Below are 57,671 nucleotides of genomic sequence, written 5' to 3' on the forward strand. Positions count from 1 at the left end.
TTTTTTTATGCGTGTAGCCGCTGCCGAGATTTACATCCGCCACCTATTCCTGCGCGCTGACCACCCGGTTACGCCCGCGGTGCTTGGCCTGATACAGCGCTTTGTCGGCTGCATACATCAGGTTTTCCAGGCTCTCGCCCGGTTGCCCTGTCGAGGTGCTGAGGCCGATGCTGACGGTGATGGGGCCCTCGTCGCCTTCGAACGGTGGCAATTGCTCGATTGCCGCACGGATCTTTTCGGCAATCCGCAGGGCTCCGGCGCTGTCAGTCTCGGCCAGCACCACGGAAAACTCCTCACCGCCATAGCGCGCGGCGAGATCGGACGGGCGACGGATGTTTTCGCTGATGACCCTGGCTAGCACGCGCAACGCCTCGTCGCCGCCCTGATGGCCGTGGCGGTCGTTGAACGACTTGAAGTGATCGGCGTCGATCATCAGCACCGACAACGGTTTGCCCGAACGCTGGGCACGGGACCATTCACGGTTCAGGGCCTGGTCGAGGGTCCGCCGGTTAGCCACGCCGGTGAGGGCGTCGATGGCGGCCTGTTGCGCCATTTCCTGCTCGGCGTGATGGCGCAGGCGAAATTCGCGGCACAGCAGCAAGGTCAGCCACATCAAACCGATACACAACACGCCGGTTGCGCCACTGATCACGTACGCGGTGCGTTTCCAGCTGGCGAAGACTTCGTCCATGGAGAGGGCGACGATCACCGTCAATGGCAGGTTGCCGACGCGCGAGAACGTGTACAGGCGGTCCTGGTGGTCCATGCTTGATACGCTGCTGAAGTGGCCAATGCCTTCACGCATGATGCGTATGACGTTGGGTCGATTGCCGAAATTCTTGCCAATGCTGTCATCGGTCAGCATGGGCTTTTGCGCCAACAGTATGCCGTCCTTGTCGAGCACGTTGAGGGTGCTGTCAGTGCCGATGTTCAAGCTGCTGAACAATTCATCGAAGTACGCCAGCCGCATGGACGCGACGGCAACGCCAAGAAACTCACCGGTGGGCGACGAGATGCGCCGGCTGAAGCTGATGCGCCACTGATCGCTGTCGGCGCAGTCGCAACGGGGTTTGAACGGCCGGCTGATAAACATCCCGGTGTCACTGTTGCTGACGTGGGCCTGGAAGTAGTCGCGGTCAGCAAAATTGCCCGGTTTGGGCTGAATCAACGACGAATCGGCGATCACCTTGCCCTGCTTGTCGAGCAACAGGACATCGCCCTTGAAACGTACGCTGCTTGCACGGTCGAACAGCACCAGGTGGCGGATCTGCGCCGAAACCTTCTGCAGGTCGTCACGCTGGGCGGCAGCGATCAAGCCTTGCAGTGACAGGTCATAGAGCTCGACGTTGCGCAGCACATCGGCGTCGATCAGTTGCACGATGTTGGTCGCACCCCGCGTGGCCGCCTGCATGGCATTGGCGTGTTCGCGGATCAGCAGGAAGGTGACGATGGCGATGATCGCGACGACGGTCAGCGAACTGCCGAGAACCAGCAGGAGTTCCGGTCGGCGGGTAGAGCCCGTTATGGAGTGGTGTGTGCGGTTTGCACTCATGGTTCTGATTTCTGCACAGGGACATCATCAGCGTAGTTCCCGGACACGCCGGGCAGCATTGCAGATATCAGTTCGTTGATCTCAGTGCATGTATAGATCCCGAACATAAAAAAGGCCAGCGTGGATGCTGGCCTTTTTGTGAGTTTTACTTAGAAAACATTCAGTGGGTAGTCGACAATCACCCGGTATTCATCGGTATCGGTATCCAGCGCGCCATAGCCGTTGCTGCCACGGTTGGTGGCCCATTGCAGGCGCAGCGCCAGATCCTTGGCCGTGCCGCCCTGGACCACGTACTTGAGATCGATATCACGCTCCCAGTGTTTGGCATTTTTACCCGCTTCGTTATAGAAGCTGGCATAGCCGCGGCTATTCGGGTCGACCTTGCTCAGGTCCAGCGTGCCACGCGAATACGACACGGCCGAGGTCAGGCCTGGCACGCCGACGCCAGCGAAATCATAGGCGTACTTGAGCTTCCACGAACGCTCATTCGGGCCATTGAAATCGGAATACTGCTGCGAGTTATCGAGGAAGATGCTGTCGCCCTGAGAGATGTAGTCGAACGGCGTGTTGCCGTTCACGCGTTGGTAAGCGGCGGTGACGCTGTGGCTACCGACGCCCACGGTGAAGTGCAGGCTGTAGGTGTTGTTGTCGATTTTGCCGAGCAACGCCTCGCCAGTGTCCTGGGTGTGATAGTAGTGCAGGCCCGGATTGAGGCTGACCAGTTCGTTGACCGCGTAGGTGTAGTCCAGGTCGTAGTAGTACTGGTTCCAGATGTCCTTGAGCTCGGACGCATAGAGGCTGCTGGTCAGGCCCGGCAGACCGCTCCAGGCCACACCGGCCCAGTTCAGGTGCTGGCTTTTGTCACCGTCCGCCAGTTTGCCGTAGGACGTCCCGATGCGCTGGTGTCCGCTCTGGTTGTAAGGCTTGGTGAAGCTCGCCTGGCCGCCCTCGATCAGCCAGCCGTCGAAGCTGTGGTTGGTCAGGCTGATGCCGCGAAAAGTCTGCGGCAGCATCCGGCTCATGCCTCCGGCGATTACCGGGTTGTTCAGGAACAGGTCACCGGCTTTCAGTTCGGTGTCCAGGGCGCGCATTTTCAGGGTGCCGCCACCGCTTGAAAACGAGCCCGGTGCTTTGCCGTTGTCATCGCTGATCGGCAGGATGCTCGAACCACTGGTGCCGCCACCGCCGTCGAGTTTGAGCCCGAGCATGGCGTTGGCATCCACGCCAAAACCGACCGGGCCCTGGGTGTAGCCCGATTCGAAGATACCGAGGAAACCCTGGCCCCATTCGATGTTGTCGTGGGTCTGCTGCTGACGGTTGCGGTTCAGGTAGTAGTTGCGGGCGTTGAGCTTGAGGCTTGCGCCTTCAACGAAACCATCGTGGCCGGATTCTTCGGCGGCCTGGACGCTTACGGCCATCGTTGCGCTCATTGCAATAAATAGAGGACAGAATTTGAGGATAATGCTCACGCGGGATACAGCTCCTTGGGCCAATAACAAGAGTTGTTGTTTTTAATGATCCGAGTGTTTCTTATTGGGTATTAACAAAGAACTAACTGACAAATACACAACAAAAAAAAGCCGCTGATAGCAGCGGCTTGAAGACAACTTCTCTAGGGAAAGAGCCCTGAGAAGTGTCGAGGGAAACGGGGGGATATTGCCGATCAGCTATCTTTATCAACCTGTGGTTGAGCCGGATCAGCCGATGTTTGCCGGGCTTTCTCGGATTTCTGTGCTTTTGCGGTCAGTTCAGCCTGGGACTTGTCGAAGGCTGCGGTACGCGCAGCATTATGCGCGACAAATGCCGGCGACTCTTCAGCCATGGCAAATGGCGACAAGAACAAGGACGACAAAACGAAAGCGCTGGCAATACCCATGCTGTTGGACATCTTGAAAACCTTCTTGCTTGGCAAGTGCTGTTTGGTGCGGCCAAGGTAAAGGTCTTGGGGGGCGGGAAAAAGAGCAGATTGCATAAAGGACTGTTGCATCAAGGGTAACAGTCGCACCGACCTGTGGCGAGCGAGCTTGCTCGCGCTGGGCTGCGAAGCGGCCCCAACACAATCAACCGTGTTTAATCAGATATACCACCTGCCCCGAATTACGACTGCTACGCAGCCGAGCGCGAGCAAGCTCGCTCGCCACAGGAATCAGATCGGCAAATAGATCCCGAACGTATTCACGCCGTTATCACTGCGCACAAACACATTGCCGCCGTGCATCAGCGCAATCGCCTTGACGATGGCCAGCCCCAGGCCATGGTTGGCGCCGCTGTTGCTGCGCGAGGCGTCGACCCGGTAGAAGCGCTCGAACAAGCGCGGCAGATGTTCGCTGGCGATGGGCTCGCCGGGGTTGGCGACGCCGATACTGACCTGATGCTCCTGAACATCGATCTGCACCCGAATGACCTGGCCGGGAGCCGTGTGTTGCACCGCGTTGTTCAGCAGGTTGATCAGCGCCCGGCGCAGGTGGGCGATTTCGATCTGCACCTGGGCATCGCCGCTGACCTGAACCTTGACCTGCGCGTCTTCAAGGATGAAATCCAGGTAGTCCAGGGTGGTCGCGACTTCATCCGCAAGCGAGGTGGTGGTCAGTTTGGTGGCCTTGCTGCCCTGGTCGGCGCTGGCCAGAAACAGCATGTCGTTGATGATCGACCGTAGCCGTTCGAGTTCTTCGAGGTTTGATTGCAGCACTTCGAAGTAGTGCTCTGTCGAGCGTCCACGGGTCAGGGCAACCTGGGTTTGACCGATCAGGTTGGTCAGTGGCGAGCGCAGTTCGTGGGCGACATCGGCGTTGAACGATTCAAGTCGCGTATAGGCTTGTTCGACCCGCTCCAGCGTCTCGTTGAACGAGCTGACGAACTGATTGAGTTCCGGTGGCAGCGGCGACAGTTGCAGCCGTGAGGACAGCAACGGCGGTGCCAGTCGTTGAGCTTCCTGAGACAACTTGATCAAGGGCTTGAGGCCAATTCGCGCCACCCAGTAACCCAGCGCCGAGGCCAGCAGCACGCCGATGATCGCCAGGCTGATCAAGGCGATCAGCAAGTGATGCTGGGTCTCGTAGAAGGTTTGTGTGTTGATGCCGATCATGAAGCGCAGCGGTGGGCGCTGGTCCTTGGCCGGAAACTGGCTGACCAGCACTTTCATCGGATAGGGCTGTTCCGGCAGCTGTACGTCGCGCTTGCCGGTTGGCCCTTGCGCCAAGGCGCGGATCTGCGGGGTGATGTTGCCGTATTCGTAGTTGGCATCGCCGCTGATGATCCAGAAGCTGATGCGCTTGTCCTCTTCGCCCAGCAGGTTGAGTTTGTTGTTGATCTTCACCCAGTGCTCTGGCGTACCAAAGCGCCCGACCGTGGATTCGAGCACGCTGTAACGCGCATCCAGTTCGGCAGCCGGCAACAGCGCCAGGCCCTTTTCGACCTGTTGATACAGCGCCCAGCCGATCAACAGAAACACCAGCGCCGCCACCAGGGTGAACATGCCGCTCAGGCGCAACGCGATACTGTTTCGAGGGTAGATCATCACTCATTTCCTATGCCGCGCCGGAGTCTGTTGTTGCGCAGGGCAAGGCGCGAGGAGCGAGGTTTGGTCGTTCCAAATAAGCTCCGAGTAACGCAGCCCTGCGCAACAACAGATCCGGCCCTTCGGGTTGTGCCTGAAAGCGGGCCAGGCTGCGTTGCAGTCCTTGGCAAGGAAACGACCCTTACCGGCGGACTGCGCCTTGCCTGGCCCGCTTTCAGGCGACAACGCGGCATAGGAAATGAGTGATGATCTACCCTAAGCACTGCGGCTCTCCAGCACATAGCCCATGCCGCGAATGGTGTGCAGCAGTTTCTCTTCGAACGGCCCGTCGATCTTGGCGCGCAGGCGCTTGATCGCGACTTCGACGACGTTGGCGTCGCTGTCGAAATTGATGTCCCAGACCATCTCGGCAATCGCGGTTTTCGAGAGGATTTCGCCCTGACGCCGGGCCAGCACGCTCAGCAGCGAGAACTCCTTGGCGGTCAGGTCCAGCCGCGTGCCGGCACGGGTGGCCTTGCGGCTGATCAGGTCAATCCACAGGTCGGCAATCGTCACTTGCACCGGTTCATGTCCGCCACTGCGGCGGGTCAGCGCTTGCAGGCGGGCGACCAGTTCGAGAAACGAAAACGGTTTGCCCAGATAATCGTCGGCACCGTCGCGCAGGCCTTTGATCCGGTCTTCCACGCGCTCGCGGGCGGTCAGCATGATCACCGGGGTCTGTTTGCGCGCACGCAGGGCGCGCAGCACGCCGTAGCCGTCGAGACCCGGCAGCATCACGTCGAGGATGATCACCGCGTAGTCGTTTTCGAGCGCCAGGTGCAAACCTTCGACCCCGTCCGGGGCGCGGTCCACGGTGTAACCCTGTTCGGTCAGACCGCGGTACAGATAATCCGCGGTTTTCTCTTCGTCTTCGATAATCAGAACGCGCATGACCCGCCTCAGTGTGTGGTCGCCAGCGCAGGCGCTGGTGTGGAGCGATGGAACACCCGCTCAAGCCATAAGTATATGACTGGCGTGGTAAACAGCGTCAGCGCCTGGCTGACCAGCAAACCGCCCACCACCGCGATCCCCAGCGGTTGGCGCAGTTCGGCACCGGTGCCGTAACCGAGCATCAGCGGCAGGGCGCCGAGCAGGGCAGCGAGGGTGGTCATCATGATCGGCCGGAACCGCGTGAGACACGCCTCGAAAATCGCTTCTTGCGGGGACAGCCCGCGATTGCGCTGGGCGTCGAGGGCGAAGTCGATCATCAGGATGCCGTTCTTCTTGACGATACCGATCAGCAGCACCAGGCCGATCAACGCCATGATCGAGAAGTCCTGACCGAGGATCCACAGCAGTATCAAGGCGCCGAGGCCGGCGGAAGGCAAGGTCGAGATGATCGTCAGCGGGTGCACGAAACTCTCATAGAGCACGCCAAGAATGATGTACACCGCCACCAGCGCCGCCAGAATCAGCCACGGCTGGCTGGCCAGCGAACTCTGGAACGCCTGGGCCGCACCCTGGAAATTGCCGTTGACCGAGGCTGGCATGCCGATGTCGTTCTTCGCCTGGTTGAGCAGGATCACCGCGTCACCCAAGGCCACGCCAGGCGCGAGGTTGAACGACAGGTTGGCGGCCGGGAACATGCCATCGTGGGCGATGGACAGCGGGCCGATGGTCGGCGCATCGAAACGGGCCAGCGCCGACAACGGCACCATCTCGCCACTCAGCGGCGAGCGCAGGTAGAAATAGGCGAGGCTTTCGGCCTTGCCGCGCTGGCGGGTGTCGAGTTCGAGAATGACGTTGTACTGGTTGATTTCGGTCTGGAACTCGTTGACCTGCCGTTGGCCGAAGGCGTCATAAAGCGCTTCGTCGACATCGCTGGCGGTCAGCCCGAAGCGCGCCGCCGCGGCACGGTCGATGTGGATGTGGGTGATGCTGCCGCCCAGTTGCAGGTCGTTGGAAATGTCGCGGAACGCCGCAATACCGCGCAGTTTTTCGGTCAGGCGCTGGGTCCAGAGGTTCAGTGTCGGACCGTCGTTGCTCTTGAGCACGTATTGATACTGGGCGCGGCTGGGGCCGGAGCTGAGGTTGATGTCTTGCCCGGCGCGCAGGTACAGCACAATGCCCGGGACTTTCATCAGTTGCGGACGAATCCGGTCGATGAAGGCGCTGGCGGACACATCGCGGTCGCCGCGTTTTTTCAAGGAGATCCAGAAGCGTCCGTTGGCGATGGTCTGGTTGCTGCCGGAAACGCCCACCGAATGGGAGAAGGTCTGCACCGCCGGGTCGGCGGCGACGATTTCAGCCAGGGCCTGGTGCTTTTTCACCATCTCCGGAAACGACACGTCGGCGGCGGCTTCGGTGGTGCCGAGGATAAAACCGGTGTCCTGTATCGGGAAGAAACCTTTGGGGATAAACACGTAGCCGGCAATCGCCATGCACAGCGTCAGGCTGAAGATCCCCAGCATCAGTTTCTGATGCGCCAGGGCGCGGCGCAGTGCCCGTTCATACAGCGCGAGCAGGCGTTCGCCGAAACCGGGTTTGGCGTGGGCATCGTGTGCCGGCGCACGCATGAACAGGGCGGCCATGGTCGGTGCCAGGGTCAACGACACCACCACCGAAATCATGATGGTCGAGGTGGCGGTCAAGGCGAACTCCTTGAACAACCGGCCGACCACGCCCCCCATGAACAGCAGCGGAATGAACGCCGCGACCAGCGAGAAACTGATCGAGACCACGGTAAAGCCGATCTCGCCAGCGCCCTTGATCGCCGCCTCGCGCATGCCGTCACCGGCCTCCAGGTGGCGGTGAATGTTCTCCACCACCACGATCGCATCGTCGACCACAAACCCTACGCAAATGACGATCGCCACCAGGGTCAGGTTGTTCAGGCTGAAGCCCATGATGTACATCAGCGCGATACTGGCGATCAGCGAAACCCCGAGTACGCTGGACACGATCAGCGTCGCCGACCACTGGCGCAGGAACAGCGCCATCACGGCGACCACCAGCAGGACCGCGATCAGCAGGGTGACTTCCACTTCGTGCAGCGAAGCGCGGATGGTCTGGGTCCGGTCGATCAGCACGTTGACCTGTATCGACGCCGGGAGCATCGCTTGCAGACCCGGCAACGCGGCTTGAATTCGGTCCACGGTGTCGACGATGTTCGCGCCCGGTTGCCGCAGGATCACCAGGTTGACCCCCGGGCGATCGCCAGACCATGCCTGGACGTAGGCGTCTTCCGAGCCACTGACCACGGTGGCGATGTCCCGGAGCTGAACCGGTGCGCCGTTCTTGTAGGAGACAATGAGCTGACCGTACTCGTCGGGATGAAACAGCTGATCGTTGGTCGATAGCGTGGAAATGCTCGACTCACCGTACAGCGCACCCTTGGCCAGGTTGAGGCTGGTTTTCTGAATGGCCAGGCGCACGTCGGCCAGGGTCAGGCCGATGGCGGCAAGTTTGTCAGCCGAGGCCTGGACCCGGATCGCCGGACGTTGCTGACCGGTGATGTAGATCTGGCCGACGCCGTCGATCTGGCTCAGTTGTCGTGCCAGCAGGGTTTCGGCGTAGTCGCTGAGTTCGGTGCCGGGCATTTGCGTCGAGCTGACGCTAAGGATCAGCACCGGGCTGTCGGACGGGTTGACCTTGCGCCAGGTCGGCAGCGTCGGCATGTCCTTGGGCAGTTTGCCGGCGGCGGTGTTGATCGCGGCCTGAACTTCTTGCGCGGCGGTGTCGATGCTTTTGCTGAGGGTGAATTGCAGGGTCAGGTTGGTCGAACCCAAGGCACTGCTGGAGGTCATCTGGGTCATGCCGGGGATGGCACTGAATTGCACCTCCAACGGCGTCGCCACCGACGACGCCATGGTGTCGGGGCTGGCGCCGGGCAACTGCGCGGCGACTTGAATGGTCGGGAACTCGGCTTCCGGCAAAGGGGCGACGGGCAGGCGCGGGAAGGCGATCAAGCCCAGTAGCACCAGGGCGAAGGTCAGCAGTGCCGTGGCGACCGGATGGTCGATGCACCAGGCCGAAATGCCGCCATGGACCTTCATGGCTGTCGCTCCGCCGCAGTGCTTTGCGTGAGCGCTGGCGGCTCGCCGAGAATCTGCACGCTGGCCCCCGGCTTGAGCCGCGACTGACCATCGCTGACCAGTACATCACCGGCCTGTACCCCTGTGATGATGTTCAGCCCGCTGTCCTGATAGACCATTTGCACCGGAACGGATTCGACCTTGTTGCCGCTGACCCGGTATACGAAATGCTGATCCAGCCCGCGCTGGACTACAGATGGCGGCACCACCAGCGCATGCTTGTCGACGGCGGTCTGGATCTTGAGGGTCACCAGTTGCCCAGGCCAGAGTTTTTGCCCGGCGTTGCTGAATTCGGCCTTGGCGCGAATGGTCCCGGTGTTGGCATTGATCTGGTTGTCGATGAGCGTCAGGTGGCCTTCGCCGAGCAGGTCGCCGGTCTGGCCATTGGTGTCGGCGCCGAGGTAGGCATTCACGTCCGCAGGTGGGGTTGCGCTGATCAGCCGTTGCAGCGTCGGCAGCATTTGCTGCGGCAGGGAGAACTCGACGGCAATCGGGTCGATCTGGGTGACCGAGAACAATCCCTGGGTATCGCTCATACGCAGGAAGTTGCCTTCATCCACGGTGCGAATACCGACACGGCCCGTCACCGGCGAGCGAATCTGTGTGTAGGAGAGCTGCACCTGCGCCGCATCGATGGCCGCCTGATTGCCCTGCGCGGTGGCTTTCAACTGATTGACCAGGGCCTGTTGCTGGTCGTAGGTCTGCTTGGAGACGCCGTCGTCGACACTCAGTAATTTGTAGCGTTTGAGATTGACCTGGGCGACCTGCAACTGCGCCTGGTTTTCACCCAGCTGCGCACGGGCTTGATCGAGGCTGGCGCGGATCGAGCGATCATCGATGGTCGCCAGCAGGTCACCGGCCTTCACCAACTGACCTTCCTTGACCAGCAGTCGGGTGAGGATGCCGTCGATCTGCGGACGAATGACCACACTGTGCAACGACAGCACCGAGCCAATCGCGCTGACATAGCGCGGCACGTCGCGTTCGACGACGCTGACCACCCGCACCGGAATCGCGGTGGGGGCCGAGAGTTTGCTTGTCGCCGGTTTGAACGCAACGCCAATGGCCACGGCAGTGACCGTCACCAGCAGCGCGGCGATCAGCAGTTTTTTTCCTGGAATGGGCATGAGCATCGAGCGCCGGGGCAAAAAGACGGAGAATAATGGCCTAGTTATAGTCCTTCGTTGCGGTCAGCAGGGTGACGGCTAACTGACAGGGCTGTCAGCAAAGGTGACCATTCATGCGTCGGGAGGTTAAAGATCATGGGTACGCAGGTATACTGCCGGCCTTTCGCGGCCCACCCATCGGGCCCGACTCACTGTAACACCCGGAGCATTCATGACTTCCCCGATACAAGCGCCTGCTGCTGACGAACAGGCTGACCTGCCAGACAGCGTCGACTCCAGCGCCGACAGCGAAACCAAAGCCGTCATCCCGGCCTTCAAGTTCCCGTTCAAACCGGGCGAGCTGGCCGGCGCTAAAAACGCCAGTCAGCCGTGGTACAAGAACGGCGCCAAGAATGGTCACACCAAGACCCCGGGCGCAGCGCCTCCTGGCACCCGTCGCTCGATGGGCAAGCGCTGAGTCGTCCCTCTGCGTTATAAATCTCAGGCCGCGCGCAACGAGATAAACGCATAGTTCAGAGGCTCTGCCGTGACCACGTTCGCGCCAGCGGCCTGCACTTGCTCAGCAATGTCGTTGCCCGACACATGGAACTGCCATTCACTGGCCGAACCTGGCAACGGATCTGCCTGAACCAGATCAATCGCCTGGGCAAACGCCGCCATGTCCGGCAGGTAGGCGGTAAACCCGTCACCTTTGAGCGCCGTGGTGCGAATCCCCAGCCGTTCGCAAATCGCTTCCTTGGCCTGAACATCGTCGCGGTCTGCCTGACGCGAGCGCTGGATCAGGTCGGCCAACGCCTGATCAACCAACTGACCGCCAACGATCAACGCAGGACCTTGTTCCCACGATTCGGGCGGGCAGTCCTTGGCTGTTGGCGTCAGGGGGATGTGCGGATTGATTTCCATCGGGTAGATGCGGCACACCAACGGCCGGCGCTCGTAGATGCGGCAGAGGTTGTCTTCGTCAAGATTCCGGCAGGGACCGGCGTTGTACGCGGCGAAGGTGATCGCTACATGGGCCTGGGTCGCACCACTGGGCACCACCACGGAACGGCGTTCGGCGTGCTCGCGTTGCAAGGCCGGAAGGCCCAGGCCATTGCCGAGAAAACCTTCCACCAGCACGATCACGGCACCGCCGTCGGCCGCCCACATCCGGGCCTCGGAAAGGGTCAGGGGTACATGGTGGTCACTGCAGCATTTGCCACAACCTACGCAGGAAAACGTCGTATTCATTAGGGGAGAGGTCACATTCCAGAGACGTCAGCGATGACGAAAAACCACCGCGAGGGATGGTGCCAAAGCAAGTTGTGCGCCAGTCGCTGGCCTTGGGCGTGTGTTGGTCAAGGGCTGGATATGCATGATAGTTTGATGTTGCTGGTACGAGCCTCATCGCGAGCAGGCTCGCGATAGCGGTGTCAGTCTGGAACCAGTTCCCTTCGGACGACACGCATTCCAGCGCTTTCATACAGGCGCTGAGCCCGGTGGTTGTCTTCCAGTACTTTCAGGTCAACAAACCCTTCGCGGCGCTGTTGAAACACACTGAAGGCATGTAACAGTAGCGCCCGCCCCAAGCCTTGGCCCTGAGCGCGTGGATGTACCACCAGGTTCTTGATGTAGGCACTGGTCCAGCACTGGGCCACGCCGACAATGCCGTGGGCATCCGAGGCGATGAAACACAGTACCGGGTCATATTCGGCATCGCTTTCAAAGCGCTCGCACCACACCTCTAGCGCCGGTACTCGACCGCCGCCTTGCTGATAACCCAGTTCCATCAACCCGTGAACGGCTTCGGCCAGATCGGGGCGGTATTGGTTCAGCACAATGCCTGGAGGCCAGGCAATGGCGGGCAACACCCCGGCGAGGGCGCGCCTCAGCAGCAGGCAATACTCCTCAGCCAAGGCTCAATGACCTTGTTCTTGCTGCGCGACGGCTTTTGCGGCCGTGATCAGGCATTTGGTCAGCTCTGGTGAGGAGAACTTGGTCAGTACTGCGTTCGCTCCGGCCAGACGGGCTTTTTCGCTATTCATCGCACTGTCCAGCGAGGTGTGCAGCAGGATATAGAGGTGGGAAAAGTCCGGGGTTTCACGCAGGGTTCGGGTGAAGGCGTAACCGTCCATCTCGGACATTTCGATGTCCGAGACAATCAGGTTGATCTGCTGCGTGGTGCCTTGCAGGTCCAGCAGACAGTCGATAGCTTCCTTGGCGCTGCGTGCGGTGTGGCATTGCAGGCCGAGGTTGCGCAGGGTGTGTACCGATTGTTGCAGCGCCACCTGGCTGTCATCGACCACCAGAATGCGTGCGTTGCCCAGCACTTCGGCGTCTTCCATGCTCAGTTCGGTCGGGGCCATTTCGATCTGCGCCGGGGCGATGCCGTGGATAACTTTTTCGATATCGAGCACCTGCACCAGCGTGCCGTCGACCGAGGTCACGCCGGTGATGTACGAACGCACGCCCCCGGAGCCGTAGGGCGGTGGGCGGATGTCGGTGGTCAGGCAATGGACGATCTTGCTCACCGCTTGCACGTGCAGGCCCTGTTTGGAGCGGCTGACGTCGGTGACGATCAGGCAGCCCCCATTCGGGTCCACCAGCGGCCGCTCGCCAATCGCCCGGCTCAGGTCGATGACCGACAGCGAGGCACCGCGCAGGGTGGCGATGCCTTTGACGTGCGGGTGCGACTCCGGCAGTTTGGTCAGGGGCGGGCAGGGGATGATTTCACTGACTTTCAGCAGGTTGATCGCCATCAGCTTGCCACTGCGCAAGGTAAAGAGCAGAAGCGAAAGTGAATCTGCGCGGGCTTTGTTGGAGGACATAAAAACCTTCTGTGGAAAAGGTGATGGGCGATTGTAGGACCGCCAGCAACTATTGATATCGGGTTATCGACGTAAGCGGGGCAGGCTTTAACCTTAATGCCAAACGCTGAACCCCGTGGCGAGGGAGCTTGCTCCCGCTGGGGCGCGAAGCGGCCCTAAAATCGTCCTTCGCGCTGAGTCAGACAAAAATTTGAACACCTGTTTGCGGCTGCTCCGCAGCCGAGCGGGAGCAAGCTCCCTCGCCACATTGGTTACTACTTCAATCCCAACCGCTTGGCCATCCGCCCAAGGTTCGCCCGGTCCAAGCCTAGCTCACGGGCGGCGCTGGCCCAGTTGTTTTGATGGCGCTCAAGACACGCGGTGATCAACTGGCGTTGATAGTTTTCGGTGGCCTGGCGCAGGTCACCGAACACTTCAACCACAGGCGTCGGGTCAATGGCCGCAGGCGCTGGGGGCGTTTCGAATGGCGTGTGGGGCAAGTCCAGATCCGCCGCGCTCAGGCTGAGAATCTTTGGCCGTTCCCGTGAGTTGCCCAGCGCTTTCAATGCGCTGCGACCAATCAAGTGCTCCAGTTCGCGGACGTTGCCCGGCCAGCTGTAGGCCAGCAATGCCGCTTGGGCATCGCTGCTCAGGCGCAGGCTGTTGAGGCCCATCCGCGAGCGGTTCTGTTCAAGAAAGTAACCGCTGAGCAGCAACACATCCCGACCGCGATCGCGCAGCGCCGGCACCAGCAGCGGGTAGACGCTGAGGCGATGGTAGAAGTCGGCGCGGTAGCGGCCGCTGCGCACCTCTTCGGCCAGGTCACGGTTGGTCGCGGCGATCAGGCGCACGTCGACCTGATGCTCCTTGTCCGAACCCAGGCGCTGCAACTGGCCGCTTTGCAGCACACGAAGCAATTTGGCCTGCACCGCCAATGACAACTCGCCCACTTCATCGAGAAACAGCGTGCCGCCGTTGGCCAGTTCGAATTTGCCACGCCGGTCGTTCAGCGCCCCGGTGAAGGCGCCGCGCACGTGGCCGAACAGCTCGCTTTCCACCAGGGTGTCAGGCAGCGCGGCGCAGTTGAGGCTGATGATCGGTTTGTCGGCACGCGGTGAAGCGGCGTGGATCGCCTGGGCCACCAACTCTTTACCGACCCCGGTTTCGCCGGTGATCAGCACCGTCAGGTCGCTGCCGCCGACCAGGTTGATCTCTTCCACCAAATGTTTGTGCGCCTTGCTCTGGCCGATCATTTCGCGGTTCTGCTGACCGCTGGCCTGACGATAGACCTCGGCGCGCTGGTGCTCGTCTTCGGCGCGATTGGCCAGCCGTTCGATGCGTTCGGCAGCGTTGACCGTGGCCGCGGCGAGGCTGGCAAAGGCTTGCAAGGCGTCCAGCTCGATCGGTTCGAAGCGCTCCGGGTCCAGCGCATCGAGGGTCAGCAAGCCCCATGGACGCTCGTCAATAAACAGCGGGCAGCCCATGCAGTCGTGGACTTCCAGGTGTTCGCCATGGCCGTCGACCAAACCGTCATAGGGATCGGGCAAGGTGCTGTCGCTGGGGAAGCGCGTGGGCTCCGAGCGGCTGAGCAAGGCTTCAAAGCGCGGGTGTTCGCTGACCTTGAAGCGCCGGCCGAGGGTGTCGGTGCTCAGGCCGTCCACCGCCAACGGCACCAGCCATTCACCGTCGAGCCGCAGCAGGGCGGCGGCATCGCAGGGGAGCAGGGCGCGCATGGCTTCGAGCAGGCGGCGATAACGCTCGCCTTCGGGCAATTCGCGGGATAGGTCGCAGACCAGCGGCAGCAACGCGGTTAAGAGGGGTTTTGCAGTCATATTGACTCCATGTAGTCGAGGTGACTATAAAACTGCTTGTGTCGTTATGACCACATGTTTTTTAAGCTATTGATTTATATCGTTTTATTTATTGGCATGGAAACTGATACGTCATGGGTAGAAAGCTATAAACCCAGTCGTTCAGGAGTCTCTCCCTTATGCTTAGCGCTCAAGACCGTGCCATCGTCAAATCCACTGTACCGTTGCTGGAAAGCGGCGGCGAAGCCCTGATCACTCACTTCTACCGCATGATGCTCTCCGAGTACCCAGAGGTTCGTCCGCTGTTCAACCAGGCGCACCAGGCCAGCGGCGACCAGCCACGGGCCTTGGCTCGCGGGGTGCTGATGTACGCACGGCATATCGATCAGCTCGACCAGTTGGGCGATCTGGTGGCGAAGATCATCAACAAGCATGTCGCCCTGCAAATCCTGCCGGAGCATTACCCGATTGTCGGCTCCTGCCTGCTGCGGGCGATTTCCGAAGTGCTGGGTGACGAGATTGCCACGCCAGAGGTGATGAGCGCCTGGGGCGCGGCCTACAATCAGCTGGCCGACATTTTGATCGGCGCCGAAACCGCGATCTACGACGAGAAGGCCGCCGCTGTTGGTGGCTGGCGCGGGGCGCGGGAATTCAAACTGGTGAAGCGCGTGGAAGAGAGCGCGGAAATCACTTCGTTCTACTTTGAACCCGCGGACAAGGGGCCGATTCTTGCGGCAGAACCGGGTCAGTACATCGGCATGAAACTGATCCTTGATGGCGAAGAAATCCGTCGCAACTATTCGCTGTCATCCCTGGGTGACAACGGTCAGTACCGCATCAGTGTCAAACGCGAAGAGGGTGGCCGCGCCTCGAACTACCTGCACGACCAGTTCCCTGTCGGCGCGAGCATCCTGTTGTTCCCGCCAGCCGGTGAGTTCACCTTGACCGCCAGCGACAAACCGCTGGTGCTGATCAGCGGCGGCGTCGGCATCACGCCAACCCTGCCGATGCTTGAAGCGGCGCTGGCCACCGAACGTCCGGTGCATTTTATCCACTGTGCGCGTAACGGTGGCGTGCATGCCTTCCGCGACTGGATCGACGGCCTGGCCGAGCGTCACCCGCAACTCAAACGCTTCTACTGCTATGCCGAAGATGACGGCGTCAGCCCGGCGGCGGATAAGGTTGGGCTGTTGAGCCAGGAGCAGTTGGCGGACTGGTTGCCGCAAGAGCGCGACCTGGACGCCTACTTCCTCGGCCCGAAAGGTTTCATGGCCGCGATCAAGCGCCACCTCAAGGCCTTGGGTGTGCCGGAGAAGCAGAGCCGCTACGAGTTCTTCGGCCCGGCTGCTGCGCTGGAATAACGGAGGCGGCGACTCGGGGAGACCGAGTCGCCTTCATCGCGAGCAGGCTCGCTCCCACCTTGGAACTGCGGCGTACGCAAGATGTGTGCTCGCATCGGCCCAGTGTGGGAGCGAGCCTGCTCGCGATGGCCGCACCGCGGTCTTGAATTTTGCAAAACACGTGAAAGTTAATCCCTTCTTAACCCGCTTATCGTCTATTCCCGGATATCCACCGGCATGCGCCGGCTCTCAAAGGTCAGAGCCAGCGTGTAGACTTGCGGGCAATAGATAGTCAGAAGGGAAACGCGATGAACGAGGAAATGAGGCGGTTGGGCCGAGAGCGGCGCTTCCTGATGTTGCTGGGTATCATCTGCCTGGCGCTGATCGGTGGCGCGCTGTACATGCAAGTGGTGCTGGGCGAGGCGCCCTGCCCACTGTGCATCCTGCAACGCTATGCGCTGTTGCTGATCGCGATCAGTGCCTTTATCGGTGCCGCCATGCGCACCCGTCGCAGCATCACCGTGTTCGAAGGGCTGGTGGTGATTTTCGCCCTCGCGGGCGCTGCAGCGGCCGGGCATCACGTCTATACGCAGTTCTACCCGGCGGTCAGCTGCGGTATCGATGTGCTGCAACCGATTGTCGATGGCTTGCCGTTGGCGAAGATCTTCCCGCTGGGGTTCCAGGTCGATGGCTTCTGCGAGACGCCGTACCCGCCGATCCTCGGCCTGTCGCTGGCACAGTGGGCGCTGGTGGCCTTCGTATTGACCGTCGTGCTGGTGCCGCTGCTCATTTCGCGTAACCGCAAACACCTGAACTGAGGCTGCTCGCCGCAGCCACAGGCCTTGAATAAAGCGCCCCGGACCTTGAAAAGAGGCCGGGGCGCTTTGCGTTTCAGCGGGGCTGTCAAAGGATCGTGACGCGCGACAATGAAGGGTGCGGCACGCGTGCGACATGTTGTCACAGACACGGTGTCGCAACTCATTTCAAAGACGATTGTCGTCGCTGAAACTGACAAGGAATTTACCTTACAGGCGGGCCTTTCCGAATGCCGGAAAATGCGTTGCAGCAGGCAGTTTTAACAGGCTCGGACGAATGGCCAAAGGCCTTGTGACAAAGGGGCTTGCGCGAGGTCGACGATGCTTCGAGAGGGGCTGAAGCTGTCTGAACTGCGGACAGTAGCGCTGGTTTTTTGGGGGTTGTTGTTGAGAATGTGTCTCGATATCGTGGATAATCTTTGCAGGTTTCGTTAATGATTGTTGCGGTATCCGATAAAAATTATTTCGAGTTGAGACATGGTTTATACAACGTTACATATCTACAATCGCCCGCACTGAAATTCCGGGGCGGCACTCTCCTTGGCACAAGGGGCGGTCGTGGGGCTGTAACGGGCTTCATTCGACGCCAGGTGTCGGCGCCTTCCAACTATCCGCACCAAATGGAATTGGTCTGTAACAAGGCCTTTGACCACGAATTCGAATAAGAACTCACCGCTCGCTCAGGATGTGTCGACCAGCGTTTAACGCGCGACGGGCAAGCCCTTATTCAATCCAAGAAAAATGCCAACCCTTGGCAGGGTGAAGTGTTGGCGATCAAAACCCAACTGCATTGCGCAAGCTGCTTTAGAGGTCGTGAGATGAGTAAAAACAGGTACCCCAGACTACTAGGCTTATTGCCGCTGCTCGGCACGCTGCTGCTGGGAGGCTGCAACATGACCCTGCTCGATCCCAAGGGCCAGGTCGGCCTGGACGAGCGCAACCTGATCATCACCGCAACGCTGCTGATGCTGTTGGTCGTGGTCCCGGTCATCGTCATGACCTTCCTGTTCGCCTGGAAATACCGCGCTTCCAACAAGGACGCCGTCTACACCCCGAAATGGTCGCACTCCACCAAGATTGAAATCGCGGTGTGGGCCGTTCCCGTGCTGATCATCATTGCCCTGGGTTACGTCACCTACAAGTCGACCCACGCGCTGGACCCTTACCGTCCGCTGGAATCCGACGTCAAGCCGATCACCATTCAAGTGGTCGCGATGGACTGGAAGTGGCTGTTCATCTACCCGGAACAAGGCATCGCCACCGTCAACAAGATGGTGTTCCCGGCCAACACGCCCGTTAACTTCAAAATCACCTCCGACACCGTGATGAACTCGTTCTTCATTCCGGGCCTGGGCGGTCAGATCTACGCGATGGCGGGCATGGAGACCAAGTTGCACCTGATCGCCAATCAGAATGCCGAGTTTGACGGCATCTCCGCCAACTACAGCGGTGCTGGCTTCACTGGCATGAAATTCAAAGCAATCGCCACCTCTCAGGCAGATTTCGATGCCTGGGTCAGTGATGTCAAGAAGGCACCTAAACAGCTTGAAAAAGCTGAATACGAAGCCCTTTCCAAACCAAGCCAGAACAACCCGGTTGAACTCTACTCCTCGTACGCGCCGAACCTGTTCCAGACCATCATCGACAAGTATGAAGGCATGAAACCGGGCAAGCCGATGCACCACGAGAAGGAAGGTAAGGAAGTGGCCGGTATGGAAGGGATGGACATGAGTTCGCATTCAGCTGCCGGGGCAGAGGAGTAAACGATGTTTGGTAAATTAAGTTGGGAAGCAATCCCGTTCCACGAGCCGATCGTGATGGTGACCATCGCCATGATCGCGCTCGGTGGTCTGGCGGTATTTGCTGCAATCACCTACTTCAAGAAGTGGACCTATTTGTGGACCGAGTGGCTGACGTCGGTCGACCACAAGAAAATCGGCGTGATGTACATCATCGTTGCCATGATCATGCTGCTGCGTGGTTTTGCCGACGCCGTGATGATGCGTTCCCAGCTGGCCCTGGCCACTGAGGGGTCGCCTGGCTACCTGCCACCTGAACACTATGACCAGATCTTCACCGCTCACGGTGTGATCATGATCATCTTCATGGCGATGCCATTCTTCACCGGCCTGATGAACCTGGCAGTGCCGCTGCAGATCGGCGCGCGTGACGTCGCCTACCCGTTCCTGAACTCCCTGAGCTTCTGGCTGCTGGTCTCCGGCGTGGTATTGGTGAACGTGTCCCTGGGGGTCGGCGAATTCGCCCGTACCGGTTGGGTTGCGTATCCACCGCTGTCGGAACTGGGCTACAGCCCGGGCGTGGGTGTGGACTACTACATCTGGGCATTACAACTGTCTGGACTGGGTACGACATTGACGGGGGTCAACTTCCTGGCCACTGTGCTGAAAATGCGTACCCCGGGCATGAAAATGATGGACATGCCGATCTTCACCTGGACCTGCACCTGGGCCAACGTACTGATCGTCGCTTCCTTCCCGATCCTGACCGCTACCCTGGCACTGCTGACGCTTGACCGTTACATGGATTTCCACATTTTCACCAATGAACTGGGTGGCAATCCAATGATGTACGTCAACCTGTTCTGGGCCTGGGGTCACCCCGAGGTTTACATCCTGATTCTGCCGGCGTTCGGGATCTTCTCCGAAGTCATCTCGACCTTCTCCGGCAAGAAACTGTTCGGCCACCACTCGATGATCTACGCCAGCGGCGCGATCTCGATCCTCGGCTTCATGGTTTGGCTGCACCACTTCTTCACCATGGGTTCGGGTGCCAACGTCAACGCCTTCTTCGGTCTGGCGACGATGCTGATTTCGATCCCGACCGGGGTGAAGCTGTTCAACTGGCTGTTCACCATCTACCAGGGCCGTTTGCGTTTCACCAGCCAGGTAATGTGGACTCTGGGCTTCATGGTGACCTTCGCCATCGGCGGCATGACCGGCGTACTGCTGGCCATCCCGGGTGCTGACTTCGTACTGCACAACAGCCTGTTCGTGATCGCGCACTTCCACAACGTGATTATCGGCGGCGCCGTATTCGGCTACATCGCAGGCTTCGGCTTCTACTTCCCTAAAGCGTTCGGCTTCAAGCTGCACGAAGGTTGGGGCAAGGCAGCGTTCTGGTTCTGGATCTCGGGCTTCTTCGTCGCGTTCATGCCGCTCTATGTACTGGGCTTCATGGGCATGACCCGTCGTCTGAACAGCACCACCAACCCTGAGTGGACACCGTACCTGCACGTGGCAATGGTCGGTGCGGTCCTGATCGCCTTCGGTATTGCCTGCCAGTTGATCCAGCTCTACGTGAGTATCCGTGATCGCAAGCTGCCACAGAACATGTGCGAAGCCGGCGACCCGTGGAATGCCCACACGCTGGAATGGTCGACCTCGTCGCCACCACCGTTCTACAACTTCGCGGTACTGCCGAAAGCCGATGGCATCGACCCGTTCACCGAAGCCAAGGAAAACGGTACTGCGTACAAGGCTCCGGCCCGTTACGAGCCGATCCACATGCCAAACAACACCGCGACCGGCCTGGTCATGGGTGCTCTGTTGACCGTGTTCGGTTTCGCGATGATCTGGCACATCTGGTGGATGGCCATCTTTGGCCTGGCTGGCACCGTGATCTATTTCGTGATCCACGCTGCCCGTGATGATCAAGGCTACATGGTGCCGGTCGATGTGATCGAGCGCATTGAAGCCGAGCAGCACAAGCGTCTGGTTGCGGCCAAAGCGATTCCGGCCACCGCCACCCGTGTTGAAACCTCGTTGGAACAGGCTTAAACCATGTCGAACTTAGTGACCAATGTTGGACACGCCCATGGTCATGACCATGGGCACGATGACCATCACCACGACTCGGGCGAGATGACCGTATTCGGTTTCTGGCTCTACCTGATGACCGACTGCATTCTGTTTGCGTCGATCTTCGCGGTGTACGCGGTACTGGTAAACAACGTAGCCGGTGGCCCGTCGGGCCACGACATCTTCGAACTGCCCTATGTGCTGGGCGAAACCGCCTGCCTGTTGCTCAGCTCGATCACCTACGGCTTCGCCATGCTGGCGTTGTTCAAAGGCAAGAAGACTCAGGTGCTGGGCTGGTTGGCCATCACCTTCCTGTTCGGCCTGGGCTTCATCGGCATGGAGATCAACGAGTTCCATACGCTGATCTCCGAAGGCTTCGGTCCGAACCGCAGCGGCTTCCTGTCCGGGTTCTTCACCCTGGTCGGTACCCACGGTCTGCACGTGACCAGCGGCCTGATCTGGATGGCGATCATGATGTATCAGGTCAACAAGCATGGCCTGACGTCGACCAACAAGACCCGTTTGAGCTGCCTGAGCCTGTTCTGGCACTTCCTGGACGTAGTGTGGATCTGCGTATTCACCGTTGTTTACCTGATGGGGACTCTGTAAATGGCTAACGCAGCTCACTCACACACTGGCCACGACAGCCACGGCAGCGTCAAGTCCTACGCTATCGGCTTCATCCTGTCGGTGATCCTGACCATCATTCCTTTCGGCCTGGTGATGTACCCATCCCTGCCGAAAGCCATGACCCTGTGGATCGTACTGGCCTTCGCAGTGATCCAGGTGCTGGTGCACCTGGTCTACTTCCTGCACCTGGACCGTTCCGCCGCCCAGCGTAACAACGTGATTGCGTTTATCTTCGCGGCGCTGGTTATTGTCCTGTTGGTCGGTCTGTCGCTGTGGATCATGTTCAGCATCCATTCCGTCATGATGGCGCACTGAGGAAAGTCCGGATGTCCTTAAAGCACTTTATCCAAATCACCAAACCGGGGATCATTTTCGGTAACGTGCTTTCTGTGGCAGGCGGGTTTTTCCTGGCCTCGAAAGGGCATGTCGATCTGGCCATTTTCCTGGCTGCGATGATCGGCACGTCCCTGGTGGTCGCGTCGGGTTGCGTGTTCAACAACTGCATCGACCGTGACATCGACCTGAAGATGGAACGCACCAAGAACCGCGTGCTGGTCCAGGGCCTGATCTCCCTGAAACTGGCACTGGTTTACGCGACCGTCCTGGGTGTCGCCGGCGTGGCCTTGCTGTATCGCGTGGCCAACCCGCTGGCGGCGTTGTTCGCGGTGATCGGCTTTGTGATCTACGTCGGCTTCTACAGCCTGTACCTCAAGCGCAAGTCGGTTCACGGCACGCTGGTGGGCAGTCTGTCGGGGGCGATGCCGCCGGTGATTGGCTATGTCGCGGTGAGCAATAGCTTCGACATGGCGGCGCTGACGCTGCTGGTGATGTTCAGCTTGTGGCAGATGCCGCATTCCTACGCGATCGCGATCTTTCGCTTCAACGATTACCTGGCGGCATCGATTCCGGTGTTGCCGGTGAAGCGCGGGATTCAGGTGGCGAAGAAGCACATCCTGCTGTACATCCTGGCGTTCCTGGTGGCGACCTTGATGCTGACGTTCAGTGGTTACGCCGGCATGAGTTATCTCGCGGTTGCGGCGGCCATGGGCATGTACTGGTTGTACATGGCCTGGACGGGCTACAAGGCGGTGGATGACACGGTGTGGGCACGCAAGCTGTTCGTGTTTTCGATTTTCACCATCACGGCGTTGAGTGTGATGATGTCGCTGGACTTCAAGGTGCCGACCGAGTTGTTGCTGACTTACGCGCCTTAAGGTTTTGCGGTTGTACAAAAAAGCCCCGCCTTCGAGAGAAGCGCGGGGCTTTTTGTTCCGCAGGCTGCGATTTGTTGATCTTGGCGGCCTGACAGCCGGCCTGTCTTTTGCAGATGTACACCAATCAAAATTGTGGGAGCGGGCTTGCTCGCGAAGGCGGCCTGACAGCCGACCAATCTCTCGCAGGTGTACATATCCATTCCTGCGGTCACGGCCACTTATGGTTCCGCTCTTACAGCGTGTCACTTTGGCAAACGCCCCAAAGTAACCAAAGGTCTCGCCCCAAGCGTACGGCACCTCGCCTAGGCTCGGCGTCCCCTCATTCCGGCATTCATCAGGGGGCATCGCCTACGGTCTGCTTCGCGACGACCTCCTCTCGATGTGTCCGGCTGCGCCGTACGGCGCTGCGCGCCCACCCCCTGATGAACACCTCCACTCGGCCTCCCGAAGGGGCGGGTGGATCAAGATCAAAGGCAACAGCACGGCGGCCTGCCGGCCGGCCTGAGTGGTTGGGGCGTGAACGGCTTCAGATCGTTCGCGGATATACACAGATCAAAACTGTGGGAGTCGAGCTTGCTCGCGATGGCGGCCTGACAGCCGACCAATATCTGACGTTGTATGCGAGCCTTCTGTGGATGACTGTTCGTCAGCGCGGGGAATCGTCGCTTGCGAAACTATAAGCAACTTGCCTATAGTTTTGTCATGCGAACCGTTTTCTTTGAAACCTCCTCGTTTACGGCAACTGTCGGTGACTATCTGACGGATGATGAGTATCGAGCGCTTCAGGTCGATATGCAGTTGAACCCGCATGCGGGCGACGTTATGCCCCGCACAGGTGGGTTTCGTAAACTGCGATGGGTAGATGGACGTCGGGGTAAAGGCAAGCGAGGCGGTTTGCGGGTCATCTATTATTGGCTGATGAATGACGGTCAGTTCTGGATGTTCGCGATTTATGACAAAGATGAGCTTGAAAATCTGACCGCCGACCAAGAGAAGGCGCTCAAGAAAGCCATAGAGACAGAGTTAAAAGCACGAGGTACCCCATGAAAAAGCGCGACCTGTTTGCAGAGTTGATGCAGGGCGTTGATGAGATGGCAGCTCAACGAGAAGGCAAGATTACGCTGCGCAACAATACGCTGGAGGACAAGCCGGCTCCGGAGGTAGGGGCACAAGAAATCGTCGCGCTTCGGGCGAAGTTGCATATGTCTCAGGCCGTTTTTGCCAAGCGAATCAGAACCAGTCCCAGTACCCTGAGAAATTGGGAGCAGGAAAAGTCGAAGCCCAATGCGCAGGCCGCCTTGTTGATCAGGCTGGTGGAGAAGTTCCCCGACATGGTTGAGCGGTTAGGCGCAGTTTGAGCAAATAGTCGAACACCTGAAAAGCCCCGCCTTCAAGAGAAGCCCGGGGCTTTTTCCATTCAATCGCGGTTATTGCCCGGCGCCCCCAGCACCTTCACCACATCATCGATCACCGCCTTACTCATCTCCTGCAAATAATGCGATGCCCAGGCATAACGGTCCTTACCGCGTTCCATCGCCGCGTCTTCGGCCAGCAGTTTGGAGAGGTGGAGCAAGTCGGACACGTGGGACAAGGCTTCGTGGATCGAGACGCCGCTGTTGACGCGGAACAGGGCTTGGTCGGAGTGGATGGAGAAGGGCGTGAGGCCGGCGGTTGTCAGGTCTTGGAGGTTAGTCATGAGTCACCTCCGAGGGGGCGGAGGTGGTAAGAGCGCGAACTTTGGACGGATCAATAGCGTGCATTAGCAATACTCCAGAAACAAAGTAGAGCGGCCACGTTCGTTCTCAGGCGAATGGGTGGCAGCTATGCGCAGGCTGAGAAACCGGTATGCACGCGCCCCGGCAGACCCGAAGGTCTCCCACGCACAGCCGCCATTACACGGAAATTCGGACATAAAAACGCCGGCAGTCGTGATTTTTTGGCGCTGGTGCACGCGCATATTACCCAGGTTCTCAGGCCCGGTCGCTGAATGGGCAGCGACGGTTTGACGTTAGCGTGCAGAGATTGTCGGGCACAATCGTAGCGATGTGCTGGCTCTGTATGGTTTTTTAGCGCCTGGAAGGCTGCTAATCGCCGCAGGACACGTTCCTGCTGGCGCGCCCCCAGAAATCCATCCGATGCCCAAAAACCAAATTCAGAACGGTCCTACATTTACCCAAAGTCCCCCAACGTGCCTCATTTCCCCCCGCTACCATCTCACTCCATGCCGCTGGCCTTTTTTCTGCATGCAGAACAACCGTCACGTCGAACCCGCATCATCGGTTGAGCCGACCTAAGGAAGAACTACCGTGAATATCAATTGGGCTGAAAAGCTTCGCAAGAACGTCCATGAGTTGGCCGGATCGCTGGGCAACCTGTTCGTTGAGACGTTCCATTACCTGGCGCTGTTCGCCATCGGTGCAGTCACTGCCTGGGCGGCGGTGGCGGAGTTTTTGCTGATGATCAAGGAGGGTGACATCAAGATCGATGACATCCTGCTGCTGTTCATCTACCTCGAGCTGGGGGCGATGGTCGGGATTTACTTCAAAACCAACCACATGCCAGTGCGCTTTCTGATCTACGTGGCGATCACCGCGTTGACGCGCCTGCTGATCTCCAACGTGTCGCACCACAACCCGCCGGACATCGGGATCATCTACCTGTGCGGCGGCATTCTGCTACTGGCGTTTTCGATTCTGGTGGTGCGTTATGCCTCGTCGCAATTCCCGTCGGTGAAGATTGCACACCCGCAGCGCACGACCGGGGTGGGCTCCGGTGAGCATCCGGAAGTCGAGAAGGGCGAGCTTTAAAACCTTGCCGGCCGAGGGGGTGGAGCCTTGGGGGAGGGCGGCGGCAACTTGAGGTTGTCGCCGTTGGTCATCGCTTCGAGGATCGCCACGGCGCTGTGGCCTTGTTCAATGGCGATGCCGAATTGAATGCTTTGCACCAGCCGTTTCAGGCGTTGCGGGTCATTGCGTTGTTCGGCGCTGATCATCCGTTTGGCGACGATTCGGCCGGCGTTGGAGAGGGTCAGCATGATGCTGCCGTCGAGCCCCTGAATGCTCAGGTTGACCTGATAGTCCGGCGCAAAAGCGTCGGTAATCAGTTGAAAGGGGTTATCCATAATGCGTCACCGCTTGATGGGATCGTGCAGTCATTGACCGACCGGGATCAGGATTGGTTCGCTTTTCCAGACCACCGGCAGGCCGTTCGCTGAGGTTTCAACAACATCCGTGTGCCTCCATTCTGACGAAGCAAGGGCCATGCCGGTCCGGCCCCCGGGTCAATAAATCGGCAATAAAAAGGCGAGTTCAATGACTCGCCTTGTTCAATCAGGGTCCGTTTCAGGGCATGACGGAGTAGATGATCGCTGACAGTGCGATCAGGCCGATCAACACCACGAACACATTCGAGGCTTGCCCCGAATACTGGCGCAGCGATGGCACGCGGCGGATTGCGTACATCGGCATCAGGAACAGCAGGCAGGCGATCACTGGCCCGCCGAGGGTTTCGATCATGCCCAGGATGCTCGGGTTGAAGGTCGCCACGGCCCAGCAACTGAGGATCATGAACAGCGCGGTCACGCGGTTCAGCCAGCTGGCCGGCATCACCCGGCCACGGTCGCGCAGGCTTTTCACGATCAGGCCCTGAAAGCCTTCGCTGGCGCCGATGTAGTGGCCGAGGAAGGATTTGGTGATTGCCACCAGCGCGATCAACGGCGCGGCATAGGCGATGACCGGGGTCTGGAAGTGGTTGGCCAGGTACGACAGGATCGAGATGTTCTGCGCCTTTGCGGCTGCCAGGTCGGCCGGCGACAGGGCCAGCACGCAGCTGAAGCAGAAGAACATCACCGTCAGCACCATCATGCTGTGGGCGATCGCGAGGATGCCGCTGCTTTTCGGTTCAGCCTGGGCGCCGTAACGCTGTTTCTGATCGACGGCGAAGGCGGAGATGATCGGCGAATGGTTGAACGAGAACACCATCACCGGAATCGCCAGCCACAGGGTTTTGAAGAACAGCGGCAGCGGCATGCCTTCATTGGCCGAGGCGAAGAACGCGCCGTTCCAGTTCGGGATCAGGCTCACACCGAGCAACAGCAACGCGGCGACAAACGGGTAAACCAGCACGCTCATGCATTTGACGATCACGCCCTGGCCGCAACGGACGATCGCCATCAGGCCCAGAATCAGCGCCAGCGACAGCACCGAGCGCGGTGGCGGCGCGATGTGTAACTGATGCTCCATGAAACTGCTCAGAGTGTTGGTCAGCGCCACGCTGTACACCAGCAAAATCGGGAAGATCGCAAAGAAATACAGCAGGGTTATCAGCTTGCCGGCACCGATGCCGAAGTGTTCTTCCACCACTTCGGTGATGTCCCCGGAACGTCCGGACAGCACGAAGCGGGTCAGGCCGCGGTGGGCGAAGAAGGTCATCGGGAAAGCCAGCAGCGCCAGCACCAGCAACGGCCAGAAACCGCCGACGCCAGCGTTGATCGGCAGGAACAGCGTGCCCGCCCCAATCGCCGTGCCGTAAAGGCCGAGCATCCAGGTGGTGTCGTGTTTGCTCCAGCCTTTGCGGGTTATAGCGGTGTCGCGTTTGAGGTCTATAGCAGGATTATCGGCAGCAGGTGTACGTACATCGGTCATCAGTATCGCCTCGTTATTATTCTTGCTCGGGCTCACGTCAGGCAGGCGGCTTGAAGCGGCCTGCCGGGGGCGGTCAGGGAATGCTCGTCAGCACTCCACCCAGCTCACCGCCAGGCCGCCCCGTGAAGTCTCTTTGTATTTGTCGTGCATATCGGCGCCGGTATCGCGCATGGTGCGGATCACCCGGTCGAGGGAAATGAAGTGTTTGCCGTCGCCGCGCAGGGCCATTTGCGTGGCGTTGATTGCCTTCACGGCGGCAATCGCGTTGCGCTCGATGCACGGCACTTGAACCAGCCCGCCGACCGGGTCGCAGGTCAGGCCGAGGTTGTGTTCAAGGCCGATTTCGGCGGCGTTTTCCAGTTGTTCGGGCGTCGCGCCCAATACGTCGGCGAGGCCGGCAGCGGCCATGGCGCAGGCGGAACCGACTTCACCCTGGCAGCCGACTTCGGCGCCGGAGATCGAGGCGTTCTTTTTGCAGAGGATGCCCACCGACGCGGCGGCGAGGAAAAACGCCACGACATCGTCGTCCGAGGCGTCGGGGTTGAACTTCATGTAGTAATGCAGCACCGCCGGGATGATCCCCGCCGCGCCGTTGGTCGGTGCGGTGACCATGCGTCCGCCGGCGGCGTTTTCTTCGTTCACGGCGAGGGCGAACAGGTTGACCCATTCCATCGCCGAGAGGGTCGAACTGATCACGTTCGGTTTGCCGATTTCCAGCAGGCTACGGTGCAATTTCGCAGCGCGGCGCGGCACATCCAGACCACCCGGCAGGATGCCTTCATGGCGCAGGCCTTGCTCGACGCATTCACGCATCACCGACCAGATGTGCAGCAGGCCGCTGCGAATTTCTGCGTCGCTGCGCCAGGCCCGTTCGTTGGCCATCATCAGCTCGGAAACCCGCAGGCCGTGCTGGTTGCACAGCGACAGCAATTCCACGGCGCTGGAAAACTCGTACGGCAACACCACGTCGCTGGCGGCTGGTACACCGGACTCGGCTTCGGCCGCTTCAACGATGAAACCGCCGCCGACCGAGTAGTAGGTTTGTTCCCACAGTTGGCCGCTTTCGCCAAAGGCTGTCAGCGACATGGCGTTGGGGTGGTAGGGCAGGCTTTCGTCAAGCAGCAGCAGATCGCGTTGCCAATCGAAGGCAATGTTCCGGCGACCGGCCAGCAGCAGTTCACCGCGTTCACGCAACTGCTGGATACGCGGACCGATGCAGCTCGGGTCGATGCTGTCGGGCCATTCGCCCATCAGGCCCATGACGCAGGCGCGATCCGTGGCGTGGCCGACGCCGGTGGCGGACAGCGAGCCGTAGAGACGGACTTCCACCCGCTGGATTTGCTCCAGCAAACCCTGGTCAAACAGCGCCTGGGCGAAGGTCGCCGCAGCGCGCATCGGGCCGACGGTGTGGGAGCTGGACGGACCGATGCCGACTTTGAAGAGATCGAAAACACTGATAGCCATGCTAAAGCCTTACAAGCAATGGAGTAGGAATCGCCGCCATTTTTTGTAGGCCAAGCGCAATGTCGGCGATACTGCCTAGCTCGGTCAGCGCTGACCAACGAAACTTCCTAAGACAGGCTTTAGTAGGACTAAACGATGAGTCGTCAATTTCATGCCCAGACCTACGTCTGGCTGCATGTGTTTTCCTGTGCGGCACGCCACTTGTCGTTCACCCGCTGCGCGGAAGAACTGCACATCACCCCCGGCGCCGTCAGCCAGCAGATCCGCCAGTTGGAAGAGCGCCTGGGCTTTCGCCTGTTCCACCGCCGCGCCCGGGGCGTCGAGTTGAGCGCCGAAGGCCAGCGCCTGGCGATTACCGTCAACGAGGCCTATGGCAGCATCGACGCCGAATTGCGCCGGCTCGATGCGGGGATGATCAGCGGCATCCTGCGGTTGCGCTCGATCCCTTCGTTTCTCGGCAAATGGCTGACGCCGCGCCTGCCGCGTTTGCAGCAGCGGTTTCCGGATATCCAGTTGCGGCTGGTGGCCGAGGACAGCAGCGTGGCGCTGCATGAAGGCGACTTCGACCTGGCCATCGACTTGAACGATGGCAGTTACCCGGGATTGTTATCCACAGCCTTGCTCGATGAGCAGATTTTCCCGGTCTGCGCGCCGAGCCTGCTGCGCGGTCGACCGCCGCTGCACGGGCCGGCGGATCTGGTGCATTTTCCGTTGTTGCACGACATCACCGCCTGGCGTGGCAGCTATGAATACGCGGAATGGGAGTTTTACCTGAACGCCATCGGCTTCGACGGCGCCGACGTGCGGCGCGGGCATACTTTCAACCGCAACCACCTGACCATCGAGGCGGCGATTGCCGGAATGGGTGTGGCCATCGCCCGCCGGACCTTGCTCAACGATGAGCTGGAGCGTGGCACGCTGATCGTGCCGTTTGGCGTCGCGGTGCCCAACTACAAACGCTATGTGCTGCTGTATTCACCGGGCGCGCTGAGCCATCCGGGCGTGCGCGCGGTGCATGACTGGCTGGTGGAGGAGGCGGAGATTTTTCGCGGGTTGCACCCCTTGGGCGAGGGGCAATTGTGAGGATTTGTTGCGGCGTTGCAGGTCGAGTCGACTCCCGACATTAACAGCGCTTTTGCCGGTTGTCCGGCTTTTTTTGCGTAGGAATATTTATCTTTTTTTAGGGGTTGAATTGTTTCTCCGTCTGCCCAACTCTGTAACCAAGAGGTCACGGCCAACCAGGTTTCAAACACTGCACCGGACCTCTCGCGAGCTAGCTGAAATAAGGGATGAACTATGCAAATCCAAGTCAATAGCGATAACCATATTCAAAGCAGCATCCGACTGGAGGAGTGGGTACGTACTACCATTGAGAGCACGCTCGAACGATACGAAGAAGACCTGACACGGGTCGAAGTCCACCTGCGGGACGAGAACGGCGATAAACCCGGTCCACACGACATGCGCTGCCAACTTGAAGCGCGGCCAAAAGGCCATCAACCGGTTTCCGTTACTCATAAAGCCGCGACACTGGAACTGGCCATCGACGGGGCGGCCGCCAAGCTTGAACACGCCCTGGAACACCTGTTCGGCAAATTGCGCGGTAAACGCGCCAGCGTCACGCCGATCAACTCAGGTGCCCATGCCGATGCGCTGCTTGAAGAAGAATTTCTCGAGAACGAACAGGCAGCGTTCAATAGCTGATGCCTGAAACACCCTTACCACCCCACTGAAAACGGGCCTGCAGATGCAGGCCCGTTTCGTTTGTGCGCCAGGCATGGCGCGTTGCGCGTAAGCGCAACCAGCTTGGCTGTGGTGGCCACGCTGGTGACTTGGAGGTGAAAGTCCTCTACACACCCGGCAAGGGGAAGTGTTAGCCAGAGGCAAGGGTGTCGCGGGTGACTGCGAATCTGAAGGAAGCCCGAGGCAAAATGCTGGCCTGACGAACAGGAAGCGGATAGAGGCGGCGCAGCGGGGTAAGGGGGCAAACTTCCTCAAAGCCCAATACTTGCACGGGACGCTGCGACGTAGATCCGACAGGCATAAGCAGGAAGGTCGCGCGAATTACCCTGGGAGATCTGCACGTTTGCCACTGTGCTACCGAGCGTCGCGAGATGACGGGATGAGCGTGCAGAAGTCAGCCGAGGCCGAAGTAAGTGGCGAATAACCGTGTCACCAAGGGCCGAACAGGTTATGCCGCCAGTAGGCGTCAGAGTCTCGTTGAATACCGAAATGCAGAAATTTCTCCCAGAGAAGACTGTTACTCCGAGTCCCGGACAGTATCCGAGGACGACGGCTGACAGCGCAGAGGTATTGGCGGCGTCTGTGACGTGGACGAACGCGGAGCCGGACACGTTGATGGAGCGGGTGCTTGCACCGGCTAACCTCAAGCGTGCGTATCAACGCGTAGTTAGCAACAAGGGCGCACCGGGTGCCGATGGCATGACGGTCGACGACTTGGCGGGCTACGTGAAACAGTATTGGCCGATCCTCAAGGTTCGGTTGCTGGCCGGTGAGTACCATCCGCAAGGTGTACGCGCCGTCGAAATCCCAAAACCCAAAGGCGGAATCCGTCAGTTGGGTATCCCCAATGTGATGGATCGCCTGATCCAGCAAGCTCTACTGCAACAGCTCACACCGATCTTCGATCCTCTGTTCTCGGACTACAGCTACGGTTTTCGTCCGGGCAGAAGCGCCCACCAAGCCATCGAAACAGCCCGTGCCCATGTGGCCGCAGGCTACCGTTGGTGTGTAGAACTCGATCTGGAGAAATTCTTTGATCGGGTCAACCACGATGTGTTGATGGCCTATGTGGCGCGCCAAATCGCAGACAAACGCGTGCTCACGCTCATACGTCGTTATCTCGAAGCGGGGTCCATGTCAGGTGGGCTCGTCAGCCGACGGCAGGAAGGGACGCCGCAAGGCGGCCCGCTCTCGCCGTTGCTGTCGAACATCCTGCTCAACGAACTCGACCGCGAGCTGGAACGGCGGGGCCATCGTTTCGTGCGCTATGCCGACGACGCAAACATTTACGTGCGCAGTCGTCGTGCGGGTGAACGAGTGATGGCCGGTGTCGAGTGCTTCTTGAATCAGCGCCTGAAACTGACGCTGAACCGGGAAAAGAGTCGCGTGGCACGGACTTGGGTCTGTGACTATTTGGGTTACGGGATGAGCTGGCATCAGCCTCCGAGACTGAGAGTGGCAACCATGAGTCTGGATCGCTTGCGCGACCGACTCAGAGAGCTACTGCGCGGAGCGCGGGGGTGCAAGATGGCAACCGTCATTGAGCGAATAAATCCTGTGCTGCGCGGTTGGGCTGGCTACTTCAAGTTGACTCAGGGCAAGCGAGCACTGGAGAAGCTTGATGGCTGGGTGCGTCGTAAGCTGCGCTGCGCCGTATGGCGTCAATGGAAACGGCCCTCAACAAGGGCTCGCCACCTGATGCGTCTGGGGCTCAGCAGGCACCGCGCCTGCATTTCGGCGTTCAATGGCCGGGGCCCATGGTGGAGTTCCGGTGCTGCGCATCTGAATCACGCGCTACCGAAGAAACTGTGGGATCGGCTTGGACTGGTCTCAATACTGGATACGATGACTCGGCTTAATCGCATAACTTGAACCGCCGTATACGGATCCGTACGTACAGTGGTGTGAGAGGACGGCGGCTGTGAAGCCGCCTCCTACTCGATTACGCCTTGAACACTGTCTGCAGGGCGTCAGCGTATCTGGCGCTCATCATCCCCCAGCCTTATTGCACACTATTCAGCCTCAGCCCTGTTGATTGTGACCGCCCGCGCCGTGCCTGACACTCGGGCTCACTGTCCCTGGCCTGCTGGAGTTTGGTAATGAAAGAGTCTGTGCGCTTTGAAGATAAAGTGGTGATCGTCACCGGTGCAGGCGGCGGTCTCGGACGGGCTCATGCGTTGTTATTCGCCAGGCAGGGCGCCAAGGTACTGGTCAATGATCTCGGTGGTTCGGCTCAAGGCGAAGGTGCCAATGCCTCGGCAGCCGACCGCGTGGTGGCAGAGATTCGCGAGGCTGGCGGCACGGCCGTGGCCAACCACGATTCGGTGACCGACGGCGACAAGCTCGTGCAACACGCCCTCGATGCCTTTGGCCGCGTCGATGTGGTGGTCAACAACGCCGGGATTTTGCGCGACAAGACCTTCCACAACATGGAAGACGGTGATTGGGATCTGGTTTACCGCGTGCATGTCGAAGGTGCTTACAAAGTCACCCGTGCCGCGTGGCCGCACCTGCGTGAGCAAAACTACGGTCGAGTGATTTTCACCGCCTCGACGTCGGGCATCTACGGCAACTTCGGCCAGTCCAACTACGGCATGGCCAAACTCGGTCTTTATGGCCTGACCCGCACCCTGGCCATCGAAGGCCGCAAGAACAACATTCTGGTCAATGCCATCGCTCCGACGGGCGGTACGCGCATGACCGAGGGTTTGATCCCGCCACAAGTCTTCGAACAACTGAAGCCGGAACTGGTCAGCCCGCTGGTGGTGTACCTGGCCAGCGAAAACTGCCAGGAAACCTCCGGGCTGTTCGAAGTTGGTGGTGGTTGGATGGGCAAAGTACGCTGGGAACGCAGCCTCGGCGCCGGTTTTGATCCACGCGAGGGCTTCTCGCCGGAAGACGTTGCTGCTCATTGGCAACAGATCTGCGACTTCGAAGGCGCAACGCACCCCAAGGACAACATTGAAGCGTTGAAGGAAATGATGGCGAATTTGCAGAAGTATTCGCTGTAATACCGAGGACGATTGCCGGCGCGCTCAATGACCTTCGTTTCTGACCCCTTCTCATCGAACCCCGTGCTCACGGGGTTCTTTTATTTCGCCCATAAAAAAGGCCGCTGTAAACGCAGCGGCCAAGGTAAGACGTTGGATCAAGGAGCAACAAATCAACGTCAGTGAACACGGGGCGATGAACTGAAGGGGTTATTTCAACTCATCTGAACTCAGTCGCAGTGCAAGAGGGGCACACTTCACTGCGTGTGCGCTTTCAGGCGGTTTGCCGTGCAAGTCAGGCAAGGATAAGTCCTTATCCCCAAAGGAAAAATAGCGATTCGGGACATTGACTGTTACCGCCTAGGCAACAGTCGCTGCCACGGCCCGATGCCCGTCGGGCGACGCCAGCGATGCTGGAGTTGATCCCGGGTCCGGACTAGCCGGAGGTGGCAACTCTTGTACAAAACCAGTTGAGTCAACGTGAAATAGAAGTGCTCAAGTTAGTCGCCAAAGGTAACGCGAACTAACAAATTGTCGACCTCTTGTTTATATCGTTACATGCGATAAAAGCCCAGGCGCGACGGATCAATGGAACGTTGGGCGTGGGGCGAGGAACTCAGGCGGTGGCCAGGGAAACAGTGCAGGGGTTCAGTATTTTAAGTGTGGGTTTAGCACGATTTTGTTGTGGTTGTTTACGAATGCATACATGTTCTGGGATGTACTTTGATGACTGGAATCTTTATAAGGTGTTCGTCGGCCCGGTTCATGTGAATTTATCTATTGTGTAGGGGGCGATCACTTATTTATTAAAAGGATTTCAGAGATGTTGAATATGGATTTGTTGAAAGAAATCAGTGCGATGCTGGATAAGGATTTTGAACAGTTGAAGTATGGTATCAAAGCCGATGAGACTTACCTGAACTCGACAGTGGTCAATGACCTTGGGCAGCGGGTAGTCGATTACTCGCAAACCCTGAGCTGGGCGATCATGGAGAAGGTCCAGGATGACGAGTTTCCAGCGTTCGGCGACGAGTATGCGGGTGTATTTACCCGGCAATGGACGTTTGATCCGCTTTATCGCGTGGATAACAAAATCTTCAATATTGAAAAGCTGAATTTGTTTGGTCGCGGTATCGTCGAGTATTACCGAGCGCAATAAGCAGCTTCTTATAAGTCTGTGCAGTAGTCGATGAATGGATTGAGTCGGTAGAATGCCCCGCGCGATCAGTGTGCGGGGTGTTAAAGGATTTTATTGGCTGTAACTAATAATAATTTTGTACTTGGTAGTGTCATTGGATGCCGAAAGGAAGTGTGCATGAGTGTTAATAATTTAATGGCGGGTGCGGGTAATGAAGTTCAGGAAGAACTTCGACGCCCTTCGAAACGAGCAATGGTCGAACAACCTCACCTGATACCTGATTGGCTACAGCGTGCCAGTGAAGAAGATCGTCAGTATTATGTCGATACGGAACAATCCCTGGCAGAAAAAGAGCATGCGCTTGATGAACGGCTGAAAGAAACCAGGTCCCTCAAGGCGTTCGCACATTTTTATGCCCAGGAGTTTGTCCGAATTCTCTCCGGCGAACTCATCGACCCGGAGCAGATTTTCGTCAACGCTCGTCATACGTTCTATGTGGGCCAGCAAAAGGTTGTTCAACGCAATCGCCTGACGCTTCCCGAGTTCATGCTCAATGGTTTGTATGATCCGGCCTCTGTTCCATTGGAGATCACCCTTGAAGGCGAGGCGCTGCCGTCAGGCTTGACCGAACAAGACCTTTTTGAGGTGATGGGCAGCGAGAGCATGCGCTCGCTGTATGCCGAGAAATTTGAAGAAAAATACACCAGCGAAGCGGTGCTGCATGCCCTGCAAACCGTGCTGGACAGTCGCACGGACCTGAGTTCGTTCAGCGCGAAGTTGCAAGGGCATATCAGTGACGACAGCCTCAAGATCGTCGAACTGGCCAGTCAGAATGCCGGAAATTATTCAGCGGGAGAGATTTCGTTCGATGGCTGGAAAATCCCCTTTCAAGGGATGATTGTCTATTGCGGACCGGAAGGTGAGGACGGTGCTTGCGTTCTCTATGCGCCGGACGCTCCGGGGGGCAGGGTCTGGTTCGAGTTTGCGAGCTTCAAACAACTGAACTTCCATGTGTTCGACTGGACGAGGCTGCCAGAAGCACGCAGTTACCTGAGTCGGCAGTCTCACGCCAGCGAGCGAGAGCGCACCCATACGTACATGCGGCATTTACAGGCAGAGCTACCGGTTCAATGGGGTATCAAGCGCAACGCCTGGCCATCGGTGGGGCATGGTGCGTTACGCCACGCTGTCTTGCTCAATGTCGGTTGGCTGCGGGGCGAAGTGGAGGCGGTCATTCCTGCCGGTTATCGTTCGGCCACACCCTACCATCGACAGTATTTCGCCCGGTTGAATACCGAGCTTAAAGCGTTGACCCGGCTCGCCAGCCACGAGGCGGCGCTGATCAGTTACGAGAAGTTTGCGTACAACCTCGTTAAAAAGATGGCTGACGATCTGATGGCGGACAACGGTGAGACCGTGGCGGTCAACCCCGACCTGATCATGGTGGAACTGGACGGTTCGCAAGAGATGACCCTGTCTCAGCTCATCATCAAAGAGCATCACATTACGGAGGAGAGCGGGCCAATACATAACCCGGGTGTTTACCCACGAATTCGTTTGTTGCCTGGGCATCCGCCAATGTCCGATCTGCTGAATCAATACATTGTCAACTGGTCGAAGGCATTGCGTCCGGGTGAAAAATATATCGATATGCTGGAAGCGGACTATCTGGATAAAGACGCTCCTGGTTTTGCGCTGAAGCGTGATGTGTATGTAAACCTGCAACTGCATGAGATGCAGCGTGCTGCGTTATCGGAACTGTTTAGCGGTGTGCTTTCGCGGGAGCACTATGGGCGTGTCGAACAGGCCATTGATCGGTTGCGCGTTCCAGAGCCCTTCAATCCAATCGAGACTGACTATCCTGATGTTCCCCAACGTGATGGTGTGTACAGGTTTCATCTGCAAAGCCGTCAGGTCCAGGGCGTTTATGTTTTCCGCATGATGAACAACGGAGTTGCCGAGGATCTGTTGTATACCCCTCATGCTCCAGATGGCCGGTACTTTCGACCGCTGGCGGAGTTCGCCAGGTCGGTGAAAGAGGGAGGTTTAGGCGGTTATTACTGCAAGCGAGTCAAATACACCGACCAGCGGGTGATCAGCGATTACATCGAAGAGGTAGACCGCAGGAGTGCCGACATCGATCCGCCAGCACTACCAGTCAATAGCCGTGTATTCAATTTCTCTCATTGTTACAGCGAGATGATCAGACAGATCATTAACGGTGTAGATGCCCAGACCACCAGCCTCATCGAGGTTGTTGCCAAACTGAGCTACGACGCTGCGGTAGCGGCGGTTGCCGTCGTAGGCTGTGTGTTCCCGCCGATCGGTTTTGGATTGAGCGCCGTCGTGATGGCAAAAGGGGTGTTTGAGGGGGAAATGGCTTACCACGAAGGTGACTATAAGAAGGTCTTCTCCAGCTACCTCGATTGCATGCTGGAACTGGCCACGATGCGTATCGGCAAGTTGGGTTTCTCGCAGGTGCAGAAGGCGATTGCCAAGCGCTTGGGTGATACGAATACCTGTTTGAGCGTTGTCTCTGCGTGCAGTGGAACAACAGTGGATCTGGCAGTGATGAGCGCATTGATGAAGGAGGCGCTCGAAGAGCCCGATTCCAGCGAGCAGACGCTACTGGAGTAAACACAGGCGTTCAGCGCCGAACGATTTAACCGACAACGGCGCTGGGCTCATAGCCCATCCGCCAACTCACGGCCCGGGTCGCCGCCAGCAATCGCTGCGCCGCCGGGCCGTTTTCATCGGCGTGGAACAACGACGTCGGGCCGACAATGGTCAGCACAGCCGCCACCTGGCCGACGGCATTGAACACTGGGGCGGAGAGCGCATCGACTCCCGGCATCAGTAGACCATGCACATGGTGCAGGCCGCGTTCGCGGATCTGTTCACACAAGGTTGCGTAGGCCTGGTCATCGGCCAGAGGATGGGCTGCCGTTGCCTGCACTTCCAGTTCCCGCAGCTCGACGGTTTCACGGTTCGGCAAATAAGCACTGAACACCAGGCCGGTGGATGAGCTGAGCAGCGGCAGTACCGAACCCAGTTGCGTCACCACCGTTACCGCGCGCACGGCGGGTTCGATATGCACCACGGTTGCGCCCTGGTTGCCCCACACCGCGAGGAAGCAGGTTTCGTTCAGGTCATCGCGCAACTCGGCCAGCGGCAGGGCGGCGACTTTCAGCACGTCCATACTGTTTAAAGCGGCCAGGCCAACGCGCAAGGCTTCGCGACCGAGGCCGTAATGGTTGGTGGCGGTGTTTTGTTCAGCAAAGCCACTGGCGATCAACGCCTGCAAATAGCGGTGAACCTTGCTGGCTGGCATCTGCACGTGTTCGGCCAGACGCGACAACGACGTCGATGGCGACAACTCGGCCAAGGCCTTGAGGATGTCGGTGCCGACCTCGGCCGAGCGGACTTTCTGTTTACCGCTGTCGGCGGTGCTGCTACGCGGCTTTTCCATGGAGGCGGTGTGATCCCGGGATGAATGGGCGTCTTTATAGCTTGACGGTCAATACCAATCAAATTACGTTATGCGTAATCGAATTACGATAAAAATAACCTGGGCGTGCCGAGACTTCTGAAAAGGAGCCATAGGCAACGGCCTACTCCCTGTTCAGGAGGCTCCATGAACCTTGATTCAACGGCGCCAGCGCTGGTTTACCAGTCAGGTTTCGGCAACGAATTCAGCAGCGAAGCGCTGCCCGGCGCACTGCCCGTCGGCCAGAACTCCCCGCAAAAAGCCCCGTACGGTCTCTACACCGAACTGTTCTCCGGCACTGCGTTCACCATGGTGCGCAGTGAAGCGCGACGCACCTGGATGTACCGTATTCAGCCGTCGGCCAATCACCCGGCGTTCGTCAAGCTGGAGCGGCAATTGGCCGGAGGACCGCTGGGCGACGTGACGCCCAATCGCCTGCGCTGGAACCCGTTGGAGATTCCTGCCGAGCCGACCGATTTCATCGACGGTCTGGTGTGCATGGCGGCCAACTCGGGGTCGGAAAAACCGGCCGGGATCAGCCTTTATCACTACCGCGCCAATCGCTCCATGGAGCGGGTGTTCTTCAACGCCGATGGCGAGTGGTTGCTGGTGCCGGAGCTGGGGCGGTTGCGCATCGCCACCGAGCTCGGCGTGCTGGAGCTGGAACCGCTGGAAATCGCCGTGCTGCCACGCGGTTTGAAATTCCGCATCGAATTGCTCGACCCGCAAGCCCGTGGCTACCTGGCCGAGAACCACGGCGCGCCGCTGCGCCTGCCGGACCTTGGGCCGATTGGCAGCAACGGTCTGGCCAATCCACGGGACTTCCTGACCCCGGTTGCGCACTACGAAGACCTCAAGCAACCGACCACTCTGGTGCAGAAGTTCCTCGGTGAGTTGTGGGGCTGCGAGCTCGACCATTCGCCACTCAACGTGGTCGCCTGGCACGGTAATAATGTGCCGTACAAATATGACCTGCGCCGCTTTAACACCATCGGCACGGTCAGCTTCGATCACCCGGACCCGTCGATCTTCACCGTGCTGACGTCGCCGACCAGTGTCCACGGTCTGGCCAACCTCGATTTCGTGATCTTCCCGCCACGCTGGATGGTGGCCGAAAACACCTTCCGTCCACCGTGGTTCCACCGCAACCTGATGAACGAATTCATGGGCCTGATCCAGGGCACCTACGACGCCAAGGCCGAAGGCTTTCTGCCGGGTGGCGCGTCGTTGCACAGTTGCATGAGCGCTCACGGGCCGGACGGTGAAACCTGCACCAAGGCGATCAATGCCGAGCTTGCGCCGAGCAAAATCGACAACACCATGGCCTTCATGTTCGAGACCAGCCAAGTGTTGCGCCCAAGCCGTTTTGCCCTCGATTGCCCGCAGCTGCAAAACAACTACGATGCTTGCTGGGCCTCGCTGCCCGCCACTTTCAACCCGAATCGGAGATAACCCATGACTCAGACCACCCCCACTCGTAGCTGGGTTGCCTCCGCCAACGGTCACACCGACTTCCCGCTGCAAAACCTGCCGCTGGGCGTGTTCAGCACCCAGGGTTCGGCGCCGCGTAGCGGTGTGGCGATCGGCGAGCATATTTTCGACCTGGAAGTGGCGCTCGAAGCCGGTCTGTTTGACGGTGCGGCGCGTGCGGCCGTCGAAGCCACCCGTGGCGGTCAACTGAACGCGTTCTTTGACCTCGGTCGTGGCGCCCGCGTGGCCCTGCGTGAACGTATGCTGGAACTGTTCACCGAAGGCAGCACCCTGCGCGGCAAGATTGAAGCCCAAGGCGCAAAACTGCTGCCGTTGGCTGCTGATTGCCAGATGCACCTGCCAGCCAAGATCAATGACTACACCGACTTCTACGTCGGCATCGAGCACGCGCAGAACGTCGGCAAACTGTTCCGCCCGGACAACCCGCTGCTGCCGAACTACAAGTACGTGCCAATCGGCTACCACGGCCGTGCATCGACCATTCGCCCGTCCGGCACCGACGTGCGTCGTCCGAAAGGCCAAACCTTGCCAGCCGGTCAGACCGAGCCAACCTTCGGCCCGTGTGCGCGTCTGGACTATGAACTGGAGCTTGGCATCTGGATCGGCCAAGGCAATGAAATGGGCGACTCGATTGCCATCGGCGACGCCGCCGAGCACATCGCCGGTTTCTGCCTGCTGAATGACTGGTCGGCGCGCGACATCCAGGCCTGGGAATACCAGCCACTGGGGCCGTTCCTGTCGAAAAGCTTCATCACCAGCATCTCGCCATGGGTTGTCACCGCTGAAGCGCTGGAGCCGTTCCGCCGTGCCCAACCGGCGCGTCCCGAGGGCGATCCGCAGCCGCTGCCGTACCTGTCCGACAAACGCGATCAGGCCGCGGGCGCCTTTGATATTGAACTGGAAGTGCTGCTGCTCACCGAAGCCATGCGCGAACAAAACCTGCCAGCCCATCGCCTGACGCTGAGCAACACTCAATACATGTACTGGACCGTAGCGCAAATGGTCGCGCACCACAGCGTCAACGGTTGCCAGTTGCAGGCCGGTGACCTGTTCGGTTCGGGCACCTTGTCGGGGCCGGAAAACGGGCAGTTCGGCAGCCTGCTGGAAATCACCGAAGGCGGTAAAAAGCCGATCGAACTGGCTTCGGGCGAGGTGCGCAAGTTCCTTGAAGACGGCGACGAAATCATCCTGCGCGCACGCTGCAGCCGTGACGGTTTCGCCTCCATTGGTTTCGGCGAATGCCGCGGCAAAATCCTGCCGGCGCGCTAAGAGGTTCAGGCTATGGAACTCTTTACCTACTACCGTTCGACATCGTCCTTTCGGGTGCGCATTGCCCTGGCACTCAAAGGTCTGGATTACCAGGCGCTGCCGATCAACTTGATCGCGCCGCAAGGTGGCGAACACCAGCAACCGGCTTATTTACAGATCAACCCGCAAGGCCGGGTGCCAGCCTTGCGCACCGATGAAGGCGAGTTGCTGATCCAGTCCCCGGCGATCATCGAGTACCTGGAAGAGCGTTATCCACAGGTGCCGCTGTTGTCCAAGGACCTGGCCAGGCGCGCGCACGAGCGTGGGGTGGCGGCGTTGATCGGTTGCGACATTCATCCGCTGCACAACGTCAGCGTGCTCAATCAACTGCGCCAACTCGGTCACGATGAGCCACAAGTGGTGCAGTGGATCGGCCACTGGATCACTCAGGGGCTGGCGGCGGTCGAGCACTTGATTGGCGATGAGGGTTACTGTTTCGGCAGCGCGCCGGGGTTGGCGGATGTCTACTTGATCCCGCAGCTGTACGCGGCCGAGCGGTTCAACATTTCCCTTGAGGCGTATCCACGGATTCGCCGGGTTGCGGCGCTGGCAGCGCAGCATCCGGCCTTCATCAAGGCCCACCCGGCGAATCAGCCCGATACCCCATAACTGAACGGACACTGATTGTTCTTGTGGCGAGGGAGCTTGCTCCCGCTGGAGTGCGAAGCGCTCCAAAAACAGGCAGTAACACTGTTTCTGAAGGATCTCATTCGCCGGTTTTGGGGCTGCTGCGCAGCCCAGCGGGAGCAAGCTCCCTCGCCACAGGAATGCAGTGGTTAAAGGGTTAATGCACGATGGCGTTAGGTGGCAAATGCCCCAGCCGTTCGGTCAGGCGAATGCGCTGGATCGGGTCGTCGGTGAGCAGCAAGGCATGCTCCAGGTCGAAACGTTCGGCGTTGGGGCAGTCCAGCCGTTGATAGAGGCTGGCGCGGGCCAGGTAGTCGCTGACGCAGGCATTACCGAGCTCCAGCACCCGTTCGGCATCGATCAGCGCACCGATGTTGTCGTCGTTGGCTAAATGCAACTGACGCAAGTTGCGCGACAGCCGCTGGAGCATTTGGACCGGATCGCTCGTCACCAGATGCTCGGCGCTGAGCTGCATGTTCGGACCGTACTGGCGCTGCAGCAACTCGCGACAGTCGTTGGGGTACAGGCGCCGACCGCCACACGGGTCGAGCACATGATCGGCACCCGGCACCCGCAACAGAAAGTGCCCGGGAAAATTCACCCCGACCATTGGGATCTCCAGCCGCCGGGCCAACTCCAGCGCGATCAAACCGAGGGCCAGCGGTTGCCCGCGTCGGCGTTCCAGCACCTTGTTGAGCAGCGCCGCCTGCGGGCGCAGCGGGATGGATTCGTCCTGTTGATAACCCATGTCATTGAGTCGCCGCAACAACGGTTGGGCCAACTCGCTGACCGGCAACATGGGTAAACCGGCACTGACCCGTTGTTGCAGATCCTTGAATTGCTCCAGCAGCACCTCGGGCTTCACCTGCGGATCGTGCTCGGCAGCGATCCACAGCGCCGCTTCGAAGAGCGCCGGTGGCGAGCGTTGCAGACAGGCGAAAAAAGCGTGGCGCGGGTTCATCAAAATCTCCGTCGAATGCCTCGTTTTAGCCCCGTCTCAGGCATTCGTCCAGTGCTCTACACATGCCGTTGCAGGTTATGTCTTAAAGGCTGTAAAACCCCTGCTGCTTATTCCGGTGCGCTTCAGCAATTTTCAGCCGCAGGCCTATACTGGCGACTACAAGAAGTGATTCGGGAGCCCTACGATGTTCGCTCTCATGCAAAGCACTCGCCTTGAATCGCTGCACCTGAGCGTTGACCCGGTGACCGGGTTGAAGGCGGTGATTGCCATTCATTGCAGCCGTTTGGGCCCCGCCCTCGGTGGCTGCCGTTACCTTGCCTATCCCGACGATGAAAGCGCCGTGGTGGATGCTGCGCGCCTGGCGCAAGGCATGAGTTACAAAGCCGCACTGGCCGGCCTGGCACAGGGTGGCGGGGTGGCGGTGATCATTCGCCCGGCCCATGTCGAAAGCCGCAGTGCCTTGTTTGAAGCCTTCGGTCGCGTGGTCGAACAGCTCGACGGTCGCTACATCACGGCCATCGACAGCGGCACCTCGGTCGCCGACATGGACTGCATTGCCCAGACAACCCAGCATGTCACCAGCACCACCGCTGCCGGCGATCCAGCACCGCATGCCGCCATGGGGGTGTTCAGCGGTATTCGCGCCACGGCCATGGCCCGCTTGGGCAGTGACAATCTCGAAGGCCTGCGGGTGGCGGTCCAGGGGTTGGGCAATGTCGGTTTTTCGCTCGCCGAGCAACTGCATGCCGCCGGGGCCGAATTGCTGGTCAGCGACATCGACGCCGGCAAGGTGCAACTGGCCATCGAGCAGTTGGGCGCCCGTCCGATTGCCAACGAATCGCTGCTCAGTACTCCCTGCGACATCCTCGCACCGTGCGGTCTGGGCGGCGTGCTCAACAGCCATAGCGTTGCGCAATTGCGCTGCGCCGCAGTGGCGGGTTCGGCCAACAATCAGTTGACCAACCTGCAGGTTGCCGATCAGTTGGAGAACCGCGGCATTCTGTATGCGCCGGACTACGTGATCAATTCCGGCGGGTTGATTTATGTATCGCTCAAACACCGTGGCGAGGCGTTGTCGAACATCACCGCGCACCTCTCGAAAATCAGCTCGCGGCTGACCGAAGTCTTCGCCCACGCCCAGGCTGAAAAACGCTCGCCGGCCCGGGTGGCGGATGAGCTGGCAGAGAAAGTGCTGTACCGATGACGGAGTGAGGACCTTACCTGGTCGACTTGCTCCTTGAGCCTGGCGCCACAAGCGTCAGGCCCGACAACGGCACGCTGACCCGGCGTGCAAGGAGCTGTTTGATGTCTCATAACAAGGTCGACCTTCCCTACACCCGCTATTTATCCCCCGACGGCCAGGCGTTGAGCGAACTTCCCGCCTGGGCCGACGACTTCAATCTGCTGACCCGCCTCTACCGGCAAATGGTCCTGACCCGTCTCTTCGATCAAAAAGCCGTCGCCCTGCAACGCACCGGGCGCATCGGCACTTACGCACCCACGCTTGGCCAGGAAGCGATCGGCGTGGCAGTCGGCAGCCTGATGCATCCTGAAGACGTGCTGATCCCGTATTACCGCGACACCGGCGTGCAATTGATGCGCGGGGTGCGCATGGAAGAGATTTTGCTGTACTGGGGCGGCGATGAGCGCGGCAGCGACTTTGCCGAGCCCGCGGCGGTCGAGGACTTCCCGATCTGCGTGCCGATTGCCACCCAGGCGCTGCACGCATGCGGAGTCGCCAGTGCATTCAAGATTCGCGGCGAGCACCGGGTGGCTGTAACCACCTGCGGCGATGGCGCCACCAGCAAGGGCGACTTTCTTGAAGCCTTGAATGTCGCGGGGGCCTGGCAGTTGCCGGTGGTGTTCGTGATCAACAACAACCAGTGGGCGATCTCGGTGCCACGGCGGATTCAATGCGCGGCGCCGACCCTGGCACAGAAGGCAATCGGCGCCGGTTTCCACGGCGAGCAAGTCGATGGCAACGATATACTCGCGGTCTACGACCGGGTGCAAATCGCCCTTGAACGCGCGCGTCACGGTAAAGGCCCGGTGTTGCTGGAGTGTGTGAGTTACCGCCTCGGCGATCACACCACCGCAGACGATGCGACCCGCTATCGCCCGGCCGAAGAGGTCAAACAGGCCTGGCTTGAAGAACCGGTCAAGCGCTTGCAACGTTATCTGGCCGGGCAGGGCGTGTGGGACGAGGGGCGCGAACAGGCACTGATTGCCGAGTGTCAGGCGCTGGTGCAGGGCGCTGTGGATAACTTCGATGCGGCCGGCCATCAGTCACCTGAATCGGTGATCGATCATGTTTATGCCCAGTGGCCGGCCGCATTGGCCGAGCAGCGCGAGTGGTTGCTTGAACGCGCGGCGCGCCGTGCAGGAGAGGCCGCTCATGAGTAACGGCAAAGTCACGCTGCTGGAAGCGGTCAACCTGGCGTTGCACCGGGCCATGCGCGAGGACGAAAACGTGATTGTGCTCGGTGAGGACGTCGGCGTGAACGGTGGTGTGTTTCGCGCCACGCTAGGGCTGCGCGACAGCTTTGGCTTCAAGCGGGTGATCGATACGCCGCTGGCCGAAACCATGCTCGGCGGCCTGGTGATCGGCATGGCCGCCCAAGGTTTGAAACCGGTGCTGGAAATCCAGTTCATGGGCTTCATCTACGCGACCATGGAGCATCTGGTGTCCCACGCCAGCCGCATGCGCAATCGCACGCGCGGGCGGATCACTTGCCCGATGGTGCTGCGCACGCCGATGGGCGCCGGCATTCGTGCGCCGGAACACCACAGTGAAAGCACCGAGGCGCTGTTTGCACATATTCCGGGGTTACGCGTGCTGATTCCTTCGTCACCGGCGCGGGCTTATGGCCTGCTGCTGGCGGCCATCGACGACCCGGACCCGGTAGTCTTTCTCGAACCGACGCGGCTCTACCGAATGAACCCGCAACCGTTGATCGACGATGGCAAACGCCTGCCGCTCGATACCTGTTTCACCTTGCGTGAAGGCAGCGATATCACTCTGATCAGCTGGGGCGCCAGCGTCATGGAAACCTTGCAGGCAGCCGATGCGCTGGCGGAACAAGGGATTTGGGCGGAGGTGATCGATGTCGCGAGCATCAAGCCGCTGGACCTCGACACGCTGGAGGCCTCGGTGCGCAAGACTGGCCGTTGCGTGATCGTCCATGAAGCGCCACGAACCTGTGGCGTCGGCGCGGAAATCGCCGCCAGCCTCTATGAACGTGCATTGCTGGATTTGCAGGCGCCGATCCTGCGGGTCACTGCGCCGGACATTCCGCCACCGCTGTATCGGCAAGAGTTGCTGTACATGCCCAACGTCGAAGACATCCTTCACGCCTGCGACAGCGTGCTGCACCACTTCTAAAGAGGCGCCTGAGGCCCGGGAGGCTGCGATGAAATATTTCAAATTGCCTGACTTGGGCGAGGGGCTGCAAGAAGCGGAAATCGTCGAATGGCACGTCAAGGTCGGCGATACGGTGAAGGCCGATCAACTGTTGGTATCGGTGGAAACCGCCAAGGCCCTGGTGGATATTCCCGCACCTTACGACGGTGTGGTGGCGAAAACCTTCGGCGACGAAGGTGACATCCTGCACGTCGGCGAACCCTTGCTGGGGTATGAAGGCGAGGCGGATGCCGGCACGGTGGTCGGTCGGCTTGAAGGCGGCGGCAGCCGTCAGGACGATCGGTTTTTCGTTGGCGCCGCACCCTCGACCCGCGAACACATGAACGCTCGCGCTACCCCGGCGGTGCGGCAACTGGCCCGGCAACTGGGCGTCGAGTTGACTGGGCTGGTCGGGTCCGGCCCCGATGGGCTGATCACCCGCAGCGACGTGGAAAGTGCCGCGCAAACCGAGCGTGACAAATTTGGCGGGGAGAAGCTGCGCGGGGTGCGCCGCAGCATGGCGCTGAACATGGCCAGGTCCCACGCCGAGGTGGTGCCGGTGACCATCTACGCCGATGCCAACCTGCATCGCTGGGGCCGTGCGCGTGATCCGTTGATCCGTTTGGCCAAAGCCATGGCGGCAGCCTGTGCCGTGGAGCCGATGCTCAACAGTGGGTTTGATGGCAAGTCCTTGTCGATCAAGCACCACGACACCCTGAATCTGGGCATTGCCGTCGACACCCCCGACGGTTTGTTCGTGCCGGTGTTGCGCGATGTGGGCAATCGCTCGTCAGATGATTTGAAAGAAGGCATCACTCGCTTGCGCGCCGACGTGCAGGCGCGCTCGATCCCGGCCAGGGAAATGATGGGCGCGACCCTGACCTTGTCGAACTTCGGCACCCTGTTCGGGCGCTATGCCAACCCGGTGGTCGTACCGCCGCAAGTGGCGATCCTCGCGGCCGGTGCCATTCGCGACGAACCGGTGGCGATGGCGGGCAAGGTTGTGGTGCACCCGATATTGCCGCTGTCGCTGACTTTCGATCACCGGGTGGTGACGGGAGGGGAAGCAGCACGGTTCTTCAAGGTGTTGGTCGAGGCACTGGAACAACCGGACAGTTGAAATCCAGGCATGAAAAAGGCCCTGAGTCAGTGACTCAGGGCCTGTTCAATTCGGGCGTTGCTTACTTGGCAGGTTTAGCGGATTTTGCGGGTTTGGCAGGCTCCGCTGATTCCGTTGGCTCAACAGGTTCAACTGGTTCAACGGCTGCAACAGGCACGTTGAGCAATTCGGACAGGGCGTCCGGCTGGCTCTTGAACGCCTTGGCGAACACATCGCGGTTTTTCGCCATGTAGATCCCGGCTTCTTCCACCTGTTGCTCGGTCAGCGACGGAACCGCTTTTTGCAACACTTGCGCCAGTAATTCAGCCAGTTCGAGCATTTTGTCATGACGGTCAGCTTCGGCTTTATCCATGAACAAGCGCTCCAGATCTCGGCTGCTGCGGTATACCACTTCGACGGCCATTCACCACCTCACATGCCTTCACGATAGTTGTCTTTTGCGACTACTGTATTTATATACAGCCAAAAGGATAAGCGAATCCCTGCGCTTTGGGTAGTGGCTTTTTAATGTAGACCGGATTCAGGATTTGTCAGGCGGGCCGAGTGGCCGCAATCGCTGGCAAGCCAGCGATTTTTAGAAGAGGAGCGGTTATTGCGCGGCGATGCTGTAACCGTCGAACGCCGTCTGCTGTTGCAGGGCGGTGACGATGGCTTTGCGGGTAGCCGGTTGTTCGGTGCCGGCATTGTCAATGAAGGTCTCGCTGGCAAGCTCCGCCTCGTCGCCTTCACCCACAAAGGTGAAACCGAGGAATTCGAAGGCTTCACGGTCGACGTTCGGCTTGGAGCGCGGGTTGCGCAGTGGCAGGCTGACGCTGGTGCCGTCCTTGCTGATGCTGAACACTTCGATTTCTTTCTTGGGGCGGGCCGCTTTGCTCTTGCCGCTGCTTGGGTTGCTGATGGCTTGATGGGTCTGGTTCAGCACTTTCAGCGCCAGGCCATAGACCAGTTCCTGAAAGCTTGGGTCATCCTTGAAACTCGACAGAATCCGGCTGATCGGGAACTTGCTGCTCAGGTCTTCGAGGGCAGCGATATCGGCGGCCTCGGCGTCCTTGAGTTGTTTGAGCTCGCCCATCAGTTCGTAGGCTTTGTCGTCGTCGAAACGGTCGTGAGCCTGGCGGATGGCCGCGCGCAATTCGCGAATCTGGTCGCTTTCTTTCGAGGTGTGGAAGGCATCCAGGACCATCTCGCTGATGGTTTTGGCCTGCGGCACGTGTTGTGAAAGATTGATGGAGTTTTCGTATTCCGCTTTGGACGACAAGGTGACTACGGATTCAGCGGTATTGGAATCTGGCATTGAAATTTCACTACTTCTTTAAACAGAATTTAAGACGAGAACAGCATCGGCGTTTTCGGGTTGCCTAATCTATTGGACCGCTGCGATGTTGTCACGGACCACCGGACGATCAGGGCAACGCAGCGACCGATGTGAGCGCAACAGCGGCCAATCGCTGCGCAAAAAAGGCCCCGCGTTCGATTCGAGGGCGGGGCTAAAGGCAGTCCGGCGGGCATTAGGTATTCAGTTCATTTCGGCGACCAGTACTTCAACCATGGCCTTCGCGATAAAGCGTGGGTTGTTTTTTAACCAGCGGGAGCGTTTTTGAGTGCCAGCAGCGCTAGCAACTCGCGGTACAGCGTGATTGCCCGACCGCAAAAGAGCCCGACCGTAAACCCCGAGGCGATGCCCGTGAGTGCCAGCATCTGCACACTGGCCGAGCGTTCCGGGTGAACGGCGGATTGATAACCGATGAAGTACTTCACCGCAAAGAACAGCAGAGAGATATAGAGAATCTTCCAGGTGCCGGGAACGATCAGGTCTTTGCCGTCACTGTCCAGCGTCACCCCACGGCGTGAGAACAACGCAATCGCCGCCAGACTGCCCAGCGCAATACCGGCGAGCCAGCTGCCTAGCGTCAATTCGGTATGTTCGTGGTAATTCAGCGAAAAAAATGACCAGGGCGTCAGGATGCCCGGTGTGATCAGTAGGGAGAGTTTGCTTTCCTGGCTGGGCGTTCTGGCCCTGAGCCCGTAATAGCAGATCAACAGGAAAACCCCATAGACCCACAGCGGCGTACCTTGCAGGATATCGAGCATCAGCGGATACCTGCGCGGAGTTGAGGCGGGGTGGTTTGGTAAACCATGGTCAGCGTCCTTGCTTGAGTCAATGTCAGGGATACTAGCGGATTATCGCTGGGGCGAATTCAAATTCATCGAGCGAACCGCCAACGCGCTCGCCGTTTCCTCATCCACCGGCAGCGAAAAGCGGAAGGTTGCGCCCTGGCCCGGCACATCGAGCAAGTGAATCTCGCGGCCATGCAGTTGCAGAATGCGGTGCACGATGCGCAATCCCAAACCGCCGTCGCGGCGCGCACCGCCAATGTTGAAAGGGCGCAGGAACAAGCCTTCGCGCAGTTCCGCGGCGATGCCCGGGCCGCTGTCGCTGACGGTGATCTCGACGAACTTGCCTTGCGGGACAAGGCTGATGTCGATTTCACCGCCATCGGGTGTGTGGCGCAAGGCGTTGTCGAACAGGTTGGTCAGCACGCGCTCGATCAGCCCAAGGTCGGCGCAGACCGCCGAGACGTTCGGTGCGAAGCTCGCCTTGAGCTGCACGTGCCGGGCTTCGGCGGTCAGCTCGAATTTCTGAAAGATGTCCTGCACCAGATCGGTCAGGGAAAAACGCTCCAGCACCGGTTGGACGAAACCGTGTTCCAGGCGCACCAGTTCCAGCAACGACTGCGCGAGACCACCGACCTTGCGGCTCTGGTCGAGGGCGATGCCCAGGTAGCGGCGGCGCTCGGCCGGGGTCAGGCTGGCATCTTTCAACGACAGGGTTTCGAGGTAGCCATGCAGCGACGCCAGCGGTGTGCGCAGGTCGTGGGAGATATTGGCGACCAGCTCGCGGCGCTCCTGATCCTGGCGCGTCAGGGAACGCCATTGTTCGCCCAGGCGCTTTTGCATCTGCCGGAAGGCGGCATCGAGCACGGCGATTTCGTCCTGAGTGGCGAGGTTCTCCGTTGTACTTGAGGGCGCCGGCGAGGGCGGTGCGACCGGTGCGCCGTCAATGTCGAAATGCGCGACTGTGTCGGTCAGGCGGCGCAGCGGCCGGGTGATCAGGGTAAACGCCGTGAGACCGGCGATCAGGCACAGCAACGCGACCATCCCGATCGACCACAGCGCGGTGTTCAGTGCGGCGCTGGTGGCGCCGCGTTCGGCGTAGCGGTCGTGTTCTTCGCTGAGCAGCACCACGTAGAGATAGCCAACCTGCTGACCGTTGACCTTGAGCGGTGCGGCGCTGAACACCTTGCGCCCGTCGATGCTGCGCGGGTCGTCGCCGAGAATCGGCAGGGCTTCACCGTTGAGCAGGCGTCGCACGGGCAACAGATCGACCTGCTCGCGACGCAGGTGGCCTTCCGGCGCCGCATTGCCGACCACCCGGCCGCTGCTGTCGAGCAAATAGACTTCGACACTCGGGTTCACCAGCATCAACTGGCTGAACAACTCGCGCAATGCATCGGGTTTCAGGCCATTGGCGTCCATCAACTGGGTGTCGTGGGCAATATGCTGCGCCAGGTCCCGGGACAAACCTTGCACCACTTCCAGCTCATGCATGTGGTTGGAGCGCACCTGCATCCACACCGACGTGCCGCTGCACACCAACAGCAACAGGGCGAACACTGCCGACAGGCGCTGGGTGAGTGTCAGTCTCATGGCTGCTCCTGCGCCGGGGCGAATTTGTAGCCACGGCCCCACACCGTGAGAATCCGCACCGGTTGCGCCGGGTCGGTTTCGATCTTGGACCGCAGACGATTGATGTGGGTGTTGACGGTGTGCTCGTAGCCTTCGTGGCTGTAACCCCAGACGGCGTTCAGCAGGTCCATGCGCGAGAAGACCTTGCCCGGCTGCCGGGCGAAAAAGTACAGCAGGTCGAACTCGCGTGGGGTGAGGTCCAGGCGCTTGCCGTCGAGCGACACGTCGCGGGTGATCGGATCGATGAACAGCCCGTCGCAGGTCAGGCTGCCAGCGTCCATTCTCAGGTTGCGGGCCATGGCGTCGACCCGCCGCAGCAGGGCCTTGACCCGCGCCACCAGCTCAAGCATCGAGAAGGGTTTGGCCAGGTAATCGTCGGCGCCCAGCTCCAGGCCGAGAATGCGGTGCACTTCGCTCGACCGGGCGCTGGTGATGATGATCGGGGTGTAACGGGCCATGGCGCGGGCGCGGCGGCAGATTTCCAGGCCGTCGACGCCCGGCAGCATCAGGTCGAGGATCAGCGCGTCCCAACTGCCTTGCTCGAGCAGGCGCAAGCCTTCGTTGCCATCGGCGCTGTGCACGACCTCGAAATGTTCGTCGCGCAGGTGCAGGCAGATCAGGTCGGCGATGTGTTTGTCGTCCTCGACCACCAGGACTCGTTTGGGTTGATCCATTGGGACTTAATCCTGTTGCGCAGTGCACGTATTGTGCGGGGTTTTCCCTCGGCGAGTTATCACGAATTGTTTAACTCCACGTGAGGATTTGGCGATCACCTCAAGCCTAGGCTGTGTTCCATGTCATCCACGGCGGATTTAGGGAGAGGGCCATGTTTTCACGGCGACAGATTCTTCTAACGGGCGGCGGGCTGGGCCTTGCGGCGCTGGTTGCCGGTGTATTGCCAAAAATGACCGGGCGCTCGGTGCTGATCAGCGAGGCGAGCGCCGCCGAGACCTTCGAGGTCACCCATAGCGATGCCGAGTGGCATGCGATGCTCAGCGCCGAGCAGTACGAAATCCTGCGCGAAGAGGGCACCGAACGGGCCTATTCCAGCGCACTGAACAACGAGCACCGCGCCGGTATTTTCGCCTGCGCAGGGTGCGATCTGGCGCTGTTTTCATCGAGCACCAAATTCGACAGCCATACCGGTTGGCCGAGTTTCTGGGCGCCCCTGGAGCATGCCGTCGCGACCCGCGAAGACCGCTCGTTCGGCGTGCTGCGCGAGGAAGTTCACTGTCGGCGCTGCGGCGGGCATTTGGGCCATGTGTTCAACGACGGGCCAAAACCGACCGGTCTGCGCTACTGCATGAACGGCCTGGCGATGACCTTCAAGCCGCAAGCGGCCTGACTCCATGGGCAGGCTTTTTCCTTCACTTCATACAGGTCCTTGTTATGTGGCTTCTGGTCCTCGCTTATCTCGGTGGCGTGCTGACGATTGTCAGCCCGTGCATTCTGCCGGTACTGCCCTTTGTCTTCGCTCGTACCGGGCAACCGTTTATCAAGAGTGGCTTGCCGCTGTTGGCGGGGATGGCGCTGACCTTCGCGCTCGTCGCCTCGTTGGCGGCGGTGGGCGGCGGTTGGGTGGTGCAACTCAATCAGTACGGTCGCTGGCTCGCGTTGCTGTTCGTTGCACTGTTCGGGTTGACGCTGCTGCTGCCACAACTCGCCGAACGGCTGACGCGTCCACTGGTGGCCGCCGGCAGTCGGCTGTCGGAAGTGGCGGGCGCCGATGCCCGGCCGCGTCCCGGCGCTTCGTTGCTGATCGGCATCGCCACGGGCCTGCTCTGGGCACCGTGCGCCGGGCCGATTCTCGGGCTGGTGCTGACCGGCGCGGCGCTGCAAGGGGCAAGCATCGGCACCACCTTGCTGTTGCTGGCGTATGCGCTGGGCGCCGCCACTTCCCTCGCGGTCGCCTTGTTGCTGGGCGGTAAAGTCTTCGCGGCGATGAAGCGTTCGATCGGCGCCGGTGAATGGCTGCGCCGTGGTCTTGGTGCGGCGATGCTGGCGGGTGTGGCCGCCATCGCCCTGGGCCTGGACACCGGGCTTCTGGCGCGGGTGTCGACCGCGTCCACCGGTGGGCTTGAACAGGCGCTGGTCGGTCGATTGGCGGGTAAATCACCGGCCAACAGCGGGGCGATGAAGGGGCAGATTCCGTCGTCCACTGACGATCAACCGGGCGCCAGCATGATGGCCGCCGGTGGTGCGATGAAAGTGGCCGCCAACGCTCCCGCGACGCTGCCCGTCGAAGGCAATCTGCCGTCGCTGGACGGCGCGGTGCAGTGGCTCAACTCGCCGCCGCTCAGCGCTCAAGCCTTGAAGGGCAAAGTAGTGCTGGTGGATTTCTGGACCTACTCCTGCATCAACTGCCTGCGCACCTTGCCGTATGTCAAAGCCTGGGCCGAGAAGTATCGCGATCAGGGTCTGGTGGTGATCGGTGTGCATGCGCCGGAGTTTGCCTTCGAACGGGATGTGGGCAACGTGACCAAGGCCATGAAGGACCTGGGCATTACCTACCCGGTGGCCATCGATAACGACTACAAGATCTGGCGGGCTTTCAACAACGAATACTGGCCGGCGCACTATTTTGCCGACGCTCAGGGACGCATTCGTTACCACCATTTTGGCGAGGGCAACTACGCCGAATCAGAACGGGTGATCCAGCAGCTGTTGCGCGAAGCCGGCGCGGCGAAAGTCGCCGATGGCCTGATCGACGCCAGCGCCCAAGGCGTGCAACGGGCACCGGACATGAACGAAGTGCGCTCGCCGGAAACCTACGTCGGTTACCAGCGTTTGGAACATTTCGTACCTGAGGCGAGCCTCGCGCCCGACAAGGTTGCCGCGTACAGCGCCCCCGCGACATTGGCGCTGAATGACTGGACACTGGACGGCCACTGGAACGTCGGTTCGGAGCGAGCCACATCGGCGGCCCCGGCCAGCCGCATCGTTTACCGCTTCCATGCCCGCGACCTGCACCTGGTACTGGGCCCCGGCGCCGACGGCAAACCGGTGCGCTTCAAAGTCATGATCGACGGTAAGGCCCCGGGCGCAGCCCACGGCACCGACGTCGCCCCGGATGGCAGCGGCAGTGTGACCGAACAACGCCTCTACCAATTGGTGCGCCAACCCGGCGACGTGGCAGATCGGACCTTCAGCATCGAGTTCCTTGACCCGGGCGTGTCGGCGTATGCGTTTACCTTTGGTTGATGAGCACTCAGTTGCCGAGAGCGCGCACTGACCACTGTGGCGAGGGAGCTTGCTCCCGCCGGCCGGTCCGCGCTCGGGCGAAGCCGTTGTAAACCTGGGTACGCGGTGTAACTGACAGAATGGAGTTGCGACCTTTTGGGATCGCTACGCGCTCCAGCGGGAGCAAGCTCCCTCGCCACAGGTGTTGTGCTCGCCACATCACTCAGAATTGTTTATGCAGGAGTCGTCATCATGAAAACCCGATTAACCTGGCGCCAGACCCTGCTCGGGCTAACCATCGCTGCAGTTGCAGGTCAATGCATGGCCTTTTCATTCGGCGCTGCCGAGGACGCAGTCGCCATCGCGCCGCCAGCTCTCGATGAAACACCCAAGGCCAACAGCGAAACGGCGGTTTTCGCCGGTGGTTGCTTCTGGGGCGTTCAAGGCGTGTTCCAGCATGTCAAAGGCGTCAAGAATGTGCTCTCCGGTTACGCCGGAGGCGCAGCGAACACCGCGCAATACGAGCGTGTCAGCGAGGGGGATACAGGCCATGCGGAATCCGTTCAGGTCACTTTCGATCCTGCTCAGGTGAGCTACGGCACCCTGCTGCAAATCTACTTCTCGGTTGCTCACAACCCCACCGAGCTCAATCGACAGGGCCCGGACACCGGAACCCAATATCGCTCGGCGATCTTTGTCGAAAGTGCCGAGCAACAAAAAGTCGCCCAGGCCTACATTGCACAGCTCGATGCCACACATGCCTTCAACAAACCGATCGTGACCAAACTCGAAACCTACAACGGCTTCTACCCGGCAGAGGCCTACCATCAGAACTTCCTGACGGAGCATCCGACGTATCCCTACATCGTGATCAACGACCTGCCGAAAGTGGCGCAACTCAAACAGCTGTACCCGGAGCGGTATCAGGAGAAACCGGTGTTGGTGAAGACCGGTATGTAATGCTGGATCAACCGGAAATCGTGTTCTTGCCGATGATCTTCGAGCGATACAACGCCTGATCCGCCCGAGCCAGCAGGCCGCTTTGTTGCTCGTCTTCAAAGCGTTGCGCCACGCCAAAGCTCATCGTGACCTGGAAGTCGCCCACCGGTGGCAGGCTCGACAGCTCATGGCGGATGTTTTCGGCGAGGGCGCGCGCGGTGGCGAGGGAGCTGTTGGGCAGGATCACGATGAACTCATCGCCGCCCCAACGGGCCAGCAAGTCACCTTCGCGCACGCAGCGTTTGACGCTTTCGACCACGTGCACCAACGCCGCGTCGCCCAAGGCATGGCCGTAATGGTCGTTGATGCATTTGAAGTCATCGATGTCCATCGCGATCAGCGACAGCGGCTGACGAAAACGCTGGGAGCGCTCGCATTCCAGTGGCAGGGCTTTTTCCAGGAGGTAGCGGTTGGCGATCCCGGTCAGGGTGTCGCTTTCTGCCAGTTTGCGGTTCTCGTCCAGTTGAGCCTGTAGCTGCTGATTGACCAGAGACAACTCGCGGGTCCGTTCCTCGACCATCGCTTCGAGGGAATGATTGCGCCGTTCGAGTTGTTCGAGCAGACGCTTCTTGTCTTCAAGGCTGCGCAGGGCGCCGATCATCCGCGCCACTGAGCCGTCGCTGTTACGCGCAATCACATGACCGCGATCTTCGATCCAGATGTAGCGGCCATCCAGCTTGCGGCAACGGTACTCGGCCTGGTAATGGGACGAGCGCTGACGCAGGTGGTTATCGAAATGCATCATTACCCGCTGGTAATCGTCGGGATGAATCGCGTTTTCCCAGGCCAGCACGGTGTTCTCGAGTGTATGCGGCGCATAGCCGAGCATGTCGTACCAACCGCGATTGCGGTAGACGAACCCGGTGTTGGCGTTCCAGTCCCAGATCCCGTCGCTGACCAGCTCCAGAATCGCGTGCAGCATGTCTTCATTCAGGTCAGTCAGGCTGACCTTCAACGGCTCGATATTGGACAACTCAACCATCATCGCTCCCCCTGCTGCCCTGATCTTCAAGTGGCCGGCCAGTTGTAGAGACCAACTTATGGCACATTGACACTGTAGCGCCGGAAATCAAGGTGTAGAAGCTTCTTTCGCAGTAATAATGGCGTGCGCGATTAGTTCTGTTTCCTCCACATCTGCAACGCAAACTCGACAAAACTGCGCAGTTTCGGCAAACGGTATCGGTCCTGTGCGTAAATCAGATTCATCGGGCGACGGGGCAGTTGATAGTCCTGCATCAGGGCCACCAGTTTCCCATCCCGTAGATCTTGATCCACCAGTGCATCCGGCAGCATCACCACCCCCATTCCGGTGCGCGCGGCCTGGTGCAGGCCCGATGAACTATTGATCAGCATCGGGCCGTTCACCGCCACGACGATCTCCCCGTCAGGGCCGCTCAGGCGCCACTGTTTTTCCACCGAGCGCCACTCATCGCCCGCCGGGTAGGCAAAGGCCAGGCAGTCGTGATCGGCCAGGTCCTCCGGCTTTTGCGGTGTGCCACGGCGTGCCAGGTACGCCGGCGATGCACACATCGTCAGGGTGTAATCCTCCAGCGGCCGGGCGATCAGGTTGGACGGTTCGGTGTTACCCAGGCGAATCGCCGCATCAAAACCGTTGTCCAGCAAATCAAGACGTTGATTGGTCAACACCACGTCCAGCTTGACCTGCGGGCAGCGCAACACGTATTCGCTCAAGGCCGGCGCCAGGCGTTCCGTGCCAAAGGTCAGCGGGGCGGTAATCCGTAGTGTACCGCTGGGTTCGCCCAGGGTTTGTTCGGCCAACCGTTCGGAGTCGGCCACCAGCCCCAGCACCTCAAGGCAGCGTTGGTAGTAGGTCGAGCCAAATTCGGTCAAGCGCTGACGCCGCGTCGTACGGTGAAGCAGGCTGACGCCCAGACGTTGCTCCAGTGCTCGCAGATGATTGCCGACCATGGTGGTCGACATTTCGCACTCCAGAGCGGCGGCGGTCATGCTGCCGGCCTCGACCACTTTCACGTAAACCGACATTGCCAGCAGTAAGTCCATTATCAAGCTCAGCTTTAAAATGATTGAAGTGTTAGGGCGTTTATCCAGTTCGGGTGGCTAACGATACTGCAAAAACACTGACCAATGATGGAGCTTGATGTCATGACCGCCACCTGCCTGATGACCACGTATCAACCCCTGGCCTTGAGTTTTACCAAAGGGCTGGGCACACGCCTGTGGGATCAGGCCGGTCGTGAGTATCTGGATGCGGTGGCGGGCGTGGCCGTGACCAATGTCGGCCACTCGCACCCGAAGGTGGTCAGCGCCATCAGCGAACAGGCCGGCCTGTTGCTGCACACCTCCAACCTGTACAGCATCGACTGGCAGCAACGGTTGGCAGCAAAACTGACACAGTTGTCCAGTCTTGATCGGGTGTTCTTCAACAACTCCGGCGCCGAGGCCAATGAGACCGCGTTGAAGCTGGCCCGGCTGTACGGTTGGCACAAAGGTGTCGAGCAGCCGTTGGTGGTGGTCATGGAAAATGCCTTTCATGGCCGCACGCTTGGCACCTTGTCGGCCAGCGATGGTCCTGCGGTGCGCTTGGGGTTTCAGCAGTTACCGGGGGGTTTCATCAAAGTGCCGTTCGGCGATCTTGCCGCACTGGATAAGGCCCACCAGGCTCACGGCCAGCGCATCGTCGCTGTACTGATGGAGCCGATTCAGGGCGA

General features: G+C 59.7%; 51 protein-coding genes and 1 pseudogene (1 of these 52 running past the window's edge). 28 read left to right on the forward strand and 24 right to left on the reverse strand.

Features of this window, described 5'->3' with window-relative positions; translation table 11 throughout:
* Positions 1-43 precede the first annotated feature (43 nt).
* From HK44_RS26755 to HK44_RS26785, 7 genes are all read right to left on the reverse strand, one after another.
* Entirely contained in the window at positions 44-1,552 is a 1,509-nt protein-coding gene (locus HK44_RS26755) for a sensor domain-containing diguanylate cyclase (RefSeq protein WP_019693550.1), read from the reverse strand.
* 149 nt (positions 1,553-1,701) lie between these two features.
* Positions 1,702-2,970, reverse strand: a complete 1,269-nt coding sequence (locus HK44_RS26760; RefSeq protein WP_024265196.1) for an OprD family porin — start codon at positions 2,968-2,970, stop codon at positions 1,702-1,704.
* Positions 2,971-3,215: 245 nt separating this feature from the next.
* Positions 3,216-3,440, reverse strand: a complete 225-nt coding sequence (locus HK44_RS26765; RefSeq protein WP_019693548.1) for a hypothetical protein — start codon at positions 3,438-3,440, stop codon at positions 3,216-3,218.
* Between the two features lie 258 nt (positions 3,441-3,698).
* On the reverse strand, positions 3,699-5,069 hold the full coding sequence (locus HK44_RS26770; protein ID WP_019693547.1) for a heavy metal sensor histidine kinase: 1,371 nt from the start codon (positions 5,067-5,069) through the stop codon (positions 3,699-3,701).
* A gap of 255 nt (positions 5,070-5,324) precedes the next feature.
* The gene (locus HK44_RS26775) at positions 5,325-5,999 is read right to left on the reverse strand and encodes a heavy metal response regulator transcription factor (RefSeq protein WP_019693546.1); all 675 of its coding nucleotides are present in this window, start codon (positions 5,997-5,999) and stop codon (positions 5,325-5,327) included.
* Positions 6,000-6,007: 8 nt separating this feature from the next.
* Complete coding sequence (locus HK44_RS26780; RefSeq protein ID WP_019693545.1) at positions 6,008-9,103, reverse strand: multidrug efflux RND transporter permease subunit; 3,096 nt, start codon at positions 9,101-9,103, stop codon at positions 6,008-6,010.
* Complete coding sequence (locus HK44_RS26785) at positions 9,100-10,269, reverse strand: efflux RND transporter periplasmic adaptor subunit (protein ID WP_031319724.1); 1,170 nt, start codon at positions 10,267-10,269, stop codon at positions 9,100-9,102. Before HK44_RS26785 ends, HK44_RS26780 begins: the two co-directional genes overlap by 4 nt.
* Before the next feature lie 211 nt (positions 10,270-10,480).
* Between HK44_RS26785 and HK44_RS26790 the strand changes: the two genes are divergently transcribed.
* A complete protein-coding gene (locus HK44_RS26790) occupies positions 10,481-10,726 on the forward strand; it encodes a hypothetical protein (protein WP_019693543.1) in 246 nt (81 codons plus the stop codon).
* Positions 10,727-10,749: 23 nt separating this feature from the next.
* On the opposite strand, the gene HK44_RS26795 is transcribed toward HK44_RS26790, so the two are convergent.
* From HK44_RS26795 to norR, 4 genes are all read right to left on the reverse strand, one after another.
* A complete protein-coding gene (locus HK44_RS26795) occupies positions 10,750-11,499 on the reverse strand; it encodes a YkgJ family cysteine cluster protein (protein ID WP_019693542.1) in 750 nt (249 codons plus the stop codon).
* A 182-nt stretch (positions 11,500-11,681) separates the two neighbouring features.
* On the reverse strand, positions 11,682-12,164 hold the full coding sequence (locus HK44_RS26800) for a GNAT family N-acetyltransferase (RefSeq protein WP_019693541.1): 483 nt from the start codon (positions 12,162-12,164) through the stop codon (positions 11,682-11,684).
* 3 nt (positions 12,165-12,167) lie between these two features.
* A complete protein-coding gene (locus HK44_RS26805) occupies positions 12,168-13,076 on the reverse strand; it encodes a chemotaxis protein CheV (RefSeq protein ID WP_019693540.1) in 909 nt (302 codons plus the stop codon).
* A 254-nt stretch (positions 13,077-13,330) separates the two neighbouring features.
* Entirely contained in the window at positions 13,331-14,887 is a 1,557-nt protein-coding gene (gene norR / locus HK44_RS26810) for a nitric oxide reductase transcriptional regulator NorR (RefSeq protein ID WP_019693539.1), read from the reverse strand.
* Between the two features lie 158 nt (positions 14,888-15,045).
* Between norR and hmpA the strand changes: the two genes are divergently transcribed.
* The 9 genes from hmpA to HK44_RS26855 all read left to right on the forward strand — a co-directional run bounded on the left by hmpA (position 15,046) and on the right by HK44_RS26855 (position 24,041).
* The gene (gene hmpA / locus HK44_RS26815; RefSeq protein ID WP_019693538.1) at positions 15,046-16,227 is read left to right on the forward strand and encodes an NO-inducible flavohemoprotein; all 1,182 of its coding nucleotides are present in this window, start codon (positions 15,046-15,048) and stop codon (positions 16,225-16,227) included.
* A gap of 287 nt (positions 16,228-16,514) precedes the next feature.
* Positions 16,515-17,024 carry a disulfide bond formation protein B gene (locus HK44_RS26820; RefSeq protein WP_019693537.1) on the forward strand — a complete coding sequence of 170 codons (510 nt, stop codon included), beginning with the start codon at positions 16,515-16,517 and terminating at the stop codon, positions 17,022-17,024.
* Positions 17,025-17,839: 815 nt separating this feature from the next.
* On the forward strand, positions 17,840-18,784 hold the full coding sequence (gene cyoA, locus HK44_RS26825; protein WP_019693536.1) for a ubiquinol oxidase subunit II: 945 nt from the start codon (positions 17,840-17,842) through the stop codon (positions 18,782-18,784).
* A 3-nt stretch (positions 18,785-18,787) separates the two neighbouring features.
* Entirely contained in the window at positions 18,788-20,818 is a 2,031-nt protein-coding gene (cyoB, locus tag HK44_RS26830; RefSeq protein WP_019693535.1) for a cytochrome o ubiquinol oxidase subunit I, read from the forward strand.
* Positions 20,819-20,821: 3 nt separating this feature from the next.
* Positions 20,822-21,448, forward strand: a complete 627-nt coding sequence (locus HK44_RS26835; protein WP_019693534.1) for a cytochrome o ubiquinol oxidase subunit III — start codon at positions 20,822-20,824, stop codon at positions 21,446-21,448.
* A complete protein-coding gene (gene cyoD, locus HK44_RS26840) occupies positions 21,449-21,784 on the forward strand; it encodes a cytochrome o ubiquinol oxidase subunit IV (RefSeq protein WP_019693533.1) in 336 nt (111 codons plus the stop codon).
* Positions 21,785-21,795: 11 nt separating this feature from the next.
* Positions 21,796-22,683 (forward strand): heme o synthase, encoded by an 888-nt coding sequence (cyoE, locus tag HK44_RS26845; RefSeq protein WP_019693532.1) that lies wholly within the window; start codon positions 21,796-21,798, stop codon positions 22,681-22,683.
* Between the two features lie 702 nt (positions 22,684-23,385).
* Entirely contained in the window at positions 23,386-23,730 is a 345-nt protein-coding gene (locus HK44_RS26850) for a toxin HigB-2 (RefSeq protein ID WP_024265201.1), read from the forward strand.
* Positions 23,727-24,041 carry a helix-turn-helix domain-containing protein gene (locus HK44_RS26855; RefSeq protein WP_019693530.1) on the forward strand — a complete coding sequence of 105 codons (315 nt, stop codon included), beginning with the start codon at positions 23,727-23,729 and terminating at the stop codon, positions 24,039-24,041. The genes HK44_RS26850 and HK44_RS26855 overlap by 4 nt, the downstream gene beginning before the upstream one ends.
* 59 nt (positions 24,042-24,100) lie before the next feature.
* Here HK44_RS26855 and HK44_RS26860 read toward each other — a convergent pair whose 3' ends face one another.
* The gene (locus tag HK44_RS26860) at positions 24,101-24,379 is read right to left on the reverse strand and encodes a DUF3077 domain-containing protein (RefSeq protein ID WP_019693529.1); all 279 of its coding nucleotides are present in this window, start codon (positions 24,377-24,379) and stop codon (positions 24,101-24,103) included.
* 610 nt (positions 24,380-24,989) lie between these two features.
* Between HK44_RS26860 and HK44_RS26865 the strand changes: the two genes are divergently transcribed.
* Positions 24,990-25,490, forward strand: a complete 501-nt coding sequence (locus tag HK44_RS26865) for a phosphate-starvation-inducible protein PsiE (protein ID WP_019693528.1) — start codon at positions 24,990-24,992, stop codon at positions 25,488-25,490.
* Here the strand turns inward: HK44_RS26865 and HK44_RS26870 are convergent.
* The 3 genes from HK44_RS26870 to HK44_RS26880 form a co-directional block, all read right to left on the reverse strand.
* Entirely contained in the window at positions 25,487-25,804 is a 318-nt protein-coding gene (locus HK44_RS26870; RefSeq protein WP_019693527.1) for a DUF3509 domain-containing protein, read from the reverse strand. The genes HK44_RS26865 and HK44_RS26870 overlap by 4 nt on opposite strands.
* A 220-nt stretch (positions 25,805-26,024) precedes the next feature.
* Positions 26,025-27,326 (reverse strand): serine/threonine transporter, encoded by a 1,302-nt coding sequence (locus HK44_RS26875; protein WP_019693526.1) that lies wholly within the window; start codon positions 27,324-27,326, stop codon positions 26,025-26,027.
* A gap of 87 nt (positions 27,327-27,413) precedes the next feature.
* Positions 27,414-28,790, reverse strand: coding sequence for an L-serine ammonia-lyase (locus HK44_RS26880; protein WP_019693525.1), 1,377 nt, complete (start codon positions 28,788-28,790; stop codon positions 27,414-27,416).
* A gap of 135 nt (positions 28,791-28,925) precedes the next feature.
* Between HK44_RS26880 and HK44_RS26885 the strand changes: the two genes are divergently transcribed.
* From HK44_RS26885 to HK44_RS26910, 6 genes are all read left to right on the forward strand, one after another.
* A complete protein-coding gene (locus HK44_RS26885) occupies positions 28,926-29,873 on the forward strand; it encodes a LysR substrate-binding domain-containing protein (protein ID WP_019693524.1) in 948 nt (315 codons plus the stop codon).
* Positions 29,874-30,086: 213 nt separating this feature from the next.
* Entirely contained in the window at positions 30,087-30,494 is a 408-nt protein-coding gene (locus HK44_RS26890) for an HPF/RaiA family ribosome-associated protein (RefSeq protein ID WP_019693523.1), read from the forward strand.
* A gap of 489 nt (positions 30,495-30,983) precedes the next feature.
* Positions 30,984-32,405, forward strand: a complete 1,422-nt coding sequence (gene ltrA / locus HK44_RS26895) for a group II intron reverse transcriptase/maturase (RefSeq protein WP_031319725.1) — start codon at positions 30,984-30,986, stop codon at positions 32,403-32,405.
* 227 nt (positions 32,406-32,632) lie between these two features.
* Positions 32,633-33,544: an SDR family oxidoreductase gene (locus HK44_RS26900; RefSeq protein ID WP_019693522.1), complete on the forward strand. Its 912-nt coding sequence runs from the start codon at positions 32,633-32,635 to the stop codon at positions 33,542-33,544.
* Between the two features lie 802 nt (positions 33,545-34,346).
* Positions 34,347-34,682, forward strand: coding sequence for a hypothetical protein (locus tag HK44_RS26905; RefSeq protein WP_019693521.1), 336 nt, complete (start codon positions 34,347-34,349; stop codon positions 34,680-34,682).
* A 156-nt stretch (positions 34,683-34,838) separates the two neighbouring features.
* Positions 34,839-37,298, forward strand: coding sequence for a dermonecrotic toxin domain-containing protein (locus HK44_RS26910; RefSeq protein ID WP_031319726.1), 2,460 nt, complete (start codon positions 34,839-34,841; stop codon positions 37,296-37,298).
* Positions 37,299-37,323: 25 nt separating this feature from the next.
* On the opposite strand, the gene HK44_RS26915 is transcribed toward HK44_RS26910, so the two are convergent.
* Complete coding sequence (locus HK44_RS26915; protein WP_019693519.1) at positions 37,324-38,130, reverse strand: IclR family transcriptional regulator; 807 nt, start codon at positions 38,128-38,130, stop codon at positions 37,324-37,326.
* Between the two features lie 165 nt (positions 38,131-38,295).
* Here HK44_RS26915 and hmgA point away from each other — a divergent pair, with 165 nt between their 5' ends.
* The 3 genes from hmgA to maiA are packed head-to-tail and all read left to right on the forward strand — an operon-like array spanning position 38,296 to position 41,556.
* Positions 38,296-39,600 (forward strand): homogentisate 1,2-dioxygenase, encoded by a 1,305-nt coding sequence (hmgA, locus tag HK44_RS26920; protein ID WP_019693518.1) that lies wholly within the window; start codon positions 38,296-38,298, stop codon positions 39,598-39,600.
* Positions 39,601-39,603: 3 nt separating this feature from the next.
* Complete coding sequence (gene fahA / locus HK44_RS26925) at positions 39,604-40,908, forward strand: fumarylacetoacetase (protein ID WP_019693517.1); 1,305 nt, start codon at positions 39,604-39,606, stop codon at positions 40,906-40,908.
* Positions 40,909-40,920: 12 nt separating this feature from the next.
* The gene (gene maiA, locus HK44_RS26930; protein WP_019693516.1) at positions 40,921-41,556 is read left to right on the forward strand and encodes a maleylacetoacetate isomerase; all 636 of its coding nucleotides are present in this window, start codon (positions 40,921-40,923) and stop codon (positions 41,554-41,556) included.
* A gap of 175 nt (positions 41,557-41,731) precedes the next feature.
* Here maiA and HK44_RS26935 read toward each other — a convergent pair whose 3' ends face one another.
* Positions 41,732-42,535 carry a SirB1 family protein gene (locus HK44_RS26935; RefSeq protein WP_019693515.1) on the reverse strand — a complete coding sequence of 268 codons (804 nt, stop codon included), beginning with the start codon at positions 42,533-42,535 and terminating at the stop codon, positions 41,732-41,734.
* 184 nt (positions 42,536-42,719) lie between these two features.
* On the opposite strand from HK44_RS26935, the gene HK44_RS26940 reads away from it, so the two are divergent.
* The 4 genes from HK44_RS26940 to HK44_RS26955 all read left to right on the forward strand — a co-directional run bounded on the left by HK44_RS26940 (position 42,720) and on the right by HK44_RS26955 (position 47,055).
* Entirely contained in the window at positions 42,720-43,739 is a 1,020-nt protein-coding gene (locus HK44_RS26940; RefSeq protein ID WP_019693514.1) for a Glu/Leu/Phe/Val dehydrogenase family protein, read from the forward strand.
* Positions 43,740-43,840: 101 nt separating this feature from the next.
* Positions 43,841-44,938 carry a pyruvate dehydrogenase (acetyl-transferring) E1 component subunit alpha gene (pdhA, locus tag HK44_RS26945; protein ID WP_019693513.1) on the forward strand — a complete coding sequence of 366 codons (1,098 nt, stop codon included), beginning with the start codon at positions 43,841-43,843 and terminating at the stop codon, positions 44,936-44,938.
* On the forward strand, positions 44,931-45,917 hold the full coding sequence (locus HK44_RS26950) for an alpha-ketoacid dehydrogenase subunit beta (RefSeq protein WP_019693512.1): 987 nt from the start codon (positions 44,931-44,933) through the stop codon (positions 45,915-45,917). Before pdhA ends, HK44_RS26950 begins: the two co-directional genes overlap by 8 nt.
* Positions 45,918-45,945: 28 nt before the next feature.
* On the forward strand, positions 45,946-47,055 hold the full coding sequence (locus HK44_RS26955; protein WP_019693511.1) for a dihydrolipoamide acetyltransferase family protein: 1,110 nt from the start codon (positions 45,946-45,948) through the stop codon (positions 47,053-47,055).
* Between the two features lie 163 nt (positions 47,056-47,218).
* On the opposite strand, the pseudogene HK44_RS26960 reads toward HK44_RS26955, so the two are convergent.
* The 5 genes and pseudogenes from HK44_RS26960 to HK44_RS26980 form a co-directional block, all read right to left on the reverse strand.
* A pseudogene (locus tag HK44_RS26960) lies at positions 47,219-47,458 on the reverse strand (YebG family protein); the annotation flags it as partial.
* 186 nt (positions 47,459-47,644) lie between these two features.
* The gene (locus HK44_RS26965; protein WP_019693509.1) at positions 47,645-48,349 is read right to left on the reverse strand and encodes a hypothetical protein; all 705 of its coding nucleotides are present in this window, start codon (positions 48,347-48,349) and stop codon (positions 47,645-47,647) included.
* A gap of 284 nt (positions 48,350-48,633) precedes the next feature.
* Positions 48,634-49,146, reverse strand: coding sequence for a hypothetical protein (locus tag HK44_RS26970; protein ID WP_019693508.1), 513 nt, complete (start codon positions 49,144-49,146; stop codon positions 48,634-48,636).
* A gap of 90 nt (positions 49,147-49,236) precedes the next feature.
* Complete coding sequence (locus HK44_RS26975; protein WP_019693507.1) at positions 49,237-50,763, reverse strand: sensor histidine kinase; 1,527 nt, start codon at positions 50,761-50,763, stop codon at positions 49,237-49,239.
* Complete coding sequence (locus HK44_RS26980; protein WP_019693506.1) at positions 50,760-51,476, reverse strand: response regulator transcription factor; 717 nt, start codon at positions 51,474-51,476, stop codon at positions 50,760-50,762. The genes HK44_RS26975 and HK44_RS26980 overlap by 4 nt, the downstream gene beginning before the upstream one ends.
* Before the next feature lie 152 nt (positions 51,477-51,628).
* On the opposite strand from HK44_RS26980, the gene msrB reads away from it, so the two are divergent.
* From msrB to msrA, 3 genes are all read left to right on the forward strand, one after another.
* A complete protein-coding gene (gene msrB / locus HK44_RS26985; protein WP_019693505.1) occupies positions 51,629-52,147 on the forward strand; it encodes a peptide-methionine (R)-S-oxide reductase MsrB in 519 nt (172 codons plus the stop codon).
* Between the two features lie 44 nt (positions 52,148-52,191).
* Positions 52,192-54,003: a cytochrome c biogenesis protein DipZ gene (locus tag HK44_RS26990; RefSeq protein ID WP_019693504.1), complete on the forward strand. Its 1,812-nt coding sequence runs from the start codon at positions 52,192-52,194 to the stop codon at positions 54,001-54,003.
* A gap of 231 nt (positions 54,004-54,234) precedes the next feature.
* Entirely contained in the window at positions 54,235-54,942 is a 708-nt protein-coding gene (gene msrA, locus HK44_RS26995; RefSeq protein WP_019693503.1) for a peptide-methionine (S)-S-oxide reductase MsrA, read from the forward strand.
* Between the two features lie 7 nt (positions 54,943-54,949).
* Here the strand turns inward: msrA and HK44_RS27000 are convergent, their stop codons facing one another.
* Together HK44_RS27000 and HK44_RS27005 are read right to left on the reverse strand one after the other, a co-directional pair.
* Entirely contained in the window at positions 54,950-55,963 is a 1,014-nt protein-coding gene (locus HK44_RS27000; protein WP_020723548.1) for a sensor domain-containing diguanylate cyclase, read from the reverse strand.
* Between the two features lie 131 nt (positions 55,964-56,094).
* A complete protein-coding gene (locus HK44_RS27005) occupies positions 56,095-57,003 on the reverse strand; it encodes a LysR family transcriptional regulator (RefSeq protein WP_019693501.1) in 909 nt (302 codons plus the stop codon).
* Positions 57,004-57,105: 102 nt separating this feature from the next.
* On the opposite strand from HK44_RS27005, the gene HK44_RS27010 reads away from it, so the two are divergent.
* A protein-coding gene (locus tag HK44_RS27010; protein ID WP_019693500.1) for an aspartate aminotransferase family protein crosses the window boundary here: on the forward strand, positions 57,106-57,671 show its 5' end (the start). Its footprint extends 616 nt past the window's final position; 566 of the gene's 1,182 nt are visible here — the first part of the coding sequence; it begins with the start codon at positions 57,106-57,108; the stop codon falls past the right edge of the window.

It is taken from the genome of Pseudomonas fluorescens HK44 (assembly GCF_000217955.3).
Classification (GTDB): domain Bacteria; phylum Pseudomonadota; class Gammaproteobacteria; order Pseudomonadales; family Pseudomonadaceae; genus Aquipseudomonas; species Aquipseudomonas fluorescens_AQ.

Coding starts and splice junctions, on each gene's coding strand:
- HK44_RS26755 (WP_019693550.1), bottom strand. CDS start 1,552: ATGAGTGCAAACCGCACACACCACTCCATAACGGGCTCTACCCGCCGA.
- HK44_RS26760 (WP_024265196.1), bottom strand. CDS start 2,970: ATGGCCGTAAGCGTCCAGGCCGCCGAAGAATCCGGCCACGATGGTTTC.
- HK44_RS26765 (WP_019693548.1), bottom strand. CDS start 3,440: ATGTCCAACAGCATGGGTATTGCCAGCGCTTTCGTTTTGTCGTCCTTG.
- HK44_RS26770 (WP_019693547.1), bottom strand. CDS start 5,069: ATGATCTACCCTCGAAACAGTATCGCGTTGCGCCTGAGCGGCATGTTC.
- HK44_RS26775 (WP_019693546.1), bottom strand. CDS start 5,999: ATGCGCGTTCTGATTATCGAAGACGAAGAGAAAACCGCGGATTATCTG.
- HK44_RS26780 (WP_019693545.1), bottom strand. CDS start 9,103: ATGAAGGTCCATGGCGGCATTTCGGCCTGGTGCATCGACCATCCGGTC.
- HK44_RS26785 (WP_031319724.1), bottom strand. CDS start 10,269: ATGCCCATTCCAGGAAAAAAACTGCTGATCGCCGCGCTGCTGGTGACG.
- HK44_RS26790 (WP_019693543.1), top strand. CDS start 10,481: ATGACTTCCCCGATACAAGCGCCTGCTGCTGACGAACAGGCTGACCTG.
- HK44_RS26795 (WP_019693542.1), bottom strand. CDS start 11,499: ATGAATACGACGTTTTCCTGCGTAGGTTGTGGCAAATGCTGCAGTGAC.
- HK44_RS26805 (WP_019693540.1), bottom strand. CDS start 13,076: ATGTCCTCCAACAAAGCCCGCGCAGATTCACTTTCGCTTCTGCTCTTT.
- norR (WP_019693539.1), bottom strand. CDS start 14,887: ATGACTGCAAAACCCCTCTTAACCGCGTTGCTGCCGCTGGTCTGCGAC.
- hmpA (WP_019693538.1), top strand. CDS start 15,046: ATGCTTAGCGCTCAAGACCGTGCCATCGTCAAATCCACTGTACCGTTG.
- HK44_RS26820 (WP_019693537.1), top strand. CDS start 16,515: ATGAACGAGGAAATGAGGCGGTTGGGCCGAGAGCGGCGCTTCCTGATG.
- cyoA (WP_019693536.1), top strand. CDS start 17,840: ATGAGTAAAAACAGGTACCCCAGACTACTAGGCTTATTGCCGCTGCTC.
- cyoB (WP_019693535.1), top strand. CDS start 18,788: ATGTTTGGTAAATTAAGTTGGGAAGCAATCCCGTTCCACGAGCCGATC.
- HK44_RS26835 (WP_019693534.1), top strand. CDS start 20,822: ATGTCGAACTTAGTGACCAATGTTGGACACGCCCATGGTCATGACCAT.
- cyoD (WP_019693533.1), top strand. CDS start 21,449: ATGGCTAACGCAGCTCACTCACACACTGGCCACGACAGCCACGGCAGC.
- cyoE (WP_019693532.1), top strand. CDS start 21,796: ATGTCCTTAAAGCACTTTATCCAAATCACCAAACCGGGGATCATTTTC.
- HK44_RS26850 (WP_024265201.1), top strand. CDS start 23,386: ATGCGAACCGTTTTCTTTGAAACCTCCTCGTTTACGGCAACTGTCGGT.
- HK44_RS26855 (WP_019693530.1), top strand. CDS start 23,727: ATGAAAAAGCGCGACCTGTTTGCAGAGTTGATGCAGGGCGTTGATGAG.
- HK44_RS26860 (WP_019693529.1), bottom strand. CDS start 24,379: ATGACTAACCTCCAAGACCTGACAACCGCCGGCCTCACGCCCTTCTCC.
- HK44_RS26870 (WP_019693527.1), bottom strand. CDS start 25,804: ATGGATAACCCCTTTCAACTGATTACCGACGCTTTTGCGCCGGACTAT.
- HK44_RS26875 (WP_019693526.1), bottom strand. CDS start 27,326: ATGACCGATGTACGTACACCTGCTGCCGATAATCCTGCTATAGACCTC.
- HK44_RS26880 (WP_019693525.1), bottom strand. CDS start 28,790: ATGGCTATCAGTGTTTTCGATCTCTTCAAAGTCGGCATCGGTCCGTCC.
- HK44_RS26885 (WP_019693524.1), top strand. CDS start 28,926: ATGAGTCGTCAATTTCATGCCCAGACCTACGTCTGGCTGCATGTGTTT.
- HK44_RS26890 (WP_019693523.1), top strand. CDS start 30,087: ATGCAAATCCAAGTCAATAGCGATAACCATATTCAAAGCAGCATCCGA.
- ltrA (WP_031319725.1), top strand. CDS start 30,984: ATGCCGCCAGTAGGCGTCAGAGTCTCGTTGAATACCGAAATGCAGAAA.
- HK44_RS26900 (WP_019693522.1), top strand. CDS start 32,633: ATGAAAGAGTCTGTGCGCTTTGAAGATAAAGTGGTGATCGTCACCGGT.
- HK44_RS26905 (WP_019693521.1), top strand. CDS start 34,347: ATGTTGAATATGGATTTGTTGAAAGAAATCAGTGCGATGCTGGATAAG.
- HK44_RS26910 (WP_031319726.1), top strand. CDS start 34,839: ATGAGTGTTAATAATTTAATGGCGGGTGCGGGTAATGAAGTTCAGGAA.
- HK44_RS26915 (WP_019693519.1), bottom strand. CDS start 38,130: ATGGAAAAGCCGCGTAGCAGCACCGCCGACAGCGGTAAACAGAAAGTC.
- hmgA (WP_019693518.1), top strand. CDS start 38,296: ATGAACCTTGATTCAACGGCGCCAGCGCTGGTTTACCAGTCAGGTTTC.
- fahA (WP_019693517.1), top strand. CDS start 39,604: ATGACTCAGACCACCCCCACTCGTAGCTGGGTTGCCTCCGCCAACGGT.
- maiA (WP_019693516.1), top strand. CDS start 40,921: ATGGAACTCTTTACCTACTACCGTTCGACATCGTCCTTTCGGGTGCGC.
- HK44_RS26935 (WP_019693515.1), bottom strand. CDS start 42,535: ATGAACCCGCGCCACGCTTTTTTCGCCTGTCTGCAACGCTCGCCACCG.
- HK44_RS26940 (WP_019693514.1), top strand. CDS start 42,720: ATGTTCGCTCTCATGCAAAGCACTCGCCTTGAATCGCTGCACCTGAGC.
- pdhA (WP_019693513.1), top strand. CDS start 43,841: ATGTCTCATAACAAGGTCGACCTTCCCTACACCCGCTATTTATCCCCC.
- HK44_RS26950 (WP_019693512.1), top strand. CDS start 44,931: ATGAGTAACGGCAAAGTCACGCTGCTGGAAGCGGTCAACCTGGCGTTG.
- HK44_RS26955 (WP_019693511.1), top strand. CDS start 45,946: ATGAAATATTTCAAATTGCCTGACTTGGGCGAGGGGCTGCAAGAAGCG.
- HK44_RS26965 (WP_019693509.1), bottom strand. CDS start 48,349: ATGCCAGATTCCAATACCGCTGAATCCGTAGTCACCTTGTCGTCCAAA.
- HK44_RS26970 (WP_019693508.1), bottom strand. CDS start 49,146: ATGCTCGATATCCTGCAAGGTACGCCGCTGTGGGTCTATGGGGTTTTC.
- HK44_RS26975 (WP_019693507.1), bottom strand. CDS start 50,763: ATGAGACTGACACTCACCCAGCGCCTGTCGGCAGTGTTCGCCCTGTTG.
- HK44_RS26980 (WP_019693506.1), bottom strand. CDS start 51,476: ATGGATCAACCCAAACGAGTCCTGGTGGTCGAGGACGACAAACACATC.
- msrB (WP_019693505.1), top strand. CDS start 51,629: ATGTTTTCACGGCGACAGATTCTTCTAACGGGCGGCGGGCTGGGCCTT.
- HK44_RS26990 (WP_019693504.1), top strand. CDS start 52,192: ATGTGGCTTCTGGTCCTCGCTTATCTCGGTGGCGTGCTGACGATTGTC.
- msrA (WP_019693503.1), top strand. CDS start 54,235: ATGAAAACCCGATTAACCTGGCGCCAGACCCTGCTCGGGCTAACCATC.
- HK44_RS27000 (WP_020723548.1), bottom strand. CDS start 55,963: ATGGTTGAGTTGTCCAATATCGAGCCGTTGAAGGTCAGCCTGACTGAC.
- HK44_RS27005 (WP_019693501.1), bottom strand. CDS start 57,003: ATGGACTTACTGCTGGCAATGTCGGTTTACGTGAAAGTGGTCGAGGCC.